This is a genomic window from Lactiplantibacillus xiangfangensis, assembly GCF_001438845.1.
Taxonomy (GTDB): Bacteria; Bacillota; Bacilli; order Lactobacillales; family Lactobacillaceae; genus Lactiplantibacillus; species Lactiplantibacillus xiangfangensis.
In genome coordinates, this window is sequence record NZ_JQCL01000103.1 from 166,417 (window position 1) to 224,087 (window position 57,671).

General features: G+C 46.5%; 55 protein-coding genes, 1 other RNA gene and 1 other annotated feature (1 of these 57 running past the window's edge). Of the genes, 11 read left to right on the forward strand and 45 right to left on the reverse strand.

Going from position 1 to position 57,671, the window contains the following annotated elements; genetic code table 11:
- Positions 1 to 1,184: 1,184 nt before the first annotated feature.
- The 11 genes from IV64_RS13405 to IV64_RS13455 all read right to left on the reverse strand — a co-directional run bounded on the left by IV64_RS13405 (position 1,185) and on the right by IV64_RS13455 (position 15,565).
- A complete protein-coding gene (locus IV64_RS13405; RefSeq protein ID WP_057707816.1) occupies positions 1,185 to 2,951 on the reverse strand; it encodes an ABC transporter ATP-binding protein in 1,767 nt (588 codons plus the stop codon).
- 52 nt (positions 2,952 to 3,003) lie between these two features.
- Positions 3,004 to 4,500 carry a glycosyltransferase gene (locus IV64_RS13410; protein ID WP_083491671.1) on the reverse strand — a complete coding sequence of 499 codons (1,497 nt, stop codon included), beginning with the start codon at positions 4,498 to 4,500 and terminating at the stop codon, positions 3,004 to 3,006.
- A 21-nt stretch (positions 4,501 to 4,521) separates the two neighbouring features.
- On the reverse strand, positions 4,522 to 6,516 hold the full coding sequence (locus tag IV64_RS13415; RefSeq protein WP_057707818.1) for an ABC transporter ATP-binding protein/permease: 1,995 nt from the start codon (positions 6,514 to 6,516) through the stop codon (positions 4,522 to 4,524).
- Between the two features lie 377 nt (positions 6,517 to 6,893).
- Positions 6,894 to 7,085 carry a hypothetical protein gene (locus tag IV64_RS13420; RefSeq protein ID WP_057707820.1) on the reverse strand — a complete coding sequence of 64 codons (192 nt, stop codon included), beginning with the start codon at positions 7,083 to 7,085 and terminating at the stop codon, positions 6,894 to 6,896.
- Positions 7,086 to 7,263: 178 nt separating this feature from the next.
- A complete protein-coding gene (locus IV64_RS13425) occupies positions 7,264 to 8,616 on the reverse strand; it encodes a glucose-6-phosphate isomerase (protein ID WP_057707822.1) in 1,353 nt (450 codons plus the stop codon).
- A gap of 221 nt (positions 8,617 to 8,837) precedes the next feature.
- Positions 8,838 to 9,695: a GRP family sugar transporter gene (locus IV64_RS13430; RefSeq protein WP_057707824.1), complete on the reverse strand. Its 858-nt coding sequence runs from the start codon at positions 9,693 to 9,695 to the stop codon at positions 8,838 to 8,840.
- 237 nt (positions 9,696 to 9,932) lie between these two features.
- Positions 9,933 to 11,114: a class I SAM-dependent methyltransferase gene (locus IV64_RS13435; RefSeq protein WP_057707826.1), complete on the reverse strand. Its 1,182-nt coding sequence runs from the start codon at positions 11,112 to 11,114 to the stop codon at positions 9,933 to 9,935.
- A gap of 248 nt (positions 11,115 to 11,362) precedes the next feature.
- Positions 11,363 to 12,886: a sensor histidine kinase gene (locus tag IV64_RS13440; protein ID WP_057707828.1), complete on the reverse strand. Its 1,524-nt coding sequence runs from the start codon at positions 12,884 to 12,886 to the stop codon at positions 11,363 to 11,365.
- Complete coding sequence (locus IV64_RS13445) at positions 12,886 to 13,611, reverse strand: response regulator transcription factor (protein ID WP_057707830.1); 726 nt, start codon at positions 13,609 to 13,611, stop codon at positions 12,886 to 12,888. Before IV64_RS13445 ends, IV64_RS13440 begins: the two co-directional genes overlap by 1 nt.
- 331 nt (positions 13,612 to 13,942) lie before the next feature.
- Positions 13,943 to 15,286 (reverse strand): PFL family protein, encoded by a 1,344-nt coding sequence (locus tag IV64_RS13450; RefSeq protein WP_057707832.1) that lies wholly within the window; start codon positions 15,284 to 15,286, stop codon positions 13,943 to 13,945.
- 9 nt (positions 15,287 to 15,295) lie between these two features.
- Positions 15,296 to 15,565, reverse strand: a complete 270-nt coding sequence (locus IV64_RS13455) for an ACT domain-containing protein (RefSeq protein ID WP_057707834.1) — start codon at positions 15,563 to 15,565, stop codon at positions 15,296 to 15,298.
- Between the two features lie 196 nt (positions 15,566 to 15,761).
- Here IV64_RS13455 and IV64_RS13460 point away from each other — a divergent pair, with 196 nt between their 5' ends.
- The 3 genes from IV64_RS13460 (at position 15,762) to IV64_RS13465 (ending at position 17,698) form a co-directional block, all read left to right on the forward strand.
- Positions 15,762 to 16,694: a DMT family transporter gene (locus IV64_RS13460; protein ID WP_057707836.1), complete on the forward strand. Its 933-nt coding sequence runs from the start codon at positions 15,762 to 15,764 to the stop codon at positions 16,692 to 16,694.
- Positions 16,695 to 16,747: 53 nt separating this feature from the next.
- Positions 16,748 to 17,115: a transfer-messenger RNA gene (gene ssrA / locus IV64_RS14225) on the forward strand.
- A gap of 154 nt (positions 17,116 to 17,269) precedes the next feature.
- Positions 17,270 to 17,698 carry a nuclear transport factor 2 family protein gene (locus IV64_RS13465; RefSeq protein ID WP_057707837.1) on the forward strand — a complete coding sequence of 143 codons (429 nt, stop codon included), beginning with the start codon at positions 17,270 to 17,272 and terminating at the stop codon, positions 17,696 to 17,698.
- 86 nt (positions 17,699 to 17,784) lie between these two features.
- Here IV64_RS13465 and IV64_RS13470 read toward each other — a convergent pair whose 3' ends face one another.
- The 9 genes from IV64_RS13470 to IV64_RS13505 all read right to left on the reverse strand — a co-directional run bounded on the left by IV64_RS13470 (position 17,785) and on the right by IV64_RS13505 (position 25,269).
- The gene (locus IV64_RS13470; protein WP_057707841.1) at positions 17,785 to 17,967 is read right to left on the reverse strand and encodes a hypothetical protein; all 183 of its coding nucleotides are present in this window, start codon (positions 17,965 to 17,967) and stop codon (positions 17,785 to 17,787) included.
- A gap of 314 nt (positions 17,968 to 18,281) precedes the next feature.
- The gene (locus IV64_RS13475) at positions 18,282 to 18,836 is read right to left on the reverse strand and encodes an ECF transporter S component (RefSeq protein WP_057707843.1); all 555 of its coding nucleotides are present in this window, start codon (positions 18,834 to 18,836) and stop codon (positions 18,282 to 18,284) included.
- Between the two features lie 93 nt (positions 18,837 to 18,929).
- Positions 18,930 to 19,250: a hypothetical protein gene (locus tag IV64_RS13480; protein ID WP_057707845.1), complete on the reverse strand. Its 321-nt coding sequence runs from the start codon at positions 19,248 to 19,250 to the stop codon at positions 18,930 to 18,932.
- 228 nt (positions 19,251 to 19,478) lie between these two features.
- Positions 19,479 to 20,636 carry a hypothetical protein gene (locus tag IV64_RS13485; protein WP_057707847.1) on the reverse strand — a complete coding sequence of 386 codons (1,158 nt, stop codon included), beginning with the start codon at positions 20,634 to 20,636 and terminating at the stop codon, positions 19,479 to 19,481.
- A gap of 84 nt (positions 20,637 to 20,720) precedes the next feature.
- On the reverse strand, positions 20,721 to 21,896 hold the full coding sequence (locus IV64_RS13490; protein WP_057707849.1) for an MFS transporter: 1,176 nt from the start codon (positions 21,894 to 21,896) through the stop codon (positions 20,721 to 20,723).
- Positions 21,897 to 22,003: 107 nt separating this feature from the next.
- Positions 22,004 to 22,759, reverse strand: coding sequence for an NUDIX hydrolase (locus tag IV64_RS13495; RefSeq protein WP_057707852.1), 756 nt, complete (start codon positions 22,757 to 22,759; stop codon positions 22,004 to 22,006).
- A 55-nt stretch (positions 22,760 to 22,814) separates the two neighbouring features.
- Positions 22,815 to 22,979 carry a hypothetical protein gene (locus IV64_RS14590; protein WP_157061193.1) on the reverse strand — a complete coding sequence of 55 codons (165 nt, stop codon included), beginning with the start codon at positions 22,977 to 22,979 and terminating at the stop codon, positions 22,815 to 22,817.
- Positions 22,980 to 23,475: 496 nt separating this feature from the next.
- Positions 23,476 to 24,351: an alpha/beta hydrolase gene (locus tag IV64_RS13500; protein ID WP_237757353.1), complete on the reverse strand. Its 876-nt coding sequence runs from the start codon at positions 24,349 to 24,351 to the stop codon at positions 23,476 to 23,478.
- A gap of 24 nt (positions 24,352 to 24,375) precedes the next feature.
- Complete coding sequence (locus IV64_RS13505; RefSeq protein ID WP_057707855.1) at positions 24,376 to 25,269, reverse strand: C40 family peptidase; 894 nt, start codon at positions 25,267 to 25,269, stop codon at positions 24,376 to 24,378.
- Positions 25,270 to 25,434: 165 nt separating this feature from the next.
- Here IV64_RS13505 and IV64_RS13510 point away from each other — a divergent pair, with 165 nt between their 5' ends.
- Positions 25,435 to 25,899: an Lrp/AsnC family transcriptional regulator gene (locus IV64_RS13510; protein WP_057707857.1), complete on the forward strand. Its 465-nt coding sequence runs from the start codon at positions 25,435 to 25,437 to the stop codon at positions 25,897 to 25,899.
- Positions 25,900 to 26,003: 104 nt separating this feature from the next.
- Here the strand turns inward: IV64_RS13510 and IV64_RS13515 are convergent, their stop codons facing one another.
- The 4 genes from IV64_RS13515 to IV64_RS13530 form a co-directional block, all read right to left on the reverse strand.
- Entirely contained in the window at positions 26,004 to 26,222 is a 219-nt protein-coding gene (locus IV64_RS13515; RefSeq protein WP_057707859.1) for a hypothetical protein, read from the reverse strand.
- Positions 26,223 to 26,249: 27 nt separating this feature from the next.
- Complete coding sequence (locus IV64_RS13520; RefSeq protein ID WP_057707861.1) at positions 26,250 to 26,480, reverse strand: hypothetical protein; 231 nt, start codon at positions 26,478 to 26,480, stop codon at positions 26,250 to 26,252.
- 169 nt (positions 26,481 to 26,649) lie between these two features.
- A complete protein-coding gene (locus IV64_RS13525; protein ID WP_057707863.1) occupies positions 26,650 to 28,203 on the reverse strand; it encodes an ABC-F family ATP-binding cassette domain-containing protein in 1,554 nt (517 codons plus the stop codon).
- 86 nt (positions 28,204 to 28,289) lie between these two features.
- A complete protein-coding gene (locus IV64_RS13530) occupies positions 28,290 to 28,877 on the reverse strand; it encodes a GNAT family N-acetyltransferase (RefSeq protein ID WP_057707865.1) in 588 nt (195 codons plus the stop codon).
- 116 nt (positions 28,878 to 28,993) lie between these two features.
- Between IV64_RS13530 and IV64_RS13535 the strand changes: the two genes are divergently transcribed.
- Positions 28,994 to 29,374 carry a VOC family protein gene (locus IV64_RS13535; RefSeq protein ID WP_057707867.1) on the forward strand — a complete coding sequence of 127 codons (381 nt, stop codon included), beginning with the start codon at positions 28,994 to 28,996 and terminating at the stop codon, positions 29,372 to 29,374.
- 313 nt (positions 29,375 to 29,687) lie between these two features.
- On the opposite strand, the gene nagE is transcribed toward IV64_RS13535, so the two are convergent.
- The 5 genes from nagE to IV64_RS13560 all read right to left on the reverse strand — a co-directional run bounded on the left by nagE (position 29,688) and on the right by IV64_RS13560 (position 36,576).
- Positions 29,688 to 31,649 carry an N-acetylglucosamine-specific PTS transporter subunit IIBC gene (nagE, locus tag IV64_RS13540; protein ID WP_057707870.1) on the reverse strand — a complete coding sequence of 654 codons (1,962 nt, stop codon included), beginning with the start codon at positions 31,647 to 31,649 and terminating at the stop codon, positions 29,688 to 29,690.
- A 189-nt stretch (positions 31,650 to 31,838) separates the two neighbouring features.
- On the reverse strand, positions 31,839 to 32,813 hold the full coding sequence (locus IV64_RS13545; protein ID WP_057707872.1) for a ketopantoate reductase family protein: 975 nt from the start codon (positions 32,811 to 32,813) through the stop codon (positions 31,839 to 31,841).
- A 512-nt stretch (positions 32,814 to 33,325) separates the two neighbouring features.
- On the reverse strand, positions 33,326 to 34,222 hold the full coding sequence (locus tag IV64_RS13550) for a DegV family protein (RefSeq protein WP_057707873.1): 897 nt from the start codon (positions 34,220 to 34,222) through the stop codon (positions 33,326 to 33,328).
- A gap of 149 nt (positions 34,223 to 34,371) precedes the next feature.
- Positions 34,372 to 35,652, reverse strand: coding sequence for a homoserine dehydrogenase (locus IV64_RS13555; protein WP_057707875.1), 1,281 nt, complete (start codon positions 35,650 to 35,652; stop codon positions 34,372 to 34,374).
- A gap of 54 nt (positions 35,653 to 35,706) precedes the next feature.
- Positions 35,707 to 36,576, reverse strand: a complete 870-nt coding sequence (locus tag IV64_RS13560) for a homoserine O-acetyltransferase/O-succinyltransferase family protein (RefSeq protein ID WP_057707877.1) — start codon at positions 36,574 to 36,576, stop codon at positions 35,707 to 35,709.
- Between the two features lie 1,359 nt (positions 36,577 to 37,935).
- On the opposite strand from IV64_RS13560, the gene trpX reads away from it, so the two are divergent.
- From trpX to IV64_RS13580, 4 genes are all read left to right on the forward strand, one after another.
- Entirely contained in the window at positions 37,936 to 38,949 is a 1,014-nt protein-coding gene (gene trpX / locus IV64_RS13565) for a tryptophan ABC transporter substrate-binding protein (protein WP_272946845.1), read from the forward strand.
- The gene (locus tag IV64_RS13570) at positions 38,946 to 39,854 is read left to right on the forward strand and encodes an ABC transporter permease (protein WP_057707879.1); all 909 of its coding nucleotides are present in this window, start codon (positions 38,946 to 38,948) and stop codon (positions 39,852 to 39,854) included. Before trpX ends, IV64_RS13570 begins: the two co-directional genes overlap by 4 nt.
- Positions 39,841 to 40,623 (forward strand): ABC transporter ATP-binding protein, encoded by a 783-nt coding sequence (locus IV64_RS13575; protein ID WP_057707881.1) that lies wholly within the window; start codon positions 39,841 to 39,843, stop codon positions 40,621 to 40,623. The genes IV64_RS13570 and IV64_RS13575 overlap by 14 nt, the downstream gene beginning before the upstream one ends.
- Before the next feature lie 515 nt (positions 40,624 to 41,138).
- Complete coding sequence (locus tag IV64_RS13580; protein WP_057707883.1) at positions 41,139 to 42,494, forward strand: FAD-dependent oxidoreductase; 1,356 nt, start codon at positions 41,139 to 41,141, stop codon at positions 42,492 to 42,494.
- Between the two features lie 393 nt (positions 42,495 to 42,887).
- Here IV64_RS13580 and IV64_RS13585 read toward each other — a convergent pair whose 3' ends face one another.
- The 16 genes from IV64_RS13585 to IV64_RS13660 form a co-directional block, all read right to left on the reverse strand.
- Positions 42,888 to 43,745, reverse strand: coding sequence for an NAD(P)-dependent oxidoreductase (locus IV64_RS13585; RefSeq protein WP_057707885.1), 858 nt, complete (start codon positions 43,743 to 43,745; stop codon positions 42,888 to 42,890).
- 26 nt (positions 43,746 to 43,771) lie between these two features.
- Positions 43,772 to 44,518: a TerC family protein gene (locus IV64_RS13590; RefSeq protein ID WP_057707887.1), complete on the reverse strand. Its 747-nt coding sequence runs from the start codon at positions 44,516 to 44,518 to the stop codon at positions 43,772 to 43,774.
- 215 nt (positions 44,519 to 44,733) lie between these two features.
- Positions 44,734 to 45,804: a histidinol-phosphate transaminase gene (gene hisC, locus IV64_RS13595; protein WP_057707889.1), complete on the reverse strand. Its 1,071-nt coding sequence runs from the start codon at positions 45,802 to 45,804 to the stop codon at positions 44,734 to 44,736.
- A gap of 12 nt (positions 45,805 to 45,816) precedes the next feature.
- The gene (gene hisE, locus IV64_RS13600) at positions 45,817 to 46,137 is read right to left on the reverse strand and encodes a phosphoribosyl-ATP diphosphatase (protein ID WP_057707891.1); all 321 of its coding nucleotides are present in this window, start codon (positions 46,135 to 46,137) and stop codon (positions 45,817 to 45,819) included.
- Between the two features lie 16 nt (positions 46,138 to 46,153).
- Positions 46,154 to 46,465, reverse strand: coding sequence for a phosphoribosyl-AMP cyclohydrolase (hisI, locus tag IV64_RS13605; protein WP_057707893.1), 312 nt, complete (start codon positions 46,463 to 46,465; stop codon positions 46,154 to 46,156).
- A complete protein-coding gene (gene hisF, locus IV64_RS13610) occupies positions 46,462 to 47,220 on the reverse strand; it encodes an imidazole glycerol phosphate synthase subunit HisF (protein WP_057707894.1) in 759 nt (252 codons plus the stop codon). The genes hisI and hisF overlap by 4 nt, the downstream gene beginning before the upstream one ends.
- Positions 47,217 to 47,933, reverse strand: coding sequence for a 1-(5-phosphoribosyl)-5-[(5-phosphoribosylamino)methylideneamino]imidazole-4-carboxamide isomerase (gene hisA / locus IV64_RS13615; protein WP_057707897.1), 717 nt, complete (start codon positions 47,931 to 47,933; stop codon positions 47,217 to 47,219). The genes hisF and hisA overlap by 4 nt, the downstream gene beginning before the upstream one ends.
- Positions 47,914 to 48,540, reverse strand: coding sequence for an imidazole glycerol phosphate synthase subunit HisH (hisH, locus tag IV64_RS13620; protein WP_057707899.1), 627 nt, complete (start codon positions 48,538 to 48,540; stop codon positions 47,914 to 47,916). Before hisH ends, hisA begins: the two co-directional genes overlap by 20 nt.
- Positions 48,541 to 49,125, reverse strand: a complete 585-nt coding sequence (gene hisB, locus IV64_RS13625; protein WP_057707901.1) for an imidazoleglycerol-phosphate dehydratase HisB — start codon at positions 49,123 to 49,125, stop codon at positions 48,541 to 48,543.
- A gap of 24 nt (positions 49,126 to 49,149) precedes the next feature.
- Positions 49,150 to 50,436 carry a histidinol dehydrogenase gene (gene hisD, locus IV64_RS13630; protein WP_057707903.1) on the reverse strand — a complete coding sequence of 429 codons (1,287 nt, stop codon included), beginning with the start codon at positions 50,434 to 50,436 and terminating at the stop codon, positions 49,150 to 49,152.
- Entirely contained in the window at positions 50,433 to 51,089 is a 657-nt protein-coding gene (hisG, locus tag IV64_RS13635; protein WP_057707905.1) for an ATP phosphoribosyltransferase, read from the reverse strand. Before hisG ends, hisD begins: the two co-directional genes overlap by 4 nt.
- Positions 51,079 to 52,230 (reverse strand): ATP phosphoribosyltransferase regulatory subunit, encoded by a 1,152-nt coding sequence (locus tag IV64_RS13640; protein WP_057707908.1) that lies wholly within the window; start codon positions 52,228 to 52,230, stop codon positions 51,079 to 51,081. The genes hisG and IV64_RS13640 overlap by 11 nt, the downstream gene beginning before the upstream one ends.
- 57 nt (positions 52,231 to 52,287) lie before the next feature.
- Positions 52,288 to 52,520: a binding site (T-box leader), on the reverse strand.
- Positions 52,521 to 52,579: 59 nt separating this feature from the next.
- Positions 52,580 to 53,416 carry a histidinol-phosphatase HisJ gene (gene hisJ, locus IV64_RS13645; protein WP_057707910.1) on the reverse strand — a complete coding sequence of 279 codons (837 nt, stop codon included), beginning with the start codon at positions 53,414 to 53,416 and terminating at the stop codon, positions 52,580 to 52,582.
- A 208-nt stretch (positions 53,417 to 53,624) separates the two neighbouring features.
- A complete protein-coding gene (locus tag IV64_RS13650; RefSeq protein WP_057707912.1) occupies positions 53,625 to 54,515 on the reverse strand; it encodes a polysaccharide deacetylase family protein in 891 nt (296 codons plus the stop codon).
- Positions 54,496 to 54,807 carry a hypothetical protein gene (locus tag IV64_RS13655; protein WP_057707914.1) on the reverse strand — a complete coding sequence of 104 codons (312 nt, stop codon included), beginning with the start codon at positions 54,805 to 54,807 and terminating at the stop codon, positions 54,496 to 54,498. Before IV64_RS13655 ends, IV64_RS13650 begins: the two co-directional genes overlap by 20 nt.
- A complete protein-coding gene (locus IV64_RS13660) occupies positions 54,807 to 56,030 on the reverse strand; it encodes a glycosyltransferase family 2 protein (RefSeq protein ID WP_338033762.1) in 1,224 nt (407 codons plus the stop codon). Before IV64_RS13660 ends, IV64_RS13655 begins: the two co-directional genes overlap by 1 nt.
- Before the next feature lie 297 nt (positions 56,031 to 56,327).
- Between IV64_RS13660 and IV64_RS13665 the strand changes: the two genes are divergently transcribed.
- On the forward strand, positions 56,328 to 57,488 hold the full coding sequence (locus tag IV64_RS13665; protein ID WP_057707916.1) for a VanZ family protein: 1,161 nt from the start codon (positions 56,328 to 56,330) through the stop codon (positions 57,486 to 57,488).
- 95 nt (positions 57,489 to 57,583) lie between these two features.
- Positions 57,584 to 57,671, forward strand: the start of a protein-coding gene (locus IV64_RS13670; protein ID WP_057707918.1) for a magnesium transporter CorA family protein. The gene runs 821 nt beyond the window's last position; only the first 88 of its 909 coding nucleotides appear in the window; its start codon is at positions 57,584 to 57,586; its stop codon lies beyond the right edge, outside the window.

The window sequence follows — 57,671 nt, forward strand, 5'->3', positions numbered from 1 at the left end:
GCTTGATGAATATGATGAAGTATGAGTACCTGGTAAAATGTGGAAATCATTGAAAAAGCTCATGTTGTATATCTCCCTTAATTAATAATTTTTTAGGTTTAGCTTATTTGTTGAATAAACCCTTAAGTGCTGAAACTAAGCTCAAAACGAATGAATGGAATCCGCCGAATGGATCGTTTGAAACACTTGATGAATATGATGAAGTATGTGTACCTGGTAATACGTGTAAATCAGTAAAGAAACTCATAATTTTTGCCTCCTAATGGCGTTAAAAATTTGGATTTAGAATAAACCCTTAAGTGCTGAGATTAAGTTCAAAACGAATGAATGGAATCCACCGAAGATATCATTTGAAACGCTTGAAGAATATGATGCAGTGTGGGTACCTGGTAAAATATGAAAATCATTAAAGAAACTCATGTTGTTGCCCCCTTTTCTGATTAATACTTTTTTTAATTGATTTAGCCTTTTACGGCGTCAATCACATTGAAAACAAATTTACAAAAACATGAAGTGATTAATCGATTAAGCCATCATCATGTTAGATATTTTGATGGTCATGTTATTGAACTATCAGATTGAAGTTCTCATTCAATTTGTTCTTCCAACACATCATTGACTTGAAATATTTAAATAAATCGTTCAAGCCATTCAATCTTCATGTGAAACAAGTAACCTTGTTTACGGTTAAATAGTAACCAACCAGGCATACTTGCGTCAATAAAATAACTAATATTTGAATAAATACAGGGCAGTATCATATTCATCGGGCAAATATACACACTATGTACAAGTCACGCGTTTCACTATGATTTAAAAATAGCCCAATTTTGGCTTATTTTCGCATGTTTTAATGCACTTGAGCACCCTATATGACAGCGCTTAATCTACTGGTACTAAAGGGTTTTAATTTTACTGTTGCTGTCAGTAAAATGGTCTAAATTACTAATTAGCCATCTAATATCACTATTAATATTTTTTATTTTTTTAGACCAAAATACCCCCTTTTTTTGAAATAATTATTAATAATATTAATACAAAGTCATACTTCCTTCACAATTAGACAAAGTGTCAAACCCATCGTTTACCATGTAAGTACATTAAAAATTGCCAAAAAAGTCGACCATGATGACGCTTCCGTCACGGTCGACTTTTTTGTGTAACTCATCATAAATCTTTTGTTATTACCCGTGTTGATATTGCAAGCGATAAAAATCACGGTAACGGTCATGGGTCGCTATCAAGGTCTCATGATCGCCGTCCCCCGTAATTTGGCCGTCTTCCATAAATAGAATCCGAGGGTAGGCTTCAATCTGGTTGAGTCGGTGGACGATCGTAATCGTCGTTAATTCTGCTGGTAACGTCGCTAATAGCTGGGTCACCCGTTCCTGGTTCTGATTATCTAGGCTCGCCGTCGCTTCGTCTAAGATCAGCAGTGAAGGTTTACGAACTAAGGCCCGCACGATGGCAAGGCGTTGGCGCTGCCCACCAGAGACGTTTAAACCGCGTTCTCCGACGTCCGTATCCAACCCAGCTGGTAATTCATCTAACCAATCACCAAGCCCAACTTGGCCCAATAACGTCGTTAAACGTTCATCTGAGACCGGGGTTGTCGATCCAAGTAGTAAATTATCCCGCATCGTCCCGGGCATCAGATCAACTTCTTGGCTCACATACCCAATTTGGTCCCGAATCGACGGAATCGTATAGCTCGATACTGAGTGTCCGTTCACGTCTAGCGACCCGCTAGTTGGCTCGTAGTAAGCTTCTAGTAACGAAACTAAGGTCGTCTTCCCGCTCCCACTTTCACCGATTAAGGCAATCCGTTCACCACGGTTGATCTGTAAATCAATGTCTTTCAGGACCGGCTTATCAGCTTCATAGCCAAAGTTCACGTGGTCAAAGTTAACCGTGTCGATGGTACTTAACGTATCGCCACCTAACCGTTTGTCTTCAACCGGGCTATCCAAAATATCGTCAATCCGTTCAGTCGCACCAACCGTTTGTTGAACGGCGGTCACTAACCCCGTCACACTACTCAACGGCGAAATCATCTGAACCGCGTACATTAGAAACGCCACTAAACTCCCGATGGTCAGGGCCTTCGTCTGCACTAGGACCCCACCATAAACGATAATGACAAAAATGGCGCCTAGGAGCATGATATTTAAAATTGGGTTCAAAAATGAAATCAACTTAATCTGACGGACACTAAAGCCTTTGATCCGGTTGACCTGATCCGTCCCCTGTTGTTTCAGGGGCTTTTCAGCAACCATGGCTTTAACCAGTCGGTTCTGTGAAATCATTTGGACAGATGCACTATTCAAGTTGGCCGTCTCTTTTTGAATCGCCTTTGAAATCCGCGCCAAGACTTGGCCCATCGGTATAATGATGAGCGCCATCAACGGCACGACAATCAAAATAATGATCGTTAATTTGAAGTTTAACAAGAGCATCAAGGTCAACGACCCGATGATCGAGATAACCCCGTTAATGGCGTTTGAAAATTGACTGGAGATCAATTCAAAAATCGTTGACGTATCATTGACCACCCGACTAGACAATTCCCCAGTCCGGTTATGGTCAAAATACGGAATTGGTAAATCCACAATGTGTTCCCACAACGTACTCCGTAACTTGGATACCGCGTCAACCCCGGTATAGCTCAATAAAAAGCTCGACGCCACACTCGAAAAGAGTTGCACAATAATTACAACGGACAATTTTCCCAACAGTTGTCCAGACGTACCGTGATTAAACGCATCGATGAAGTCTTTCAGCATTAACGTAATGCCTAAACTACAAATCGTTGCTACGAAGGATAATAAGATACCTAAAATGAATAGCCCCTTCTTAGGACTAGCATTCGTCGTAATTAAGCGTAGTAGGTCCCTCGTGCCATACTTACGCTTAGGCGGTTGCTTAACCGCACTCGCTGCGTTACTCGCCATATGCTGCTACTCCCCTCATTGCCTGAATATCTGGCTGAACGACGTGGTCATTTCATTTTTGCCATACCTTGGCTTCAGAGAATTGACTACTGCGACCGTACGCCGCTTCACTCATTTCCGCTAATTGCTCTGGTTGCCGTAACAGTCCGAGAATCACCTTGCCTAATTCCACCAAATTGTTGGCCGGAATCAACCGCCCGTTTTGGCCATCTTCAATCATGTCGGATGGCCCGTATTTCACATCGTACGCCACCACTGGAACCCCGTGACTAAGCGCTTCAAGAATACCCAAGTTGAAACCTTCGTATTGACTTGTCAAGACCATCATCTGAGCCTGATCATAGACGGGCGCCAAATCGTGAACAAACCCTTTAAAACTAATAAAGGATTGCCACTGTTGCGAATTAACGAGGTTACGAAGCCGCTTTTCTTCCTTAAAGCCCGTCCAGGAGTCGCCATACCCGTAAATGTCTAACGTGACTTGCGGCAACTTCTCATGCACGTACGCAATGGCTTTAATCAGCTGGTCTAACTGCTTTTCGACTGACAAGCGGGCAACGGCAATCACTTTACCTGCCTGCCGCTTGCTAAAGTCTACCGGTTGCGCATCCAGCCGTTCATCACTAACACTGCCCACCGGAATCCCGATGGTTGGCACAATGTTATGGATATGGTTCGTCATATCATCACACTCAGCCTGAGTGGACATAATGAAACCATTCATCTGGTCAGCGTGATCGAGCCCAATTTGGGTATACGGCACGATTGGTGAATTGACCACGTCTAAAGGATCCAAGGTAAAGTTACTGTGCAAGAATTCGTACTTGCGCGCCGTAGTCGTCATTTCAACTAACGGGTGCATCCCCGCGTCACTACGGTCAACGATCATCGTCCCGTGCCCGCCAAATTCCGTGTTGATTGCATCCAAGAAGAAGGCCGTTAACTGATCCCAGTCTTCAAATTCATAGGTGTTCCCTTTAAAGTTGAGGACCCGTTGATGGGTCGCCACCGGTTCGTGGTGTTCATTGGGCCGGAAAAAAGTCTCCAAAACCGGTTGCTTCTTCGGATTCAGATGTTGCTCGAACACAATAATTTGATTTTCATCAAAATACTGCGCGACGGACAAGAATCCCCGCGTATCGTAGTAATCTCGGCGACTAACGGCATCCTGTGGATTTAAAATATCAACGTAATCAACGTTACCCTTTGGATTCAAAACGATCCGCTTGCGCCGCTGATTCCGTTGGATGACGTCAAATTCACGCGTATTGACCCGTACTAAGGTTTCCCCCTTAACGCGCGGATAGTTTGCCGCCGTCAGTGGGTCCCCTTCGTAATCGGTCGTTCCTTGAAAATAATCGTACATATTAACAACAAATTCATCATCAAGCCCGACTTGATGCATATTTTGATGCAAGTCGCGCACGTAATTACGCGTCACAATCATCGCCGGTACGCGGTGCTTCGTAAAGAGGCGTTGCCGGTTGATCATCGCCAGTTCGATGGCTGATGGTGTTGAATCAATTTTGCTCGTAATGAAAAAGTACATAACCTACGCCCTCATTTTTTATCATTCATGTGACAAACTTTCAACTGGATCCAACCGGGCAGCCATGTGTGCTGGCGCTAAGGCCGCTAATAAACTAATAACCACACTGACCGTCATTCCGCCTAGCATTGCAGTTCCAGAAATCCGCACAATTGGATACTTAATTAAACTATAGATAGCAGCGTTCCCCAGCACTTGCCATAACTGGCCAAAAATAATTCCCATAATTGCAGCTAACACCCCAATGGTCAGGGCTTCAGCAAAGAATAAGTGACTAATATCACGCTTACGGGCACCTAAGGCTCGTAAGACCCCGATTTCACGTGTCCGTTCAGACACACTGACATACAAGACCACGATAATCATGATGGCAGAAACTAATAACGCAATCCCCGCAACCCCGGTCAAGACGTTCGTTGCTAACCGGATGTAGGTGTTCAAGGAATCAATCAAGTCACCGATTCCAGTGTAGTTATACTGTTGCTTCTTATTGGAGCCCTTGATGGCCTTGATCTGATGTTCAACGGACTTAACATGACTCAACTTATCAATTTGTACAATGGCAAAGTTTGGCCGGTAAGTGACCTTCTTAGCGTTCACCATTGCTTTAGCCGTCTTAGGTGTCACAACGATGTTGGTATCGTTGCTGCTTGTGATCCCGCTAACTTTTAGCCGTTTCTTCACGGTCACGGACTTGTTATGCTTGTCGACCATGGCCAACTTAACCGTCACGCGTTTATTCAACGCTTGCTTGTACTTCTTTGTCCCAACTAGCTTCTTAGCGAGTTTCCGGCCAATCAAAACTTCATTAGTTCCGGGACGAGTCCCATTTTTAATGGTCTTGGCTAAAATGGTCTGATTATCCGTTTGTAAGCTAGCCGTAACCTTGTTCTTCTTATAACTAGTCTGGGTGCCCGCGTAGTAACCGAGTGTCGTGGATTTAACGTGCTTGATCTTGGCAATCTTGTTAATGTTTGCACTAGTAATTTGAGCATTCTTGGCCGCCGCCGTCGTTTCTTTATTGACCGCTGCCTTATAAGCCTTCGCCGTCTTCGCTTTGTCACGCGCTTTGGTGCTGACTTTGCCCGTCTTCTTACTAATCTGAACCGCCGTCGGGTTAACCTGCGACGTGATTTGGTGATTCATATAGTTTTGAATCCCAGACCCCAATCCAAGCATCACGACAATACTACTGATCCCGATTGACGAACCAAAGATAATCAACAGGTACCGTAACCACATCCGGCGCATATGCTGCATCGACATCTTAAACATTTGCCGAAAGCCTAGTACCCGGTAACGCGTAGGTTCCTTTTCAACTTCGTCAAACGGGGCCCCAATGACTAACTCATCGTGAATTTTCCCATCATCTAAATGCACAATGCGCGTCCCATAATCGGCAACTTCTTGTGAGTGGGTCACCGTGATGACTAACTTGCCTTCCGCAGCGATCGAATACAAGATATCCATGACATCCTGCGTATTTTCACTATCTAACGCTCCAGTCGGTTCATCGGCAATGATAATATCGGGGTCACTTGCCAGCGCCCGCGCAATCGCGACCCGTTGTTTTTGTCCCCCCGATAATTCATTTGGAAATTGGCGGGATTGCTTCTCCAAGCCAACGCGTTTTAGCAGTGCCTCACCCTGCTTCACCTGTTCGGCGTGTGAGATTCGCGTCATCTTCAATGAGAGTAAAACGTTATCCAAGACATTCAGATAACTAACTAAGTTGAAGTTTTGAAAAATGAACCCAACCGTTTCACGCCGATACCGGTCCATTTGACGTTCATTCATTGAACGTAACGATTTTCCGTCCAACAAAACGTCGCCATCATAATGATGATCCAAGCCCCCGATAATGTTCATCAATGTAGATTTACCACCACCAGACTCCCCGAGAATTGAAATAAATTCCCCGCGGTCAAAGTTTAGGTTAATACCTTTTAAAATCACGTTTTCCTCATGATTTAAGGTATAGGCTTTACGAATATCATGTAATTCTAAAAAGCTCATATATATGTACCTCCCGATTCTTTTTTGGAGAATACCCCAGAATACAGTTCCTCAGTAATAACTTTGCGATTTTTAGTGAATGATGTAAAGTGTTATCGAATACCAGGGGTAACTATTTATTAATCTAACAATTAGTATCTAAATCCCCGTGGTCACTGCTTATTGTTAGTAACAATCAACATAAACAAGTTGTGAATTTTCTTTGAAAATGCTTTCTCAGACCATTCAGATACCAGCAAAAGTACACCGGTTAATAAAGCGTTTTAGCTAACTAAACCCACACCTTCTTGCCAAACAAAAACCCGCCTTCAGGAAGTGATGTTTTCCTGAAGGCGGGTTCTTATGTTATCTGCTGTCAATTTTGAGCTATCATTCTGTTATTTAAAGAAACTCTTCTTGGCAACGATGCGATAAATGGCGTCACCAAGACCGGTTACAAACACGATCCCGAGGCCAACGTATTGGAGCCACGGGAGGCTATCTTTAATAGTAACAACCTGACTGCCGGCACCAAAGAGAATCAGGCCAAAAACAATCAGAATACTTTCAACTAAGTTCAACGTTCGCATGTTAACTTCTCCTCATCGACTCGGATTATTATTTCCATTATAACTGAAGTGACATCGTTTTGAAATCACCGCAACGATGCGTCACCCATTATCATCACGAGTGCAAGTAAGCAAAAAAACGCCGCTCGGACGCCACAAAAGCAATCCGAACGACGTTATTTTTTTATTTACTGTTAGTTTAGTCGTCTAAACGTGCAGTTAATTTCTTAGTTAATTCTTCGTAACCTGGCTTGCCAAGAAGAGCAAACATGTTGTTCTTGTAGGCTTCAACACCTGGTTGGTTGAATGGGTTGATCCCGTTCAAGTAACCAGAAATGGCAACGGCTGCTTCAAAGAAGTAGATCATGTAGCCAAGCGTGTAAGCGTCTTGTGAAGGAATGTTAACGACCATGTTAGGAACACCGCCATCAACGTGGGCCATAATAACCCCTTCAAAGGCCTTGGTGTTAACTTGGGCCATTGTCTTACCTTCAAGATACTTCAAGCCGTCAAGGTTTTCAGTTTCCTTAGGAACGTCAACGTCACTAGTGGCGTTTTCAACCTTAACAACAGTTTCCATCAAGTTACGACGACCTTCTTGGATGTATTGCCCCAAGGAGTGTAAGTCAGTCGTAAAGTTAGCTGATGATGGGTAGATACCCTTTTGGTCTTTCCCTTCGGATTCGCCCATTAATTGCTTCCACCATTCTGAGAACATCGCCATATTTGGTTCGTAGTTTTCAAGAATTTCAGTGGTGTAACCCTTCCGGTATAAAATGTTCCGGAAAGCAGCGTATTGGTAAGCTTCGTTCTTGCTTAAGTCGGCGTCAGAATATTCTGCGCGACCATCAGCAGCACCCTTCATCAATGCGTCGATGTCGGCACCGGAAACAGCGATTGGTAATAAACCAACTGGTGTTAAGACAGTGAAACGACCACCAACATCATCAGGGATAACGAATGATTCGTAGCCTTCAGCATCGGCTTCTTGCTTCAACGCACCACGTTTGCGGTCAGTTGTTGCGTAGATACGATCCTTGGCGCCTTCTTCACCATACTTGGCGATTAAGCGTTCCTTAAATACACGGAAAGCAATTGAAGGTTCAGTCGTGGTACCAGACTTCGAAATGATGTTAACAGAGAAGTCACGGTCACCAATCATGTGAATCAAATCGTTGACGTATGAAGATGAAATTGAGTTCCCAGCAAAGACAATTTGTGGGAATTTACGGTCTTCACGTGAAAGTGATGACCAGAAAGTTTCGTGTAAAAATTCAACGGCAGCGCGAGCACCTAGATATGAACCACCAATCCCGATTACGACTAAGACGTCAGAATCATTTTGAATCTTCTTTGCAGCGGACTTAATCCGAGCAAATTCTTCCTTATCATAGTCTACTGGTAAATCTAACCAGCCACGGAAATCTTTACCGGCGCCGGTACCTTCACGCAGCTCCTTGTCAGCAGCAGTGACCATAGCTTGCATTTCGCCAAGTTCGTTATCTTGAACAAACTTAGTTAAATTAGAGCTGTCAAATGAAATGTGTGCCATTTACTATTACCTCTTTCTATACGTATTTACAATTGATATTATACAATACGACCGAACCGAATGAAAAGCGCTTGCTCACTTTTTTCGTAAATTTTCGCAATTTATGTAAAAAATAAGTATTTTTATCATAAAAAAAAGACACGAATAAGTCATCATATCCGCGTCAATTCAACTTTTTAGGTTTATCATATTTTTTTATAAATGTAAAAGTAAAAGTTTTACTATGCTTTCATAAGTGATAATGCAATCCCACCGATGATCACTAAGATCGACCCGATGACGACGTACACCATTTCACGCTTCGTCTTATGCTCACCGAGCAAGAAGATACTCCCGAAGGTTGAAATAACGATTCCCATTTGTGACAGGGAGTACGCGATTGCTTGACCAATTTGAGCCATTGCCATGAACATGAACAAGTTACCGACACCCCAGACTAATCCAGTCACGATGTTGCGGTAAGTCGCACTTTCTTTCCATGGTTGTTCTTTGAACGACCAGATCAAGGCGCCAATCAGCATCCCGATTGCTTGTGGCATCACAACGGCTTGTGCGTTGACGTTCCCATAGTGGACTACGATGGTATAGCCAGCGTAACCGATAGTGGACAGAATCAATGCCCGGATACCGACACCCCAGTTTTCACTTCTACTGCGGTTAGGGTCACTACGGTCCGTTAACGATGTCAGGACAGCTCCGGCGATTAAAACAATCACTGAAATTGAACCGATCCAGTACATGTTCCCCTTCCATTCATTGAAGAGCAACACACCAGCCAAAGCGTTGGCCACTAATTGCATCCCCGTTGAAATCGGAGTCGTTCGTGAAATCCCAATCGCCTTCATAGACGTAAATTGTTGTCCCTGACCCACGCTCCAGAATAACCCAGAAACAATCCCGGTTACCCATACTGCGGTTGTCAAAGTTGGTTGTTCAAAAATCCAAAGGAGCAGACCAAAGACCAAGGCCCCCATCGTCATCCCAAGGGTCTGTTGCCGTGCAGAACCGCCTAAACGACCACTAATCAGGCCGATACTACCCCACGCAATTGCAGGAATCAGTGCAATTAGAATTCCCATTACTAATAATCCTCATTTCTATTTTTTCTCTCAATGCCTAACGACAAAAAATAATTCTAACAGTAAAGTAACCGTTTTACCAGTCATAATCAGCATTGCGTGGTTAAATATAATTATTTTTATATTTTCATGAATTCGCTTACTTATTGATAGGGACCGTTTTCAATTAATGAAAACGGTCCCTAAAATTAACGTTAAATTTTTTTTATTTTGCTTGTTTATTTAAACGAAAACGGCCTAGTTATCAAACGTTAGGACTAATACTTTCAAGTAATTACTTGCTAAGTAAGCTTTACGAGTGACAAAGTCTGCGGGCAAACGGAACGTGTCGCTGACCGTGTAAGTCCGGTCACTATCATCAAACGCAGCGCTGATTGCTTCTTGGAATTTCTTCATTGAGAAGTTGTTGGCGGTCGTTGCAACGATCATTTGACCATCGCGGCGAACTGCTGGCAACGCATTTTCCAAAAGCGCCGTTAAATCATTGGCAACTTGGAACTTTTGCTTCTTGACCCGGGCAAAGGTTGGTGCCGTTACGACCACAACGTCGTAGCTCAAACGGTGTTTAGCGGCGTAATCTAAGTAACTGTTCACGTCAATGGCCCGGATTTCCTGCTTGTCTGGGTCAATGTTGTTGACGGCTAACTGATCAGCTGTTGCGGCGGCACCCTTTTTATTCGTTTCAATCGAAATCGTCTTGGCAGCGCCAGCAACTGCGGCGGCGGCCGTAATCCCGTTTTCTTGACTAAAGAGGTTTAAGACCGTCTTCCCTTGTAATTCAGCACCAGCCATCCACTGACGAATTGGCCGCATGTCCAACAACAAGCCGGTCGTTAACTCGTCTTGCAAATGAACGGGGTAAGTCACGTCCCCTTCCGTAACTAATAATGGTTCGGGAGCAGCTTCACCAGTCACAAGCTGGCTCTTAAGGTTGGCTTCACCCACGTTAAACCGTAACTTTGCGTAAATCCCCTTGAACTGATGATCCGTAGCCGTTTCAAACGCAGCGTATAACATCTCACGTTGTTGGTAAATCCCCTGGGCATACCAAGTGAAGACGTAATAGTCTTGATAACGGTCAATCGTGACACCGCCAAGACCATCGCCATCAGCGTTAAATACCCGTTGTGGCAGGTTAGGATCAAAATTAGTCGACCGCCGAACAAGGGCCTGTTTGAATAGCTTCCGGAAATAATCCGTTGTTGGGGTTTCACTTTCGTCTCGGCTCAGCACCCAGCCAAGTTGGCGTCGGTGCTTGGCAACTAATGCATAACCCATAAATTGCGAGCTCGCCATCAGCGCTATGAATGAGCCGTCCGTTAACTTCATACTTGGATCTTTCAAGTCATCTTCTACTAATAACGGGTACCCGTCTTTGACTTTTCGTTGGGAATTACCTGTAATTTGTACTCTTTGCATTTTTTTCTCCTATTCGTTCTAAAACTTATCTAAAAAAGCGATAAATCGCTGTCTACAGCCACGTTAAGCGTACCATACTTGTCCCGGTATCGCTACGGAAACCCAGTCAAAACAAGTCACGGGCTACTAACCAGCAACCATCGCCGTTAGTAACCCGCTCATTGATTGGCAGGCTAATCCGCGTACGGACGCCCCCGCGTGTTAATTTTCACAAATCTTACTTGTCACACTTACAATTGATAATTGGTCTAATCCTCGACGATTGGTTTGTCAAATCCACTATCTGGGAAGGTAATCGTAAAGCAAGTCCCCTCACCGGCGACACTATCGACCTTGATTGTGCCCCCATGTTGTTGAACCAATTGATGTGAGATGGCTAATCCCAAGCCGGATTCACCGTACTTCGTATTTTTACGTGACGCATCCGCTTTATAGTAGCGTTCCCAAATATTTTTCACTTGTTCGGGAGTCATCCCAATTCCGTGATCCTGGACAGCAATTTCAACTGCGTGGTCCGTGCGGTGCGCCGTCACTTCAATCACGTTGTCCTGTGAGAACTGAATGGCGTTTTGCATAATATTAAACAACACCTGCACGAACCGGTCGTAATCGGCCCACACCGGTAACTCTTCCGGTACGGTCAGCTTAAACTGGTCCTCAGCCGCAGCGGCCTTCTTATCCAATTGCTCAACTAAGTTATGCAACACGGTGCTACCGTCAAAGTTCGTTTTATTCAACGCAATTTGTCCGGTGCGAATCTTTTCGTAGTCTAGATTTTCATTGACTAGTCGAATCAACCGTTTCGTTTCATTTTGCATCAGTTCAATCGAATGGGCCTTATCCTCTTCAGGAATGGCGTCATACGCCAAGCCTTCCAAGATCCCATTGATCGTCGTTAACGGTGTCCGCATTTCATGCGCAGCGTCGGCCATAAACTCGCGCCGCCGTTTTTCTTGACGCTTGATTTCTTCATCGGAAGCCCGTAAAGAACTCACCATGCCGTTGAAATCATCAGCTAGATCATCGATTTCATCCTTATGATTGCTTTCAACGTGAATATTAAAGTCCCCACTAGCAACGGAGTGCGTGGCATGTCGCAAGCGGTTGATTCGTCGGACCGAATACCGGGCTAAAATATAGCTGAGGAGTAGCGCCGCAACGCCAGAAACGAGCAACGCAATGAACAAGTTATTTTCAATCTGTTGTTCATTGGCCTGCAAAGTCTGTTCAAACGACCCAATCGAAATGGCCCCAACAAACTTGCGAACACCGTTATTTTTATAAAATAACGGGACCAAGACGTCGATGGTCCGTAACGCCGGTGTGTTTACCGGGCGGTCATGGCGCCGTGAGCGGAAAGTTACGTGTGGCGACTGCGTGATGGTTTTATTTTGCTTGAGCTTTTTCCAATCGCCAACCGAGATGTGCGGATCATAGATTGACCCACCTGGCACGGCAGCATCGCCAATGACCGTACTATTTGGATAAACCACCTTTTTGTTCGCGTCATACACAGAAAAGTGAATGTGCTGATCACGCAAGATTACCGTACCATCATTTAGAAATTGCTGATTAAATCCAACGACCTGATGCGTCTTGGTATTATACCGAATAGCTTCTTTTTCAATACTTGCGGCGTACTGTTGCAGTTGTTGCCACGAGTTTTGATAGATCATCGTCTTGGTCGTGCGAATAAACGCAAACCCCAAGACCACGACAACCGTAATAATGACGGCAAAAAAGGACAGCATTTGCTGATAAATCAGTTTCATTAATCCGTCACTCCACTATCATCAAACTTGTAACCGACCCCCCACACGGTCTGGATAATCTGGGGGCCAGCCTTTTCAATCTTTTGACGAAGTTTCTTAATGTGCGCGTCCACCGTCCGCTCGTCACCGTAGTATTCGTAGTCCCAAACGAGTTGCAGTAATTGTTCCCGTGAGAACACTTGCCGTGGTTTCTGGGCTAACGTCTTCAGTAGATCGAACTCCTTTGGCGTTAAGTCTTGAATCTGCTTATCAGCCAAGTAAGCCTCACGCGTCTTCGTATTGAGCTTAAAGTGGTCGGTCTGGACATCAAAATCACTGGCCGCATCACTTGGTTGTTCTTCCGGCACCGTCTTGCTGAGGTCAGCCCGGCGGTGAAGTGCTTTGATTCTCGCGATTAACGTAATGGGTGAAAAAGGCTTCGTGACGTAATCGTCAGCACCCATTTCTAATCCCAGCACTTGGTCACTTTCCGAGTCACGAGCCGTCAACATAATAATTGGTACAGTTGGGGAAACTTTGCGAATCTCTGCACTAACTTGCATGCCGTCCTTGCCTGGTAAATTCAGATCAAGGGTGACCATATCCCAGCCAGTCACATCCGTATTGAACATCTCAACGGCTTCGTTGCCATCGTAGGCGAAGTGCGCATCCCATTTTTCCTTCTTAAAAAACATTGCCATCATTTCTGAAACAGATTTATTATCTTCAATCATTAATAACTTCATTAACTGATTCCTCCAAGTCACTCGCTTATATTGATAAGCACGTTGGACGTCTTCGATAAGTTGCGTCCTGAACCTACTTATTATCATACCCCACTTCGGGCTAGTATTCAGGATAAGTATAACAACAAATTACTAACAAACCGTGCTAGATTTGTGAAAGAAATGTGTAAGCTTGGCCTCACTGTCCAGGCTTTCCAAAATTGATTCACTAATATAGTAGGAACCGGTCTTTCAAGGCGCCTTCAAAAAAATCGTTGATTTCTAATTAAAACACTTCTCAAGCCTAAATGCCTGAGAAGTGTTTGCTGGTACGGGCGGATATCCAAGCCCATTAATTTTTAAATGAATGAATTGGCGCGGGAATGTGACCCCCACGTTCAATGAAAGCTGCCGGTTGACTTGTATTCACCCGCATCACCGGTGCGCGACCGAATAGCCCACCAAACACCACTTCATCCCCAACGGCTTTCCCCGTTGCGGGAATGACGCGAACGGCCGTGGTCTTGTTATTGATCATCCCAATCGCCGCTTCATCGGCGATCATGCCGCTAATACTAGCAGCACTCGTATCACCGGGAACCGCAATCATGTCTAATCCAACCGAACACACCGCCGTCATGGCTTCTAACTTTTCAATGTTCAACCGGCCCGCACTGACGGCCCGAATCATCTCTGCGTCTTCTGACACGGGAATGAAGGCACCGGACAAGCCCCCAACGTGCTCACAGGCCATGACGCCACCCTTTTTGACAGCATCATTTAACAACGCCAACGCAGCGGTCGTTCCTGGTGCACCGACACTTTCCAATCCAATCTCTTCTAAGATTTCCGCAACCGAATCGCCCTCGTTAGGCGTTGGGGCCAAGGACAGGTCTACGATGCCAAACGGGACGTGCAGTCGCTGAGCCGCAATTGTTCCGACAAATTGGCCCATGCGTGTCACCTTGAAAGCCGTCTTTTTAATCTGTTCAGAGACCACGTCGATCGACGCGCCCCGAACTTGCTCCAATGCCCGCTTGACCACTCCGGGACCACTGATACCGACGTTGATGACCCGGTCCGCTTCACCGACACCGTGAAAGGCCCCCGCCATAAACGGGTTGTCATCCACCGCGTTAGCAAAAACGACGAGGCTCATACAGTTCACCGGGTCGTCGGCAGCAATTTGCTTAATAATCCGACCCATCTCACCGACCGCATCCAGGTTAATACCGGCACGCGTCGAACCCACGTTGACCGAACTGCAAACGCGACTCGTTTCTGCTAACGCTTGCGGAATCGAGGCAATCAATTTACGGTCGCCACTCTGATAACCTTTTTGAACAAGCGCGGAAAAACCGCCAATCAAATCGACACCCAGTTCACGAGCGGCTTTTTCCATGGTTAACGCGTAGGCTACGTAGTTATCATCGCCACTCGCCGCGGCAACGAGCGCAATCGGGGTGACGGCGATCCGCTTATTAATGATTGGAATCCCATATTCCGCTTGAATCTGATCCGCAACCTTCACTAAGTCCTTCGCACTGGTCGTAATCTTGTCATAGATTTTTTGCCGTGCGGTCGCACCATCACTATCGATACAGTCAAATAGCGAGATTCCCATCGTAATGGTCCGAATGTCTAAGTTTTCTTCAGCAACCATTTGAATCGTTTCTAAAATTGATTGACTTTCCATGCGGACCCCCTACAATTTTTGAATGGCGTCGAAAACGGCCTGGCGCTGAATTCGGATCGTCAACCCAGTCTCATTTTCCAACCGTCCCAAAGCACCCTGTGCATCAGCGAAGCTCAGTTGCTGGTCGTCCCATTCGCCAGACAACATCATCGTAAAATTATGGTCCATCAACGTTTGTGACATATCCACAATGTTAATCTTCAGTTCTGCCAACTGATTTGCAACTTTAGCAACGATCCCTACTTGGTCCTGTCCCACTACCGTAATAATTGCCTTCATCATTGGTCCCTCCAAATTCTGCTGTACTGGTCTTGATGTCCATATAATAGCATGAGTTTACTGAAAACGCATCCGTTACCCTACCCTAAGCCTTCATGAGAATAATAAGAGATTACTCAGAAACGTAGGGTCACCCCAGAAACTTTGTTATAATGAAAAACGCTTGTTAATTTTCAGAAACGAAAGGGTGGCAGTCTTGACGCAACAACATCATTTACGGGGCGTTATTCTAGCGAGTATCGCCTGTATTCTATGGGGAATCTCAGGGGTCGCGGCGAGCACCCTCTTCATCAGCAACCCGCACTTAACGGCCATCTGGCTGACGGAAGTTCGGATGATCAGTGCTGGCCTTATTTTGCTTATCTGGGGACAGTTAGCGGGCAAACACCCGTTAGCCATTTGGAAACAACCCCGCACAGCTTGGCAGGTTGTTAGCTACGGTTTACTGGGACTCATCCCAGTACAATGGTGCTACTTCGAAGCCGTTCGGGTTGGTAATGCCCCGATTGCAACCATTATTCAGTTCTTGGGACCATTCATTATTACATTTTACTTTCTATTTTTTAAACACGTTATTCCTAAACGCATTGAAGTCGTCGGCATGGTCATGGCCTTCGTCGGCACGCTACTCATCGTGACACACGGTCACCTTAATAGCTTGGCCATCTCACCGGTGATTCTGTTTTGGGGTGGTCTGTCAGCAATCGGGGTTGCGACTAATACCTTGATTCCACGGTCAATCTTGCCAAAATTTGGCGCCCTTTCCGTTACTGGCTGGGGATTACTGGTTGCCGGATTGTTCTTAACGCTATTTCAACCGATGTGGCGCGTTCATCTCACCGTCAACGCGTTTCAAATTGCCCTACTCATGGTGATCATCATTTTCGGTACCGTGGTGCCCTTTTTGATGTTTGCCCACAGTTTAAGCTATATTTTGCCGACAACGGCCAGCCTACTAGATGCCTTTGAACCATTGGCCGCAACGATCTTTTCCGTGCTCTTCCTGAACGTTCAGCTCACGAGCTTCGACTTGACTGGTGGGTTGTTAATTATTTTGGCTGTCATGGCGTTATCGTTGAACATGCATAAGATTCTGCTGCGTTTTCATCGCCGTCGCACGGATTCATAAACATAATAGTTGGCACGGTATAACAGCTATGCTAAACTAGTAGTGTTGAATTTGGGGGTGTTCTGGATTCGACAGGTATAGTTTGAGTTCGGATTGCGTTTCGTGCATGCATCACGTTAAAATGCCCAGTTTATTATAACTGCAAAAAATAATAACAATTCTTACGCTTTAGCTGCTTAATAGGCGCTTAACGTAGATCCTCCCAGGATCGTCCATGTCCTGGATCTGGGTCCTAAATTTAGTGGACTTACGCTCAATGCTTCCACCTGGAGCAACGAGAAGAGACTAATCAGGTTAGCTGTTGCTGAGTGCCCTGACATACGGCGTTTGTAACGGCGAAATTCAAATAGTATGAATATGAGCGTAGATATTCGAAGGGCAATATGCTTGGACGCGAGTTCGACTCTCGCCACCTCCATAATAGTTAGTCACCAACCAGAACTGGTGCGAAGAAATGCCGTGATTGCGGCATTTCTTTTTTTGTCTTAAAAACTGACCATCCGTGCTTGACTGTAACGTTACGGTACACCTTATACTGAAGCCATCACGTTGTCATCAAGATAAGGAGTATAACAATGAGCAAAGAAAACGACGCACTAACTAAAAAAATTATTGGCCTAGAAAAAGATGCCTTGAATAAATGGTTCAAAGGAGACACTTCCGGTTACCTTAACATTTGGTCCAAGGAAAACTTTTCTTACTTTGACAGTTTTAAAGCGCAACGGATCGATACTTACACACAAATTAAGCAGTTCGTCCTAGCAAATGTTGAGGGCAAATTATTCGCAGATAGCTACGAATTTAAAGCGCCTCGTGTTCAAGCTAGCGATGACATGGCCGTTTTGACCTACCAACTCTTTGCGGACACGTCCCTAAACGAGATGCGTTACAACTGTATCGAAGTTTACCAACGGGAAGACAATGATTGGAAAGTGATTCACTCCACTTGGTCAGTCATTCGCCCCATGGATATGAACTTTGAACCAAACAAAACGCTCGTTTAATCGATCGTTCAAAATCATCTCGAAAAACAAAAAGAATCGCCCAGAAACCAAATTGTACCTTTACTTGGTTTCTGGGCGATTTTCCTTTATTGGTGCCCTTTTTTACTAGCTAAATTTACAACAAGGACGATGACGAAAATGATTCCGCCATTTTCCATACCAATTAAGGAATCCGAAAACTGTGCATTTTGACTGTAAACCGTGAATAAATAGCCTAAAACACCGGCTAACACGGCACCTGATAAAACGAACTTAAAGTGCCTGTCCAACCGTTGTCACCTCACTAGACAGATTCACAGCATCGTTCAAATTTTGTTAAACTTCCAAACGAGCAATTAGAGCGGACACCGGGTAGCATGGGTGTTATAGTAACGATGAATATCAGCAATTGGTATTCACTCCGCAGATTTTCGTACGTTCCCAGCAGTTTTTTTCACCAAACCCGTGTCCCACGCGGCCAAGCCAGTACGCTTGACCGCTTTTTTATTTGCAACTATTATCTCAAATATATATTAAAAGCCCCAGTGAAGAACACCATTTCTGCCTTCACTGAGACTTTCTTAATCTGATGACACGTTACCCGCTAAATAGATAACCGTTGGCGACTGAATCCAACTTGCACGAGTACGCGATAAATTAATGGTACTAGGATAAAGCAAGCGACTGAATTGATTGTTGCAGCTAGGAGACTCGTAAGTGAACCAATCATTGCCACTTGCAACGTGGTCCCCACCATCAGCTCAATCACACCCGTCAACCAAGACGTCACGATTTTCGTTAATCCAGCTACCAATGAGACCCAGTAAAGCTTGACTAGTTGATCTTCCGTATTGCCAACGGACCGGTAGCTCCAACTCACCATGGCAGCCAAGATAATGGCCTCAATCACGGTTAACCAGGCTGTTGCCGCGTACCCGTTCAGCATATCAAATAAACCTAAACCAATTGCACCGGCTGCGGCCCCGTAACCAAAGCCTAAGAACATGACGGCAACCACCGTTAAAATGTTACCAAAGTGAATAAACGGACGCCCCACAACTGCGGGGAGCGGAATTCGAATCACGCTAATCCCAATAAAAATAATAGCGGCAAACAAGCCTGCAAATACTAACTTCTTTAACTGTTCTGATCTTCCCATTTGTTTTCCATCCCTCTTTCGCCATTGGCTTTTTAATCATTTTTTAATGTAATTACTATTCTAATCCCATTTGTACTAAATGAGAAGGCCGAATTATTGTTTTGAACTTGAAAATTCAACAACTCTAGCACTGGCCCGCTGATTCGCGTCAATCGCCTGAGCAACTGCTAGTAAATCATAGGCTGCCCGTGGCATCTGATAGTGGTGGCAGAACAAGTAATAGCCAAGGTCAACGGCAATTTGCCGTGAGACCGTGACACTATCCCCACTCACTTTCGGTCGGTGTCCAGCACGCATCACTAACCGTTTTAACACCACGTCTTCGCGAATCTCTTGATTAGCGCTTGCAAGCATCAGCTGGGTTTTTAGTTGTGTGTTATTCGCCCGTGTTTCCCAAAACTTTGCCTTAACCATCCTACTCAACTCCGTTCACTTACTCGGCTATATCATAGGAGTTTGCGCAGAAGTTCGCAACGGAACACACCCCGAAAAACACCGCCTTATCAGGGTGTTCAGCGTTTTTACAAAATAACTTATATACCTAAGCCCACTGTTCACTTGATAAATACTCGCAACCACTTTCCTAAGTTAATTTAAATTAATTTTATTCACGATTAAATTTATATCAACTCATTACTTTAGTTACCAAGCCTCACCGGGTTCCATGGCCCACATTGTTCGGTGATAAGGCCCGTCTTCTTCTGAATAGTAGGCGTTGATTAATTGTCCCATCTTGACCTGCGAATTTGAAAATTCACGGTACGCAGGAACTAGCCCGTTTAAAGCAGAAGGTGTCGTCGCCGTAAACTTATACAATCGAACTTGCCGGTTGGCTAACGCCCCTTTGCCCCGAATTTCAGCCATAAATTCAAATGGTCGTTTCGCCTGGTTGGACTTCACAACAATTGTCAACGGCTGACGGTCATTGATAATGTGATAGTTGTACTTGACCCCCGGGTTATGCTCTAACGCATCAGCGGGGGCCTTTATATAGGCTAAATAGTACATTGCCAGCAACCCCACCTGATCCTGTGTCGTTATATAAGACTGACTCTTAGGCACCAGTGTTCGGACATACGCCGGATCACGATTGACCCGGGGTTCACGATAACGCGTGTCTTCAGATTGACTGGTCGTAGTCGTTGCTGAAGATTTGCCCTGACTAGCTGATGAGGCCGCCGTTGCCTGCTGGGCCGTATTCGAACCAGTCACCGGCCAAACGCTTCTAGTAATCGGGCGCCTCGTGCCGACGACCATCAGGCGGCCTTGAAAACTACCAATTGTCAGAACCGTTCCCATTAAAATTGTGCCAATCATCAGGCCTAACTGGTTTTTCAAAATCTGTTGGCCTAGCTGCCTAGGTGTGGCTGACAGATCAATAATTACGGCGTTTTCCGCCAAAGCAGTTAATTCATAAAGTTGTTGCGCTACGAGCCGTTCTAACCAAAGTCTGCCGCCAAATGCAACGGTGCCCACGCCCCAGGTCAATGCTAGCCACAGCTGAGCGTGAGGCGTAAGGTCCAAGACGTCCAATAATTGTGCGGCAACTAAAATCCCAGCGACTATCACGACACCCCAGCCGATTCGAGCAACCAGGTCCAACCGGCGGAGTTGTGCCGACTTGCGAATTTCACTCTCAAAAAAGGCCCGCCGACTCCGCCGAATTTGTAGCGGCGTCATCGTCTTGTGGTAAGTCCCCTGAAAATCAATAAGTCGCGATTGCCACTGAACCGTTCGAATCCAAAAATAGCCAATTATGGCGATACAAACGACAATTCCAAACCACAACCATAGCTGCATTTTTCCGCCTTCCTTCATGAATTATTGCAATCATACCACGATGATGAAAAAAGGATTGAGCCCAGCTCAACCCTTTTTTCGTTCTTAATGGCGATCGTTATCGCGTAGCCCAAATAGTAAGACTAAAATACCAACAATTAGTGCCCCAACGAATACCATAAAGATTCCTGGGATTTTAATACCGGCACCCATCAACGCACCAACTAAGAATGGTCCGATGGTTGCACCGATTCGCCCAATCGACTGTGCAAAGCCCATCCCCATACCGCGAGCGTCAACGGCAAACTGTCCAGGCGTAAAGGCAATCATAATGCCCCAAGCCCCCAACGTAAAGAATGACAGCCACGCACCACTAATTAAGATCATCATTGCACTAGTGGCCAGTCCAAACGCCGCCGCACTGAGCATGGTTCCCATAAGGTAAACGGCTAACAAGGCTTTCCGTGGGACCTTGCCCATTAACCACGCAGCAAGATAGTATCCTGGTAACTGCGCCAGACTCATCAAAACGGTATAGCCAAAGCCATGCACGATAGAAAAGCCCCGTAATACGAGTACGCTTGGTAGCCATAAAAACATGCCATAATAGGCAAACATAATGACAAACCATAGAACACTCAAACAAATCGTTGCACGCCGGTACTCAACTGAGAACACTTGACGTAAAGCCGCCCCAAATGGCCGTTGATTAGACCGTTCTGCCGGTGCTTCTTCTGGTAAGTGACGACGAACTAATAACGCGTATAACCCCATTAGCGCGGTGATCAGCACCGTCATCCGCCAACCAAACTTTGGCATCACTAAAAATGATAACAGTGACGCTATGATCCAACCAAACGCCCAAAAACTATCGACCAATACGAGCATCCGTGAACGCTTAGTCCCCGTGAAGTTGTCCGCAATAATGGTTGCCGCTACTGGCAACTCACCACCTAGTCCAATCCCCGTGATAAACCGCACGGCGATAAACCAACCAACACTTGGTGTCACGGTCAATAATAAATTTCCAACTGAAAATAGCAGTAACGTCCCGATTAAAACGGGCTTTCGACCAACTTTGTCCGCTAAATAGCCACAAACTAAAGCCCCAATCATCATTCCCAGTGATGTTACCGCACTAACGGCCCCCAATTCACCAGCTGTCAGATGCCAACTCTGTTTAATGACTGGCATAATAAATGATAATAATGCAACGTCCAGCGCATCAAATAACCATGCTGTCCCAATCAGCATTAAGAGCTTATTGCCCTTCACTTTCATTATTGCAATCCCCCATCAATTGTCCTAAATAACAGCGCCGTTATATTTTAGGTATTTTATACCTTTAAGGTGCAACAAGGTTACCATGTGAACTAATCAACTGTCAACTACCCGTTTTTTAACCGGTAGACTCGCGCCGGTCGCCCAGAACCGCTATGCCGGTCAAATCCAACGGCTTCAAATAAATGCCCGTGGGTCTTGCGAAAGTTTGAATTGTCAATTTGATTAACAGACTCCCGTCTAAGAAGCGCGTATAATTCCCGGGCTTGTTTCAAAGTGAACGCGTCACCTAGCACCCTTAAAATCGTTGGGGCATAATCAAGGCGGTTGCGAACGCGTTGCAACGCCGTCCGGACGATCAGTCCGTGATCAGCTGCCAGCATTCCTTCAGTCCACTCCTGTTGGTAAAAAGTAGTTGGGCTTAAATCATCGGCAACCCCAGTAAACGTCAACGTCCCAGCAACGAGGTCGTCTTGTTGCTCCCGTGGCGTGACCGCAAACCATCGGACGTCTCTGGCACCGTAACCGGGAACTAGTTCCGGTTTAACTGGCAAGTAGACCATGTACGTCAACGCAAGCGTCCGCTCATCCGGTACACGCGCAACGTTGGTAAAGGTACCGAGTTGTTCCGGTTTTAGCCGTTTTAAGCCAACGCCCAACTTCTCTTTTACTAACCGTGACGCTGCCATATCAGCACTTTCATCCACTCGCAACGCCGTCGTCGGTAAGCCCCACGCACCGGCAAAGGGGGCCGCACTCCGTTGCAACAATAAGATGAGTAATTGCTTCGTCACCTGATCAAAACTAAAAATAACGTTCGTAATACTGACCAGCGGCCGTTCAATAACTTGTTTGGTGGTCATCTTAGAATTCCTCCTACAAAAAGGCCACGACAAATTTGTCGTGGCCGCTCATTTTTTAGTTCATTTGTTGCAACGCTTGAACCATCCAGCCATTAATGGCAGATTTTTCAATAATTGCTTTTTTGATTTCCCAAACGTCGGCTTTAATATAGCGTTGTCGGGCGGCCATGAGCGGGATGTTATGAACAACCTCTTGGCCTTTGTTAATTGTAACGCGCATCACATTACATCCTTTCCTAATGCTCAGGAAATTTGTAAATTATTCTGTGTATTTAATACTGGGGCAAGTATGTGATACTAAAAATATATTTATTCAAAATCCGAGATCCTATAATACTGGCTTGAAGTCAGCATTGCCTCAAACCAAGGTATAACTTTATCATACTCTGACAACAAAAGCGAATATGTTCTCTCTGAATCACAAATTTTATATTTTTTTATCGTCCGAAGTTGTTACCGTTGTCATTTTTAATTAGGCGCTTTACACTTAAGGTAACTTAACGAGGAGGGCTTTCACATATGCGTAATTATAAATATTTAGTGTATGGAGGTATTTCGGTTGTTTATCTATTTGCCCTATATGCTTTGTTCCACCTTATTCGTACAGCTTATTTTCTATTCTTTGTCTAGCCATAAACAAAAATCCGGAAGTTAATGTCGCCTCACTTAACAGGTCGCATTAACTTCTGGATTTATTTTATTTTTTATATTAAAGTCTAACGGTGCCACAAGTAACGATCGACCGCCATTGCGACGGCTGCGTTTTCATGGAGTTGACTATGTTGAGCAGCTTTTCCGTGGAATACTTTTTCGGTGTAATTCACATTAGTCCCGCGTAGTAGCGGCTTGATTGACCGTGCGGAGACGTTCGTTACCAAACTATCCGAGTTCGTGCCATCATCTAAATTGCCGATTATATTTAGCAGGTGGACGTTATGCGGGAAGTTCGTCCGTTTACCGGCCAACAATTGATACGCGGCGTGCACGTACTTAGGCTGACCAGAACTTAGAAAACTGTTCTGATTAGCCACGTCATCTTCCCCAACAACGCCGTCAAACGGACCGGCAATGGTCACCAATTTATTGATTTTTGGAAAATCACTTGCCTGTTTCGTCATTAATAAATTAACACTCGCCACACACCCCGCTGAATGCGCGACGATGTTATACGTCGCAAAATTCTGCTTTGCTTTAACAGCGGTGATGACTTTCGCTAGCCAGGCACTTTGTTGATCGTACTGCGCTAAATTATTTTGGAAAACGACCTGAATAATCGGATTACGCGTCTTTGCGGCCCAGCTCCCACTCAACGTGACTTGTCCACTAGGACTGACCGTCGCCACTAATACTTTATGCGCGCGTGCGGTCTGTTCCGCGTGTTGGATGAGCGTATTAGTCGAATTAGCGCTCCCCTGAAACCCATGAACGTAAAAAGTCGGTACCCGACTCGTCAACCACGGTGACTTGGGCTTACTGGTCGGCGCAGTCGATGATGCCGATGTCGCCGTGTGTCCGGAACGACCACAACCACTTAATCCAATGACAACCATTAATCCCAATACTAACCATTTCAAAAATCTAACCTTACGCAAAATATTTCGCCTCATTATTTACATTTACCAATTTCGCTTGACCGCAACAAGCTCATCTTTTAAATAGGTTGCCGCCAACTGCAGGTAGGTGACGTGCTTACCCGGTGTCGGTGCGTGTAACAGCCACCCATCACCAGCGTACATTGCAACGTGATGAACAGTCCCGTTACCGTGATCATGTGCAAAAAAGCAAAGGTCACCGGGTTGCGCATCAGCTAACGGAATCGTGGTCCCCATTAACGCCTGGTCACTCGCATCACGTGGCAATCGGACCCCAATTGCGCGGTGTAAACTGTAAACAAATCCTGAGCAGTCAAACCCGTACGCACTGATGCCGCCCCACAGATACCGCAAATCTAAAAAGTCCCTGCCTAACCGCACCATCTTTGCGCCCGCCGTCAAATGCTGATCAGCGAAAGCAAACTGGGTGGCACGTTTGGCCACTTTTCCGATTCCGAGTGGTGTTTGAACCAAGTCATAGCGATGGTCCTGACTATCCACTACGGGTAATTCCGTTCCTAACGTTAACAGCCGCAACGTACTGCCATCCGGACGTAGTAACGGCGTAAAACCGCGTTTAACCGTCACCGTGGTCCCAGTCCGCAAAGGCAACGGCACCAGTGAGAGCTGTGCCGCCCAAACCCAACCAGGATACCCCTGCGGATGCCGTGCATCGACTTGGGTTGCAACGTAACCGTACGCCCAGCCATCGACAACGCGGTCAATAACAAACGGGTCGTTAAATAGTGCCTGGGTCACCAACCGATTATTTTGCTCTAACGCCACGGTATCCGCATCGCTTAACCGGGTTAACCACGAAGACAGGCCGTCATTGTCTAAGGCCAGTCGATCAATGGACGAGACCCTAGGTTGCCGCCAAACATTAGCGACTGCAGCTGAAATTCGCGCTGTTTGCATATCAATCACCCCACTATTCTTAAATTTTACCATACCATTACTATACTCTGGAAACACCAGAACAGTAAGGTTGCTATCCTTTCTTGCCAAACTCAGCTATAAAATTAAAAAACAATGTGAAAGTATGCTATGATACTAATAATCACTTAGGAGGCGTTTTTTAGCATGGATAAAACCGATTTGAAAATTCTGAACGCCTTGCAGGCGGATGCCCGTATTTCGCTAAAGGCGCTGGCTGACCAGTGCTTTATCTCCTCACCAGCAATTTCAGCCCGGATTACGCGGTTAAAAAAGAGCGGGATTATCCGTGACTACCAGGCAAACCTAAACTACGAAAAACTAAATTATCACATCAAGGCTTACATCCAGCTTCAGTTGGAACCGACAGAAAAAGAGCGTTTTTACCCGTTCGTTGCCAGTATCCCCAACATCTTGGAATGTGATTGTGTGACTGGCGAGTACTCACAAATCTTAAAAGTCGTTTTTGAATCCACCCAGGCGTTGGATGAGTTCGTTAACCACTTGCAGTCCTTTGGCAAGACCAGCACCCAGATTGTCTTTTCTACGAGTGTTGCAAACCGTGGCTTAACGTTGCCAGTCGATCACGATACCAGCCAAATCAAGGAATAGCCGTGCGTAACATTACCACATCACGGTTTCCAAAATAAAAGGTCTACTCAGAAACTAAAATTTCCGAGTAGACCTTTTTCTTTTACGCAACCATCAATTGATAGTTACCGTTTCAATAAATTCATAATTGCCGTCTGGGTCGTTAATTGGTGTCTCGTCTTGAACATTTCAAGGGTTGTGCCACAGCCCAACATTAAAGCGACCCCGATTAAATTCAAGATAAGCGGTTGAATCGTTAAAAAACTAGCCATACAAATACTAATCAAAAATAGAATTGCGCCTAAAATCATTCCGGCAGTCAAACTAATGAAGCTGGTTTTCATCTCAAACACTCCCATTTGCGCGACTTATCAAGCAAATCGATTCATGATAAAAATTACGCCCAGTCCTGATAACCACAATGCGAACAGCGGTCCAAGTACTAACGGTCCGAAGCTGTACCAACCAACGATTCCAATAAATAGAACCTCAGCACTGTGCACCATCAGCAACAAATCCCGGTAGGCCCGGTAATACCATTGCCCAACTAATCCTAATGCAAACGCAACTAGAATCACCCCATAGAAAAAGCCGTGTACCATGTGACGAACACTCCTTCAACTTGGTTTTAAGAACTGCCCTTATTGTGACAACTTTTGTTAAAACTGGTTATCAATTTAATGTAAAGTTGAAGTTATTTTTGAGTAAACCCCTAAAGACTGAAAAAAGGCAACTACCAGCTTTCGCACGCCGCAGTTGCCTTTGAATACACTATTTAGGTTGAGCCTTTAAGCTCAACTTTTCAACGTTTAATTCTTTATCGACCCAGCCATCCACAAAGCTGCTCTCATGGCTAACCAAAATCAGATTACCATTGAAAGCTTGTAACGCCCGCTTCAAGCCTTCCTTTGTTTCGTCATCCAAATGGTTAGTCGGTTCATCCATAATTAAAAAGTTACTTGGAATCAGTTCCAATAAGGCTAACTTAACCTTCGTCTGTTCCCCACCACTTAATAAGTGCATCGGCTTCATTGCGTTGGCGGCGTTGATCCCACACTTCGCCAACTTAGTCCGAATCGTCTTCGGTAACATCGTCGGGTACTTATCTTGAATCGTCTGTAACGGGGTTAACTGGGGATTATCCCATTCCAAATCTTGCGTAAAGTAGTTGATTTTAGCCGAAGGTGAGAAGTTTGACTTCCCACTAATAGCTGGAATCACACCTAAAATCGACTTAATCAAGGTTGACTTCCCAACCCCGTTAAATCCCTTAAAGGCAAGCTTTTCGCCGTTAGTCATCGTAAACGTCACGGGTTCTAGTAACGGCTTACCATAGCCAACGGACAGTTTCGTCACACTTAACGCGTTTTGCGAACCAGTATCCAAATATGGGAAATTGAACGAGGCGTGCGCATTTTCTGACGGTGGATCGACCCGATCCAAATGCGATAGCATCTTTTCACGCGATTTTGCCATCGTCGACTTTGAACCGGCCTTGTTCTTCCGAATAAACTTTTCAGCTTTATCGATAACCACTTGCTGCTTTTCAAAAGCCTTGAGTTGGGCTTCCTTACGCGCTTCTTTTTGACGCATCGCTGATTTGAAATCACCACGATACTTAATAATCTTTCCAAAGGCGACGTCACAAATACAGTTGGTGACGTTTTGCAAGAAGTCATAATCATGGGAGATGACCATGACAGCCCCTTCGAAGCCGTTCAAATAGTCTTCCAGCCATTCAATATGTGACGTATCAAGGTAGTTCGTCGGTTCATCCAAGATAATCACGTCCGGATTTTCCAGCAGCAATTTGGCCAAAATAATCTTGGAACGTTGTCCACCTGACATTTCACTGATAACGTGGTCCCGGCCGATGGCATCTAAGCCTAGCCCCGTAATGACCCGTTCCATTTCAGTTTCAATATCATAAAAATTATTAGCTTCGAGAATTTCTTGAATCCGGCCAGCCTTTTCCAGCAGCTTGTCGTCCATGTTTTCCGCATAGTCGGCATAATGTTGTTGCATCTTATCATCTAATTCATACAGGCGCTTAAACGCGGTTTTCAGAAAGGCGTACAACGTCATTCCAGCTGGAATATCAGCGTATTGGTCTAAATACCCCGTCCGAATATTACGCTGCCACTTGATTTGACCGGTCAAAGGTAAAATTTGACCCGTTAAAATCTTGATTAGCGTACTCTTGCCGGCCCCGTTTTGCCCCACAATTCCCATGTGGTCAGCCTTTTCTAACGTAAAGTTAGCATCATCATACAGTTTCCGATCCGCAAAGCTTTGGGATAAGTCGGTTACTTCTAGTAAAGCCATTGTGTTTTCAACCTACACTTTCATTTCTTCACGTGATAAAACAGACCCCGTTATAAACGAGGCCTGCATTCACAAAGTTAGTGGGCTTACGCCATCACTAAGTCCTTGTCTAGTTCATATTGCATGTGGAAATACATCCGATCACCAATGGGTTTAATCCCCACGGTTTCATAATGGTAGCGGTCATAGAGCTTCTTCGCCCCTAAGTTAGCCATGTCAACATTCAAACCGATGCGTTTCATGCCATCGGCTCGTGCATATTTTGGCAAGGCGGCTAATAACTTACCGCCAATTCCGTGACCCTGGTAATCCGGGTCAACCGCAATCGAATCCAAGTACCATTCGTGCTCATAACTTTCTGCTTCAGCTTCAAATGCTGAACCAAACGCATCATTGTCCGCAGTGACTCGTGCTAAGACGTCGTCCACTGCGTCCTCATTTTTGTCGGGGTAGCCAAACGCGACCCCGACTACTTGACCATCGGCCTCGGCCACCACCGTCGTCGCTTTTCCAGACAAATAATCAGGTGTCCGGTAAGCGGCAGTAATGGCCTGCTCTAAGTCAGGTTCAGGTATGTCGTCTAGTTCCTCAAGTTGCATTTCATCAAAAATCATATTAATTAGCGGTGCTATCTGGCCCGCGTCGTCTTGATCGGCTGGTCGAATTGTTATCACGAATAGCCCTCCTTCTTTAGTAATTATTAGATTACTATGAAAGCCCGCACTTGTCAAAATAACCGCCGCCGCGTGGTATACTGATAAACGAAATTATTTTGAAGGGATTTGAGCTTTTGAATATTCGCGACATTGATCACATTACACTAACGGTTACTGATATTGCGCGGTCACTACGCTTTTACCATGAAGTGTTCGACCTACCAATTCTGACTTTTGACGGTGACCGTAAAGCCGTTTTAGTTGGTAAACAAAAAATTAATTTTCAAGTCATTTCAGAGCCTCACGAACCGCTAGCCGCAAAACCGACTCCCGGTAGTGCGGACCTGTGCTTCATCGCAAAGGACCCCATTGACGCCATCGAACACCACTTAAAGAGCTACTTCGTTGACATTGTGGAAGGTCCCGTCGAACGAACCGGGGCACACGGTCACTTGACCTCACTATACGTTCGCGACCCAGACAATAACCTGATTGAAATCAGCAACTATCATTAAGATACCTATATAATAGTAGAAAACGGTTTCTTTAACGCTTTAGTTCTTAACCATGAACAACAAAACTGGTAACCCCTTTTAACGGCGGTTACCAGTTTTCTTATTTGTACACTTATTATTGTCGACTAATCGGAGGTTGCCACTGATGGCATCGGTCGTGAAGGTGGCGTTTGGCCAATGATTCTTTGGCCTTACACCACGGACGGTCCGGAACAATTGCAAAAAAACGCAATTGTTCCGGGCGAGGGGTTAGACCGCTCCTCAGGCTAACCCCGGTCCCACGACCGCATGTCATCAGTGGCAACCGGACTTCCTATTCTGCCGCGCCAACCATATCGCCAGCGGTGACTGTTTGATCCCCATTGAGGGATAAGTTCGTCACGTGGTCCATATTAGTTATAACGACCATCATCGTTGTCTTTTTCCCAGCGGCTTTAATCGCTGCTAAATCAACCGTCGCTACGGCTGAACCCGCTGCAATCTGATCACCTTGTTCAACGTGTAATTCAAACGGTGTCCCGTTCATTTCCACCGTGTTGATGCCCATATGCAACAAGATTTCTAACCCAGATGCCGTCTTCAAACCGACCGCATGCTTCGTTGGAAAAATACTGGTGACTTCACCACTAACCGGTGATACCACTTCCGCATCCGTTGGTTCAACCGCGTAGCCATCACCCAGTAGTTTCTGAGCAAACGTCGAGTCGTCTACCGCGCTAATTGGCATCAACTGACCCGTTGCGGGTGCGTGCATGACGGTCGTTACGGGAACACTTGGCGCTTCCGTTGTTTCCGCCTTAGTTGGTGCGACCGTTTCAGCCGTCGGAGTCGCACTTAATTGACCCGTGAATAGTTGTTGTAAGGCTTCCGCAACAAATTGTACTTCCGTTCCAATTACGATATGAATGTTATGTGTATCCAATACGTTTAATCCGGGGACTCCCGCTGCTTTTACTGCATTTTGATCGACCTTAGCCGTATCCTTTAATTGTAATCGCAACCGAGTCGTACAGTGGTTGATGACGTCGATGTTATCCTGACCACCAATCGCTGCGTAGATTTTCTTGGCTTGGCGTTGATACTTATCGTCAGTTTCATCCACTGCCACCGTTTCATCAGCGGTCGCAACGACGTCTTCACGCCCCGGCGTCTTCAAGTTAAACCGCTTAATGGCAAAGTCAAAGCCGAAGTAGTAAATGACCGCCATTACTAGTCCTTGTACGATCAACATGTATGGTTGGTTCGCCAGTGGCATCCGGAAACTTAACAAATAATCGACAAGCCCACCACTGAATGAAAAACTAGCGGTCCAGTGCATCAGGGCCGCAAAGCCGGCTGAAACACCCATTAATACCGCGTGAACCAAATATAATGGCCAAGCAACAAACATGAATGAAAATTCCAACGGTTCGGTCACACCGGTAAAGAACGATGCAAACGCGCCGGCCAACATCAGTGAGCCCACTTCTTTTTTGCGTTCGGGCCGTGCGTTTCGATAAATCGCGTACGCCCCAGCTGGTAACCCAAACATCATCACTGGGAAGAACCCGGCTTCATACATCCCGGTCACGCCCTTAACCCCGTGGCTAGCCCAGAAATTACCAATATCGTTGATTCCAGCCACGTTAAACCAAAATACGGAGTTTAACGCGTGGTGTAACCCAGTTGGAATCAATAACCGGTTAAAGAACCCGTAGAGTCCCGCACCAACAAAACCAAGTTTTGAGATGCTCGTTGCAAAGGCAACCATGCCATCATAGAAAAATGGCCAAACGAAGTACATTCCCGCAGTAAAAAATAACATGACAAAAGCCGCCATGATTGGCACTAATCGTTTTCCACTAAAAAACGAGATGGCCATGGGGAGCTTAACTTCATGAAATTTATTATACAAGGCCGCGGCAATTAACCCGGCACAGATCCCAACTAGGACGTTACCGTTAATATATTGAAACGCGGTCTTAACGTGACTCGCTTTAATGTTGAGTAACGTTGCTAACCCGGCTGGTGCTAACATGGTCGTTGGGACCAAGTACGCAACCAGACCCGCAATTGCAGCTGAGCCATCCTTATTCGTCGTCATCCCAACGGCTAACCCAACCGCAAACAGTAGCGCTAAGTTATTTAAAATTACATTACCGCCTGAAATCATGAAACGTGATAAGATCCACGCCTTCGGTAAGTAGTTACCGAGCCCCACTAAAATCGCTGCCGCTGGTAACGTGGCAATCGGCAACATTAGTGATTGCCCGACTCTTTGAAAATATGTCTTCATACCAATTTCTCCTCGTCATCTTCTATAACACGTTGTAAATCCTATCACAACACGTCATTTGGTGAAAGCCGGATTCTCGCATTTATGTATAGACCAATTATTCACTAAGCGTTTCCATTCCCATTAAATTAAGTCTTGATTATACTGAAAAAAGTTCTGAAAATTTTCAGAACTTTTTTCAAGAACGACTTATTTAGTTGTCACGGGCTCAGCCGCCTGCTTAAATTGACGAACCGTTTCAGCCAGATGGACTTCATGGGTCACGAACTCATGAACCCGGCAAACGTAATCATGTTCACGACCGATTTTGGCGATGTACCCATTAATGTAATCGACTTCGGTTGGCCGGCCCTTTGAAAAGTCTTGATACATTGATGGATAATGATACTTATAAGCGCGGCTGACCGTTTCCACCGAGTCGATTTCTTCTTGGCGGGTCTCAATTAACTTAATGCCGGCCCGTTCACAGGCATCGTAAGCTTCATTAAACATCTGGGTCGCCATATCCTTAACGCCCGGATAAGCGATAAACTGGCCCATTTGAATTTCAAACATCGTGCAGAGACTATTTGTCACAGCGTTGAAAACTACCTTAGACAGACACATCCCCATAAAATTATCCGACCAAACTGGCCCTAATCCTGCTGCTTGAAAATCTGCCATGACTTGCTTAGTTGTTGCGTTCATTTCCCCAGCGTAGTTGCTCATATGCATCGTTTCACTACCCACGGGGCCCATGAAATCAACTGAACCGGGACCATTTAGCACTGTAGCAATCATCGCCGTCCCGCCAATAATATGGTCTTGTGGAAAGTAATCGTTGAGCTTTTCAAAATGTCCCATCCCGTTCATCGCCGCAAAAACGTACTGATCATCGTGGAACAATGGTGCATCCCGTTTTAGTTCGTCTGCTAACTGCATCTGCTTTTTAAACACAATCCAGACATCCGGATGCCCGTGATATTCTTCAGGGTAATAAATATTAATGGGCACCATGTGCTGATTTTCATGGTCACGGGCCACCATGACACCACCTTGTTGCCGGACCTTTTCAACGTTTGGTTGCCACGTCTCGATGAAGTCCACTTCAATGCCTGCATTTTCTTGTAACATAACACCGTACCGATATCCCATGGCACCCGCACCAATTACACCATATTTCATATTAAAAGCCACCCTTTCAATTAATCCTATGAATTTTTTATACTATGTGTTAAATCTTGAAACTAATGCTGAAAATCCATGTTAAAACTGCTATGTGTGGTTTAAAAGTCGACAAAAAACGCCCTTTGGATGCAATGATCCAAAGGACGTTTTCACGGGTTACCACCTTTATTCAAATAATGCTCGCGCACTATTTCTCAGCACGTTCAAAACAACTAAACGTGTGCACAATAATGGGTGCCCCCAGCGAATCTCGAAAAATTCGCGCCTACACTTGTCCTTTTATCAACTTGACGTGACACCTTCTCATCAATCGGTGCTTTCTGAACACGTCAACCTGACGACTACTACAAATGCTTCGACTTTGCTCATCAACTTTTAATGTTCTAACCATAATATCATTAACTAAATAAGTCAACCCACTTTGCTGAAAAAAACAGTTGCCCGTTATTTCTTAATGCCGATAGACCGTTTAGTCTTACAAGTCAGGCTACTAGCTTAATTTTATTAAGTTAGTGAGCTTGTTGACCGTTTAACGTCGTCAATAATGGTTTCCAGTCCAACGACCAGATCATGCCAAGCGCATGGTCGCCCGTTAAGACCCCCATCAACGGGCCGATTTCACCCGTCTTGACCCGGACAGCTGGGAACTGGTAGCGGAGTTCGCTCGCCCAGTCCTCAGCAATCTGCTCATCATTTGCGCTAATAACGTCCAACCGTACCGGCAACTGACTCGTGATAACAAAGCGGCCAAACTGTTCCTGAACGGCCTGTTGGGCATTCTTTAACGTCCGCTCTTTACCTAGGACCTGGATCTTACCGTGCTCATTAAAACTAATAATCGGCTTATTTCGTAAAACCATCGTTCCGGCCAAACTACTATTATTATAGATCCGGCCGTTTTTAACTAAGTGGCGCATACTATTGACGATTAACACCGTGGTCGTGGCCGCCCGTAAATGCGTCAGCTGTGCCATAATCTCATCCATATCATAACCAGCCAACGCCATTGCAGCCGCAAGTTTAACCATGTTAGCAGTCCCAGCACACGCTGTCCGCGAATCAAAGACTTGAACGTCCAAGTCTTTGACTGAAGGGGCGTAGGCCTTTAAGTTATTGACCCAGCCACTAATCCCACTACTTAACCCAACGACTAACACCTGATCATAGCCAGCCGCTTTCAGCTGATCAAAGACGACTTGCATTTCCGCCATTGAAATTTGGGAAATCGTTGGAATATCTTTCTCAACTTTTAATAACCGGTAAAATTGATCAGTGGTAATGTCACTATTCTCGTGATAAACGTGATTGCCAAACATAATGGGATCATTTACCACGGTTATCTTATAATCGGCGGCCGCTTGTGGGGATAAATTCGCGGAACTATCCGTTACTACCGCAATCTTCATTAATTTCACTCCAATTATGCGCGCGGAACAACCGGCGCACCCGTTTCTCCGGATAACCCGGACATCCCCACCACCTTAAAGCACGGCAGGGTTTAACGCCCGTAAAAAAAGACGCTCCCATACAGTATACTGTACGAGCGCGTTCTTTTTCAAATGGCAATCCCCGCTTGGACTGGTAACGCTGCCACCCGCTTCGGCCAAACCGCAGATTCCGCGATGGGAATCGCTGTGACGTGAGCTTCTGCCTCTAAATTGGCGAGTTGTTCTGGCCACAGGGTACCCGTTTGATAGCTTTGATTACCAAGCACCTTCAACGTAAACCGTTCCTCACTGGCATACCGTGTCAAAATTGCCGTCGGTAAATCGCTAAAGATGAGGTACGATTGGGCCAGCTGGTTAAAATGAGTGACCGTCAATTGGTGATGATTACGATTAAACGCAGCGCCCCGAATGCCCGTCCGGATACGCTGACCAGCCACGACCATATCATTTAAGACACTATTTGCCGTGGCGCTACTCCCAGCACCGGGACCCGTGTATAAGCTGTCACCAATAGCTTGACTCGCAATCATGATGCCATTTTGAACCCCGCCGACTTGGCTTAAGGCTTGGTCTTGCCCCACCGCAACCGGCGCCACCCGACAATATAAGCGCTGACCGTGTTGCCGCGCCTGTGCCAACAATTTAATCTGCCAGCCATTGACGGCTGCTTGGCGACACTGCGCCGCCGTCACGCTAGTAATCCCGACTGGCTGTACTTGCTTAACCGTTAGACCTTGACCAAATGCAAACCGGCTCAAAATAATCAGTTTGTAGGCGGCATCAATCCCCTGTACATCGTGACTGGGGTCTGCTTCCGCGTAACCTAAACGTTGCGCTGTTGCTAGAGCTTCGGCGTACGATTGCCCGGTTTGCGTCATCGCACTCAAGATATAATTAGCCGTTCCGTTGATAATCCCAGTAACGGATTGAACCGTATCAGTCGCATAACTGTCGGTTAGCGTCCGTAAGATTGGAATCCCACCGGCGACACTCGCCTCGTAGAATAAATCACAGCACCGTTGTTGGGCTAAGGCTACCAACTGATCCCCAGCAGTGGCAATCAAATCCTTATTAGCCGTTACGACCGACTTGCCATGCTGTAACGCCGTTATGATGGCGGCCTTGGCCGTTGCTACCGTGCCCATCACTTCGACGACCAGTTGGATCTCCGGGTCCGTCACAACCGCATCAATCGAATTGGTCAGCCGCGTCCCAACTGGCAAAACTACTCTACGGGGCGCATTCAAATGGTGGACGGCAACCGCTGCTAGTTGAAAACGCACTCCCTGCATCTGTTCAATTTTAGTTGCCGCTTCGCGTAACCGTTCCACCACCCCACTGCCGACGGTGCCTAATCCTAACATGCCCACTTTGATTGTCGTTACCATTTGATCACCCTCCTATAATTCGTGCGTTTGCCACTGTTAGTTTCAAGTCAACCATTAGACTAGTCCCACTTTTGCTAGATCCAACGTAGCCAACCAGTTTTGGTACAGTTGCCGACTTGCATCTGGCCAACTGTAATCAACCGTGCTTAAAGTCGATTCTTTAAAATAATGTTGTGGTAAGTTAATGGGCAGGTGCTTGCGGCGGTCCCGAAAATATTCATTTGCTAGCGTTGTTGCTTCATATTCCGGGTGGCCGGTCACGTAAACGGCCCGTTGACGGGGAGCGTTTAACACTAATGGTCCCACTTGATTGTTGGTCGCCACCACGTGCAAATCAGCTGGTAAATCTTCTGGCAAAATGAGTTGTGTGTGCCGAGACTGGGGCATCTTCAGGGCTCCATCCGTACTTAATCCCCGCGTCAGCCGTGAGTCTTCGTCAACGGCGGTCGCGGTGTAAATGCCAAAAATCTTTTCCGACACTTCTTGTTTTTGGACGTTAAACGCTGCGTACAATCCCGCCTGGGCGGCCCAACATTCAAATAACGTCTGGGTAACGTGCCGCTGCGCCCAACTAATGATTGCTAGGAACTCATCCCAATAATCCACTGCCTCAAAGTCCAACTGTTCAACCGGCGCCCCAGTGACGATCAGGCCATCAAAATGCCGGTCAATGACTTGATTTAACGAGACGTAGTTGGCAGCCACAACGGCTTTAGGCAAGCTCTTAAAGTGATGGCTGACTGGATACATGAACGTCACGGCCACGTCTTGTTCTACCGCCGCAAGCCGTTGTAAAAATTGCCGCTCCGTATCCTGCTTATTGGGCATCAAGTTCAAGATTAAAACTTGTAGCGGTTCCTTGACCGCTGCGTTATCCCATTGTCCCTGCGCCTTTAATAATCCATTTACTGCTGTGACTGCCATGTTGATCTTCCTCTCTTCTTTAGAACGCAAAAAAGCTTTCGTCCATTAGCTTCATATACTGAAACTAACGGACGAAAGCTTTCGCGTTACCACCGTTATTCATCGTCATCTCACAATGACAACCTCGACAAGTACCCACTGGATACTCCGCAATATATCGGTTGCCACCGCACCCGTAGCCTTACGACCCGGGTCATGACTCCAAGCTCATCTTCACCGTACCAACGATTACTTCTCTCACCAAACTGAAGCTCTCTGAAAATCGTTCGCACCGTTACTCTTCTCTTCAACGTCTTAATGTTTTTTAATTTAAAGTTAATCTAACACCTGGATGAGTGCCTGTCAACTTTCTGCTTCAAACTTTTCTTCATCCGCCTATTTAGTCCGAAAGTTAACTAATTATGACTAAATACTTTCTAAAAAGTAAAAGGCCTAAAATCACTGTAGGTTATCCACTCCGTCGGGGAGCACTGGGTGCTATGGGGGATGGCCCCCAGCCATAGTTCGGTCTGGGACCTCAATTCAAAGCCGACAGCCCACGTCTTTGAATTGCCCCGCAAGATTGGCGCAAAGAGCGTCCGCCAATCTTGCCGACACAGCACGCCAACACTCCCCGCCTTCGCTCAAATTAGCTTTCCTATTATTGATTCAAAAATTCATTGAATCATCGAAGGCTGGCGCTGATAACATCAGTCGTGAAGGTGGCGTTGAATCGGCAGTTTTTCTGCCGATTTTACACCACGGACGGTCCGGGACAATTGCGACTTTTGCAACTGTCCCGGGCGAGGATTGAGACCGCTCCTCAGGCTTAATCCGGTCCCACGACTGCATGTTATCAGCGCCAACCGGACTGGTAGGTTCAACAAGAGAATGTTTTTCATTATCAATCTTAATTATTCTGTTAGCATCGGCTGTTCACATTATTTTTTAATTATTTTCAAATTTATCTTATTAGCCAATTTTGCTGGCTACATCAGGGATTAACCCCTTAAAATTCCGACTGATTTCTAATGATTCTGTGAACAATTTCAGAAAAAGCCTTGACACGCTTTTTTCCTTTGCCTATACTAAACTCAATTAATAAACGAAAGCGAGGAACCAAGGATGACAAAGTTAGTGCTCAACTTGAACAGTTCATGGCAAAGCCGGCCGTTCAGATTGTAATTCCGTTGCACGGATACAATCTGGCAAACAGTTTGTATCTGTGCCGGCTTAACTTTGATATCCAAAGGAGTCTGCATGGGTTTTAGACACAGCAGGCTTCGGTTCCCTAAAGGGCAAACCAGGCTTACTGGTTTGCCCTTTTTTTGACGACTTTGCCCGAATCAGTTCTTCATTCTAAATTATTTTGAGGTGACAATATTGAAACGTATGATTGCATTTATTAGTGCCCTAATCGTTTTTCTAGGCGTCGCGTTCTTCGCGACCGGCAATAAAAAAACGACTAGTGCTCAAGATACAGCCGGTAAGATTCCAACGGTCGGCATCTTACAACTCCAGACCCACCCCGCACTTGACGCGATTCATCGCGGCGTGATCGCCGGCTTAAAGGAATACGGCTACGTCCCGGGCAAGACCGTTAAGATTGACTATCAAAATGCTCAAGGTGACCAAAGCAACTTAAAGACGATGAGTCAAAAGTTCACCAACGAAAACGCTGCGGAAACGATTGGGATTGCCACACCAGCAGCCCAAGCTCTAGCAACCGCGGCTAACAAGGAAACACCAGTTATCCTTGCCGGTATTACCGATCCATCCGGGAGTGGCTTAATCAAAAGTGACCAACATCCCGGTGCCAACATTACGGGGACTTCGGGTGAATCACCATTAAAGTCCCACCTAGATTTACTCAAGCAATTAGTCCCAAAGGCTAAAACCATTGGAATTATCTACACGACTTCCGATCATGGTGGCGAATACAACGCGAAGAAGTTTGCCCGGATCTGTAAACAAGCTGGTGTGAAGTACAAGCTCTACACCATCGCTAACACCAACGATATGCAACAAGTTGCCGAAACGATGGCTTCCCAAGTAGACGCCGTTTACGCGCCACAAGATAACGGGGTCGCCAGTGCGATGAAGACCTTAGTCTCCGTCACAAACAAAGCAAACGTTCCCGTCATTCCAGCAGTTGATACCATGGTCAAGGCTGGTGGTCTAGCCACCCTCTCCGTTGACCAGTACCAATTAGGGAAACTCTCAGGCGAAATGGCTGCCCAAGTTTTAAAGGGGAAGTCCCCTAACAACTATGCCATTAAGATTATTTCTAAAGGTAAAATGACGTTAAATTTATCCGCTGCCAAGAAATTAGGCATCAAATTCCCAGCCAGCGTGCTGAAGGAAGCCAAAACGAAAGGGGTTATTTACAAATGAGTATGATCGTATCTAGTATCGGCCAGGGCCTCTTATGGGCTACCTTAGGCGTCGCATTATTCTTAACTTTCCGAATCTTAGATTTCCCTGATATGACCGTTGAAGGCACGTTCCCACTAGGTGCCGCTACCGCCGTCATGGCAATCAGTCACGGCATGGGGCCACTTACCGCTTCGCTCCTCGCCTTTGTGGCCGGCGCCGTCACCGGACTCGTTACCGGCTTGCTATACACCAAGGGTAAGGTTCCCATCCTGTTAGCCGGAATCCTAGTCATGACCGCTTGTCTCTCCATTAACTTACGGATCATGGGCGGCAGTTCGAACGTTTCACTATTAGGAAAAACGACGCTATTTTCCAACCACTTTCTCGCAACGTTACCAAAATATTTCGACAGTGTCTTCGTTGGGTTAGTCGTGATTTCCGTCATTACAATTTTACTGATGGTCTTTTTACAAACGAACCTAGGCCAAGCCTTCATTGTCACTGGCGACAACCGTGAGATGGCCCGCTCAATCGGAATCAACACCGACAACATGACCATCATGGGACTAATGGTTTCTAACGGAATCATTGGTTTAGGCGGTGCTTTAATTGCTCAAAACAATGGTTACGCTGATGTCAGCATGGGGATTGGGATCATCGTCATCGCGTTAGCTTCAATTATCATTGGCGAAGTCGTCTTTGGTGAATTGACGTTAAACCAACGTTTAATTGCCGTAACCTTAGGGAGTATTCTCTATCAATTCGTCCGGTTACTCGTCCTTCAACTTGGATTCAATACCAACGACATGAACCTGTTATCCGCCTTGATTTTGGCCATTTGCTTGATGTTGCCACAATTCAGTAAAGCCCTACACCTAAACCACGTTTTGAAGAGAGGAGTTGCCCGTTATGACGAAAACTAATCAACCCTTACTTGCGTTAAACGACATCGTTACGAAGGTCAACGCCGGCACCCCTAACGAAGTCATGATTTTAAAGCACCTCAACTTGAATATTTACGACGGCGACTTCATTACCGTTCTTGGCTCCAACGGTGCGGGTAAGTCGACTCTCTTCAATACGATCAGTGGTGAACTCCCCGTCACCGACGGCCAAATCAAGTTACGCGGCCGTGACATTACCCACCTTTCCGTTGAAAAACGGACGGCCTTCTTAGCCCGGGTCTTCCAAGACCCCAAGATGGGAACCGCCCCACGAATGACGGTCGCTGAAAACCTCTTGTTAGCCAACCAACGTGGCAAACGCCGCACGTTGCGCTTACGCCGGCTGAAGCAGCACATGGCCCAATTCAAGGAACTGACGGCTTCCATGGATAGTAACGGTTTATCCGACCGACTCAATACCGCCACGGAAAATCTTTCCGGTGGCCAACGCCAAGCCTTGAGTTTCTTAATGGCGACGGAACAACGGCCCGACTTATTACTGCTCGATGAACACACGGCCGCCCTCGACCCTAAAACCAGCGAACAGCTGATGGTGCAAACTAATCAGCGGGTCACTCAGGAAAAATTGACTTGCTTGATGATCACCCACCACTTAGACGACGCTTTAAAGTACGGCAACCGCCTCATCGTCTTAGATCAGGGCCAAATCAAGTACGACGTTCGTGACGAAGAGAAAGCCCAACTTACGAAGGAACAACTTCTTAGCTTCTTCGATACGATCGAATAATTTTGACACGACAACCTAAAAATCTCCTTAAGCTAATCACTACGGCTTAAGGAGATTTTTTTCAGATAAAGGTTGAAAGTTGAGTTTGAGAATTAACTACTTGTAAACCAGTCCGGTTATTTGATGGTAATAGCAATAGTAAGACTGTTTTGAGCGCAGTCTGGTAGAGTTGGCGTGCTGTGTCGGCAAGATTGGCGGGTGAATTTTACGCCAATCTTGCGGGGCACTTCAAAGACGTGGGTTATCGGCTTTGAAGTGAGGGCCCAGACCGTCCTCTGGCTGGGGCCGTCCCCCATAGCACACCAGCTCTACCAGACGGAGCGGATCATTTAGGAATAGTTATCGTAACGATGTTAATAGTAATTTTAGACTTTTTAACCGTTAACTTTCACTAATCAGAATCAATAAATAGATGCCCCCGTAATTAATTATGTAACCGTTTTGTTTGCTAGTCCACCGAGGTAGTGTTATATTCAATTTAGAATAGTTCTAAACTAAAATTGGAGGTCGTCATAATGAAAGTTATTGTCGTTGGTTCTTCACATGGTGGTTATGAAACAGTTCGTGGTATTTTGGCCGCTCAGCCGGATACAGAGATTCAGTGGTACGAAAAGGGCGATTTTCTGTCCTTCCTATCCTGCGGGATGCAGCTCTACCTTGAAGGCGTCGTCAAAGACGTTAACAAGGTGAGCTACGCCACCCCTGAAGGTATGCAGGCTCAGGGCGTTCACGTTTTCCTCAACTCGGAAATTGCTAAAGTTCAACCTGATCAACATACGGTGCACGTCATTGATCACGCTAGCGGTCAGGAACGTGACGAAAGCTATGACAAGTTAGTCTTAAGTGTCGGTGCCGTCCCATTTGACCTGCCCGTTCCCGGACACGACCTTCAAAACGTCTACGCCATGCGGGGACGTGATTGGGCGATGAAGTTGAAAGCCAAGACGGTTGATCCATCCGTTAAAAACGTGGTTGTCATCGGCTCCGGTTACATTGGTATCGAAGCGGCCGAAGTCTTTGCGAAAGCCGGCATGCACGTCACGGTCATCGACCTCTTACCACGCTTGCTCAGCCTCTATTTGGACCAAGAATTTACTGACATTTTGACGAAAACCATGACGGCACACGGTATTTACCCCGCCGTTGGTCAAGGTATCAAGTCGTTTGAAGGTCAGGATGGTCACGTCACCAAAGTCGTAACTGACCAAGGCGAATACCCAGCAGACTTGGTTGTTTCAGCGGCCGGAATTCGGCCAGCTACCGGCTTCTTAAAGGGCGTTGTTGATTTAGACGACCACGGCCTGATCAAGATCAACGACCACCTGCAAACTAGCGAACCAGACATTTACGCCGTTGGGGATGCAACCTTAGTGCCATTCGCACCAACTGGTAAGGACAACCGGATTGCCTTAGCGACGGTTGCACGTCGCCAAGGTCGGATTGCCGCACAAAACTTATTAGGCGGCGATTTTCCAATGGTACCCGTTTCAGGTTCATCGGCCCTCTCCGTTTTCGACTATCACTTTGCCTCAACCGGGATTAAGGAAGGAACGAGTGATAAGCTAGGCGTCAAGAGCGCGTCAGTCCTAGTGACCGACACCATTCGGCCAAAGTTCGTTCCCGAATCGGACGGTAATACCAAGGTTTGGTTCAAGTTGACCTTTGACCCAGAAGACGGTCGGGTCCTTGGCGCACAAATCATGTCAAAAGCTGACGTAACGGCAAACATTAACGCCATTTCCGTCGCCATTCAAGCGAACATGACCGTGGCGGACCTCGCCTACGCTGACTTCTTCTTCCAGCCTGGCTTTGACCGGCCTTGGAACATCATTAACGTGGCCGCACAAAAAGCGCTCGTTGATTTGAAATAGTCCACTTTAAACCTTAATTACATCAAAACTGCGTAGCTACTCCTGACAATGAATGTCAGCGGTAGCTACGCAGTTGTTTTTATTATTAAAATCTGAAAATATTGCTGTCAACATTTTAATAACAGCAATAAGACTTTCCAAATCAGTCGTTCTAACGTAAGATTTTCCACCTCCGCTAAATCGATGTTAATATCGAAGCCATCGGAGGTTGTCGCTGATAGCATCGGTCGTGAAGGTGACCTTTGACCGGTGATTTTCCGGTCTTAGGCCACGGACGGTCCGGAACAATTGCGTTCTTGGCAAGTGTTCCGGGCGAGAGGCTAGACCGCTCCTCAGGCTAGCCTCGGTCCCACGACCGCATGTTATCAGCGACAACCGGATTTGAATATATGGTTAATAAATATTAATTAATCCCTGAGTCCCTTGGTCTCCCAGGCCCTTAACGTCGACCATGACTTCATAAAGTCGTTTGGCCTGAGCCGTTGCGACTAAGTCCAGACCCATGGCGTCCGCCTCACTCAACGCAATTCTCAAGTCCTTCAAGAAATGGCGGGCAAAGAATCCTGGGGTATAGTCATCCTTCAAGATGCGAGGCACGTAATTTTCCATGCTCCAGTTGTCAGCACCACCGCTAGATAAGGTTGCTAACACCTTCTGTGGGTCTAAACCAGCTGCCTTAGTGTAAAGTAACATTTCGGTTAACCCCGTCATCGTACCAGCAATCATAATTTGGTTGGCCATCTTGGCATGCTGACCCGTGCCAGCGGCCCCAAAATGATTGACCTTATGTCCGATAACGTTGAACAACGGTAACATGGCTTGGTAAGTTGTCACGTCACCACCAACCATGATCGTTAGCGTGGCGTTCTTTGCGCCAATATCACCGCCAGATACCGGTGCATCCAACGCGTGCATGCCGTGCGCCGTGGCGTAAGCGGCAATCTTTGCCGCCAGCTTAGGCTGACTCGTTGTCATGTCGACGACCGTCTTACCTTTTGCTAAACCGGCAAAAATCCCCGTCTCGCCAAAGTAAACTCCTTCGACATCTTTTGGAAAACCAACCATGGTGAAGACCACGTCACTTTGCTGCGCAACTTCGGCTGGCGAAGCGGCCCAAACCGCCCCTTGTGCCACTAAGTTGTCGGTCTTACGTTTGGTCCGATTATAAACTACCAACTGATGACCCGCAGCCATCAGATTTTGAACCATCGCGGCGCCCATGACGCCGGTTCCAATCCAACCAATTTTCATTTTTAACGTCCCTTTCTAAACCACCGTTAACTGACTTGACGTTGACGCCAAACGTGCACAATCATCGTCACAACAAATGCCACTAAAACAATGCCGCCAAACGCACTGGCGGGAATTTCAATCCCGATAGCCGGAATCGACAGGAATAATTTAATCGCAATGATCACGATCAAACAATACGCCATCGTTTCCAACTCGGGAATCTTACGCATTAGTCGCATAATGACCTCGGCAATCCCCCGCATGCAGGCGATCCCAATCATCCCACCGATGAGGACAATGACCGGGTTGTCCGAGATAGCAAGCGACGCTAATACCGAATCAATCGAAAAAATAATGTCCATCATTTCAATTTGTAACACCACCGACCAAAAACGACTAAGCCCTAAGAACCGGCGCTGACGACGTTGCTTTTTAGGCCGCGCCTCCCCCGGCTTTGGTTGTGTAAAGAAACGATAAACTAAATATAAAAGATACCCAGCGCCCAGAACTTTGATTTCCCAAAAACCAATTAGGTAGGTGCCAATGCCAATAATCAAAAAACGAAATAGATACGCGCCCCATAAACCATAGAATAATGATTTTTCACGTTCCTGCAAATTATCCAAACTCTGAGTTTGTGCTGCTAACACAACGGCATTATCAACCGACAGTAAGCACTCGATCACCGCCAACGACAGGATAATTAACCAATCCTTGGCTGACGTGATCACGCTGCCCCAATTAGCAACACTAAAGAAGGGTTCGTATAATTGTTCCAGTAAATGTAACACGCAACAACCTCTTTCTGTTTGTAAATAATTACTCTCTTCTAGTATACCTGTTATAGGGTGGCCTGAAATAATCAAACCTAATTTTCTGTAAATAATCGGCTGACTAATTAAACCCAAACGAGGTGTGCGGATGCTGTTTACATTAAAATGGCGTTTAAGAAATAAGTTAATTCATTTCTTAAACGCCATTTTAATGTAGTCATATGAAATTCACCCTAACGTTTAAATTCCGACATTAACCGGCGCAGTTCAGCATTATCTTCCGCCGTCCCAATCGTCAATCGTAGCCACCCGGGACGCAATCCCGTCCGTAATAAATACCCATTTTGGCGTAAATACTCGGCTAGCTCATCGGCTTGCGGGTCCGCAAAGAAAATAAAGTTCGCGGCGGACTCGTCAAACTGGTACCCGTTAGTCGTAAAATAGGCCTGCCAGTGCCTGCGTTCGACCGCGTTCTTAGCGACGGTTTTCTTCACAAAGTCTTGATCAGCCAAAGCGGCAACCGCTGCTACCTGTGTCAGCGAATTGACATTATAGGGCAACCGCACCGCCTGCATCGTCGGGGCGTACTTAGGCGCAAAGACGGCATACCCGATTCGAAAATTAGCCAGCCCGTATGCTTTGGAGAAGGTCCGCATCACAACAACGTTTTCGTACTTGGACGGTAACTGCATCGCCGTCGTTTCCGACGCATCCGGCACAAAGTCCAAGTAAGCTTCGTCAATCAGCACCATGGTCGTCGCGGGGACTTGGCGAATAAACGCTTCAATGGCTGACAGGGATTCCACCGTCCCGGTCGGATTATTCGGGTTACAGAGCCAGACCATTTTAACGGCCGGGGTCAGTGCACTCGCTAACCCGGCAAAGTCGACGTGGTCATTTGCAAGCGTTGGGACCGTTACGAGCTCAGCGCCCTCAATGGCCGCGTGCAAGCCATATTCTGAGAATGTCGGCCCTGAAACGAGGACTTGGTCACCCGGCTCCAAAAACGTCCGTGACACCATCACAATCATTTCATCCAGCCCAACACTAAAAACGAGCTGGTCGGGGGCGACCCGTTCCCGTTTTGCGACGGCTGCTCGGAGCACCCGCGCCTCGGCGTCCGGGTAACGATTTGCTTGGTCAAAAGACCAATTTTTTACCGCCTGCTCAACGGCCGGTGACGTTCCGTATGGATTTTCGTTAGCCGAAAGTCGGACCAACTTTTTTACGCCCAGCTCCCGCTGCAATTCAGCGAGCGGCTTTTCCGGGACGTAAGGTTGTAACTGTCGAATGCTTGCTTTCATAAGCACAGCCCCCTATAAGTTTTTGATTTCTGGACGATCCTTGTAGTCACTCATCTTGCCTTCACGCTTAGCCAACTCCGCCTTGATTTGGTCAAAACTGACCCCGCGTTCAACTAGCAACACTAGCACGTGATAAAACAAGTCCGCCGTTTCGTAGACCAGCTCATCATCCCCGGGGTTCTTGGCCGCCACAACGACTTCGGTCGATTCTTCCCCTACCTTTTTTAAAATCTTATCCAAGCCCTTAGTAAATAAGTAATCCGTATACGACCCCGCTTTAGGGTTTTGTTTACGTTCAGCAATCATTTGATAAAGTTCTTCCATATTTTGCATATTTAAGTCCCACTTTCTATTTAATCGTATTGAAAAAGCAACTGCGGTGGCCCGTGTGACAAGCCGGACCGTGCGGATGAACCGCAATTAACAAGGTGTCTTGGTCACAATCCAACTGAATGCTGACGACGTCTTGCAAATTGCCGCTCGTTGCGCCCTTGTGCCATAGCTCTTGTCGCGACCGGGACCAGAACCACGTCTGGCCCGACGCCAACGTCCGCCGGTAACTTTCCGCGTTCATCCACGCCACCATTAAGACGTCCTTAGTTTCTGCATCAGTGACGACGGTCGTTACTAAGCCGCCACCCTTCTCAAAGTCTGGTTTCATCGTACGACCACCCCTTGCTGTCTCAACGTCTGCTTAACATCACCAATCGTCAGTTCACCATAGTGGAACACGGAAGCAGCGAGCGCCCCGTCAACCGGGGTATTTTTGAAAACAGAGACAAAATCTGCGACCCGGCCAGCACCACCCGAAGCAATCACGGGGACGGGAACAGCTGCACTGATTAACCGATACAACCGTTCGTCGAACCCCGCCTTAGTGCCGTCCCGGTCCATACTGGTGACGAGCAATTCGCCGGCACCTAAGGCCACTGCGTGTTTTGCCCAATCGACTGCGTCGAGATCCGTCGCTTGCCGACCACCATGCGTGTACACCCGGTACGTTTGACTAGTGGCATCCCACGCCGTATCAATGGCGACGACGATGCACTGGTTTCCAAATTTGCGAGCACCCGCTTGAATGAGGGCCGGGTCGGCAACGGCCGCCGAATTAATCGCCGTCTTATCCGCGCCAGCGCGTAGCATGCGTTGCATGTCCGCAACACTACTAATACCGCCGCCAATCGTCAGTGGCATAAAAACTTGTGCCGATACCTTTTCGACCATGGTTGCCATCGTTTGACGGTGTTCGTTCGTCGCGGCAATGTCTAAAAACACTAATTCATCGGCACCCTGCTGCTGATAAGCACTGGCAATGGCGACGGGATCGCCCACATCGGTCAAATGCACAAAGTTGACGCCTTTTTTGACGCGGCCATCAGCAACGTCTAAACAGGGAATAATCCGTTTTGCAATCATCCGTCCACCTCCGCTAACGCTGGCAGCGTTACCTTACCGGCCGCCAACGCCTTGCCGATAATCACGTCCTGAAACCCACTGGCTTGTAGCAACTGGACGTCACTCAGATTCCGGACGCCGCCACTGGCAATCAGATTAGCTTCGGGACACTTTTCTTTTAACTGTAAATAGAGACCAATATTAGGCCCTCGAAGCGTGCCATCGCGGGCAACATCCGTCACGATAAAGTGTCGCGCCCCCGCTTGGACCATGTCTCGCATGAGTTGACTCATTTTAGTTTGGGATTGTTCAAACCACCCGTTAATGGCGACGTAACCATCCTGACCGTCAATTCCAATGACAATCCGTTCCGGACCATACTCAGCTAAAAGTCGTTTCACTAATGCCGGCTGGGTTAACGCCACTGAGCCCAAGATCAACCGGTCAATGCCTAGCGTTAAGTAACGCTGCGCAAGCTCAAAGCTCCGAATTCCACCGCCAAGTTCCATCAGGCCCGTAAAGGCCTTCCGAATGGCTGCAATCGTCGCGTAGTTTTGGGGTTGACCATCCTTAGCGCCGTCCAAATCAACCACGTGTAATTGCTGGAGTCCCGCCGCGTTAACGGTACGAGCCTGCGCAACGGGGTCGGCGTTAACGACCGTGGTCTGATCAAAGTCGCCCTGATAGAGGCGCACGCTCTGACCGGCCTTTAAATCAATTGCTGGAAAAATCATTAGCACTCACCATTTCCTTGAAAGCGGCTAACTGTGCTAAGCCCACCCGGCCGCTTTTTTCCGGGTGAAACTGCATGCCAATCACGTTCTTTGCCTGCACGATACTCGGGACCGTTACCCCGTGTTCAACCGTCGCCACGATTTCATCTTCCGGACACACCGCGTAGTATGAGTGAACAAAGTAAGTAAACGCTGCATCGATACTAGCAAAGGGACTATTTGATTGCCGGATCACATTTTGATTCCAGCCCATCTGGGGAACCTTCACCTTAGGACTAGCCGGCAACGCGGCAACGCGCCCTTGTAATAGCCCTAATCCAGCATGTTCACCATACTCACTGCTGCTTTCAAATAACAGCTGCATCCCTAAACAGATGCCAAGCAACGGTTTGCCGTGCCGCCCAAGTTGTTGCAACACGTCCACTAATTGGCGGGAACGTAAGGCGTCCATGGCAGCGGCGAAGGCCCCGACCCCTGGTAAAATCACGGCATCTGCGGCCGCCAAAGTTTGCGGATCAGCCGTCAAGCACGTTGGAACATTTAAATACGTCAACGCTTTTTGTAAATTGCGCGTATTACCGGTGTCATAATCCACAATCGCAAACATTTAAATCACGCCCTTAGTTGAGTTGACGCCAATAATGTCGGGATTAATGGTAACGGCATCCCGCATTGCCCGACCAAACGCTTTAAACAGGCTTTCAACTTTGTGGTGGGTGTTGCGTCCGTATAAAATCCGGGCGTGTAAATTCATCTCAGCCGCAAAGGCACACGCCTGAAAGAAGTCTTCCACCGTTTCGGTGTCCAGTCCGCCCAAGCGGGGATTCGTCAATTCGGCGTCAAAAACCAAGTATGACCGACCACTCAAGTCAACACTCACTTGGCCTAACGTTTCATCCATGGGAACAAATTCAGTGCCGTAGCGTTCAATGCCCGCTTTATCGCCAAGCGCCTGTTTGAAACATTCGCCCAGTACAATGCCCGTATCCTCAGTCGTGTGGTGCGGATCAACGTCCAGGTCACCATGGCACTTGACGATCAGTCCAAAGCGCCCGTGCTTTGCGAAGAGGTTCAACATGTGATTCAAAAAGCCAATCCCCGTATCAATTTCAATGCCGCTCTGTTCATCCAAGTTCAAACTAATTTCAATTTGCGTCTCTTTAGTGACCCGTTTAATCGTTGCTTGTCGCATATCGGTTCCTCCCTTTTAAAAAAGCTAGTCATAGTAAGTGTCGAAGCGCGATTCAATGGCCCGCGCGTGGCCTTCCAATCCTTCGACCCGCGCTAGCGTCGTAATCGCTGACGCTTCACGCGCCAACGCATCCTTGGTGTACTGAATGAAGGACGTCCGCTTAACGAAGTCGTAGACCCCGAGTGGTGAAGAAAAACGTGCCGTCCCACTCGTTGGCAAAATGTGATTAGGACCCGCAACGTAATCGCCCAAGGGTTCCGAAGCGTATTTGCCTAAAAAGACGGACCCCGCATTGCGAATTAGATTTAGGTATTGGGTTGGATCACGCAACTGAATTTCCAAGTGTTCTGGCGCCACCGTGTTCATTAAGTCAAACATGTCTTCGACTTGGTCGACCACCGCAATGAACCCTTTTTCATCAACCGCCTGTGTCGCAATTTCAGTTCTAGGAAGAACCTTCAACTGGGACGTCACGTTATCACTGACCGCCTGCGCCAACTTTTGACTATCAGTAATTAAGATTGGCCGGGCCCGACGATCATGTTCCGCCTGACTCAATAAGTCGGCCGCAAGTTGCCGGGGGTCCGCACTGTCATCCGCAATAATCCCAATTTCAGAAGGTCCGGCCACCATATCGATGGCTACTTGACCAAAGACTTGCTTCTTAGCGGTGGCCACGTAAATGTTCCCCGGGCCAATAATCTTATCGACCGCTGGAATGGATTCCGTGCCGTACGCTAAGGCTGCAATGGCCTGCGCACCCCCAACTTGATAAATCGCATCGACGCCCGCCAACTTTGCGGCGGCCAAAACTGCCGGATTAATTCCGTCTTTTTGGGGTGGCGTGACCATGATCACCTGTTCAACACCCGCAATTTTGGCTGGTAACGCACTCATCAGGAGTGTGGACGGGTAAGCTGCGGTCCCACCCGGAACGTACAACCCGACCCGTTTAAGGGGTAACAGCTTTTGCCCCCGTAACACGCCCGGTTGCTCCGCATCAATGAATCCCGTTGCCTTTTCCTTTTCGTGAAAGCTCGTAATGTTGCGCTTCGCAAGCTGTAAGGCTGCTTTGACGTCCGGGTCTAAGTTCGCATACGCGTCATCGATAACGGCAGCGTCCAACTTAAACTGCTTTGGTGCCACCCCATCAAACTTAGCTTCATATTGACGCAGCGCCGCGTCACCGTTTTGAATCACATCGGTAATAATGTCGCGGACCGTTGCTTCCACTTTTAAATCAGTCAGTTGCTGGGTCTTGGTCTGAACTAGTTTTTTTAAGTTGCTTAGATTTTCATTAATAATTTTCATTTCGAAAACTCCTTTGATGGCTGCGTAATGACGGCCGCTAATCGGTCAACAAGGTCATAAATGGCTTGTTGATGTTGTTTTAACGCTAAGCGGTTCACAACTAGCCGGGTCGAAACCGGCTGTAAATAATCATAAATTTGAAGTTGGTTTTCTCGTAACGTCGTGCCCGTTTCCGTAATGTCCACGATGGCATCCGCTAACCCGGTCAACGGTGCAAGCTCGACCGAGCCTTCAATCTTAATGATTTCAACGTCTTGGCCTAACTGGTCGAAGTAGCGTTGCGTAATACGAGGATACTTGGTCCCAATGATTTTTCGTTGCGGTGCCCGGGGGTCAAAATCACTCGTCGATGCGAGGACAAATTGACAAACCCCAACACCTAAATCTAACAGCTCATATTGGGTACTCTGCCGCTCCGTTAAAATATCGCTACCAACGATACCAATGTCGGCTGCCCCCCGTTCAAGGAAGGTTGTCACGTCTGGTCCCTTTGCCAAAATGAACTCGTACGGTTGGCTTTCTGAATCGAAAATCAAGCGTCGCTGTTTGTTGCGTACCAGGGAACAATCGACCCCCGCCGTTTCTAACAACGGTAAAACCTGCTGTTCAACGCGCCCCTTTGTCAGGGCAATTTTAATTCGCTCACTCATCATCGACGCCTCCCGTTAAATCAATCAACTGTGCCCCTAATCGTTGTGCTTCAGCCCGCGCACCGGCCAAATCAGATGCCAAACTCAACATCGCGTTCGCTTGCTTTGCCAAGTAGGCTTCCGCTTCCGGCCACTGACTCGCGTTGAAATAAATCAGTTTCTGAGGGCCCAATACTGGGGGCTGAGCAGCGAGCGTGGTAAGCAAATCAACGTTGATGCCCATACCAACGGCTGGTTCGGACTCGGCCTGAAAATTAGCTAGCAGCTGATCATAACGTCCGCCACTAAATAGGTAACCTGCGCCAGCCTGCGAATAGCCCCGAAATGTCAAACCAGTGTAATACTTCTGTGGCGCCTGACTACTCAGATCCAGTGATACGGCCTGATTAGGCATTGTGGTTTTCATCCACGTCACCACGCGTCGCAACCGTTTCAAGCTCGGTTGAACGTTTTCTGGTAGTGGTGCCACAGTTAATTGCGCTAAAACTTGGTCCGGCCGGCCAAATAAACGTGGCCACCCCTGTAGAAATGGATAAATGGCTTGATCCTGATAAGCCGCAATTAAAGCCTGATACTGTGGCACCCGCTTATTGAACAGGGCGTTTAAAATGGCTGCTTGGGTTGGACCGTCGCCCGTTAAGCTGGCCACTACGCGTTGCGCAAACTGCGCGTCACCTAATTCAATTTCAACGTCATCCGCGATTAATTCCTGACTAAGTTGTTGGGCAATCGTCAAACATTCAAATTCAGCCTTGATCGTGTCGTACCCGATCAATTCCACCCCGGCTTGCGTGACCTGGTTGTAAGACCCTGAAAGTTGGCGACTGACCCGAAAAATGTCACCGACGTAACTAAACTTGCAAGGTAACGAAACGTTTGTTGCACTGATAAAGCGCGCAATGGGTAAGGTCAAATCTGGCCGTAACACTAAGGTCTGCCCCGCATCACCAAGCAAGCGGTATAACTGGTAATTGCCTTTTTGGTAAGGATCAAAGACCGCTTCATTTTCTAGTAACGGTGTCGCAATTGGCGCCAGCCCCCGTTGTTTAAAATGGGCTTGAATCACCGTGATCAGTTGTTGCTTACGCTGTGCCCACTGCCCAAATTCGTCGCGAGTTCCTAATGGTAATAAGTGTTGTAACATGCTAACGCCTCCTTAAATTGCGCTGTTAAAAAAAAAACGTCCCTCTAGCAAATTTGCTAAAAGGACGTTTACACGTGGTTCCACCTTAATTCGTCATCAGCTCACACTGATAACCTCATGTTGACCGAAGTCAACTTGGATAACGAATCCAATTCGGCTGGAGCTAATGAGACTGGTTCACCCCAGCAGTTCATAGATGTGATTCGTTAATCATGTCTGTTCGGTTCGCAGCTACCCGAGCTCTCTGGATTGAGGGATGATTAATTACTTTTTCTAATCACGACTGTTTTATTAAAATTTGATTAGTTATTTAATTTAAAACTCATTCTAATGATTAACACGGCATCTGTCAACCATTAATTAATTTTTTTATTAAATGGTATCCGTGACCGACACTCTTAATATCGTGCGCATCGGAGCCATAAACTAGCGGAATGCCAAGCTTTTGAGCCCGTACCAAGATTTGATTTCCCGGGTAAAAATCATTACATTCTGGTTTGTATAACCCCGCAAGGTTCAAGTCTAATTCACGGTTCTGCTGCTTGATTCGAGCTAACGCTTGATCGACCAGAGCTAAGTTAGCTGAGTCTAACGGCGCCGTCAGCCCAAAGTAGTCCTGATATTTCCGGACCAGGCTCATATGCCCAATTCGTTGGGGCGTATACGGTCCGAAGTCCGCTTGCACTGAACCTAACACCGTCCGGTAATACTGCTCAAAGAGCCGTTGCGGGTCCTCAAACCACTGTGAAAATCCGGCTTGAAAGTCAGTCGTTGATAGATCAATGCACCAAAAGTGACCTTGCGCGCCCCGCATAAAGTGCACCGACAAAATATTTTCTTGGGTTTGAGCCCCGTATTGCGCTAAAAACTGTTTCGTCCACGCTTCGTAGCCCGGTAAAAAGTCAACTTCAAAGCCAATTGAAATGTCGATTTGATTGGCATACTTAGCCTGTAAGCCACGCGCCAAGTCTAAGTAGTCGTCGACTTGGTCTCCCCGTAAAGAAGCTTCGGTATAACCTACTGGGTCACCAGCCAATTCCGTTTGAAACTCTGGCGGTAACGGCGCGTGTTCAGTTATACAATAGCGTTGAAATCCCATCCGAATCGCCCGTTGAACCATCTTTTCAGTTGATTCACCACTACCATGGGGACAAAGTTCCGTATGGGTGTGTCCGTCTACTAGCATCTTCTCATCGCCTTTTAATATTTTAATCATATTCAAACATAGTTTAACGGCTAATACAAGTCAGACCGCACTTCGGCTAGGGCCGTCCCCTAGCACACTAGTTCTGCCAGACGAAGCAGCAAATTTAAACTTTCTCCATGCAATCGTGACACAAAAAAACTAGCCTTACAGTAAATGACTTACTGAAGACTAGATTAAAATTGATTCCTTATTTGCTTAGCCAAGTTCGAATACTTGGCCAACTTTCATGGTTAATAATCATCCGTGGTAACTGATTCATACTAGTTTGGTCCGTGACGATCCCCACGTTCAGCGTAGCAATCCCAGACGTCAGGTGTTGTCGACTTAGGAACCGGTTGATGCGGTCGGGGCCACTACCATACGGATACGCAAACATATCGGCGTTAACGCCCATGTGTTGTTTCATTTCACGCTTGCTCGTGGCAAAATCTTGCGTAAAGCGGTGGTATTCCTTCGGTTGATCAAAAATGGGGTTAAACTTTTTCGTTAAGTAGTGCATATCATGGGTATGCAACCCTAATGTCATAAGATCACCGGCTCGTCGTTTGGCCCCCTTGATTTCTGACCAAGTGGCTAATTGGGTCCCTTCACGGTAACGCCCAGTATTCCCCGTAATAATGAACACCGTAAATGGCAAGTGGTACTTTTTCATCGTTGGTAACGCGTTATCGATCATCGTTCGATCAATATCATCAAAAGTTAGAACCACGTACTTCCCTTTGATTGGTTGGTGACTGGCTTTCATACGCGCCATTTCCGCACTAGAAATCACTTTAACGTGGTGCTTGTGCAAGTAGGTCATTTGACTTGCAAACTGGTCAGCGGGCACGTCAAAATCATGTAACTGTGAATTACTGGATAACACCCGGGAAATATCGACACCCGGCGTATTTTTTAAAATCCGATGATAACAAAACACAATAATTCCGTTTTTAGTCTTGGCATCGTCAGCTGGTAACGCGTAGTTGGTGTCTTTTTCACGGTTAAACTCAAAATTCTTTTGCACCGTAAAGCCCATGCCCACAACGATTAAAATCGCGACGGCCCAAATTAATAGTTTACGCCTGCTTCTTTTCACTGTTTGTCCGCCCCCGTAATTTTCTTAAGCGCATTGCTGCGTATAGGCCAACCACCAGTGAAACTAGCGCGATAATGCCAATCACAATGCCGTATAACTTATAGTCAAGGTTTAATAACAAATAAAAACTAACTAACGAGTCACTGTAAATGTGCAGGATAAAACTAACGTTCACCACAATCACAAACGCCACGAACAGCCACAGCGCAAGTAAAATTAAGCTCCGGCCAACGGTTCGTGGACGACTCGTTTTCTTACGAATAATATAATGTCTTCTTTGTCCTGGTTGCATTACTTCAACCCCCGATCAGGACTTGTCCAAGTACCAATCCGGTCTGGATCCAAGATAAATGAAATGATGGCTGCAATACAGCTAATCAGGTTAATCATCCAGTAGTACAAAATATAAATCGGCACTAACAAGAAATCACGCCACTGTAGATAAGCCGCAGCTTGTGATGCCCGGAAACCAATTGCAAATTGTGTAAAACTAATGATCAAAAGAATCAGTAAAATATCCCCATCCAATTGAACCGTGTGGACAAACGCTAAGTTTAAGACCCATGAAACCAGGCTCAGTGCGGTACAAATCGCCCACACGTTACTGATAACCGTTTCTGATAATAGGGCGCGCTTACTGAGTGACCCGTGCATGAGAATATCCCAATTTCCAGCTAACACTTCTAGGCCACCTCGTGACCAGCGTTGCCGTTGCCGAATTAGGTTTCGAATTGATTCTGGCACAAGAATCCAGCAAATTGCCCGTGGTTCATAGCGCACTTGCCAGTTATGCCGATACATCCGCCAAGTAATGTCGATGTCTTCAGTCATGACGGCTGCGTTCCAGCCCCCTACTGATTCCAACGCTTCCCGCCGAAACGCCACAATCACGCCAGAAACTGTCGTAATCCGCCCAGCCAAAAAGGCCTGCGCCTTTTTGATAATGTCAATCACACCGATATATTCCAATAATTGGAGCCGGCCTAAGATGGTCGTTCGGTTACGAACAACCGGTTTCCCCGCAACAGCGCCAATGTGCGGATTACTGTTAAGCGTTTTGACCAACTCCGTCAACGACTGGTAATCCAAAATGGAATCCGAATCGATTCCCAAAATATATTCACCCGTCGCCACCTTCAGTCCTTGGTTAAGCGCGTTCGCTTTTCCTTGATTGACCTCGATTGGCACAATCTTAATCGTAAATTTATCTTGATAAGCTTTTTGTAACTCGTACATCATTGTTAGCGTCTGGTCGTCACTCTTGTCATCAATCAAAATTACTTCAAAATGATGATAATGTAACGCAGCAATTGAAGCGACCGCTCCCTTCAGCGTGTCCTCTTCATTATGTGCTGGTACCAAAATCGAAACAAGCGGCGACGTGGCCACCGTTAACTTTCCCCGCTGTTCAGACCGTTGTAAGCGTCCAAAATAAAGACACCCAATGATCCAAATCGCTGCTACTAAAATTGGATACCCAATCACAAAGTCGTTCATGACGTTTATAACCCACATGTATAAAAAACTCCTTTAATCCATTAACCCCGTTGTGTCCAAAAAATCGAAACGCAATTCTGAAATATTAAACAAATTATTTTACCACGATAAACTTAGTTAACCGGTTGAACGACATAAATCATTAATTTAACGTCATAATCGTTGCTATTGAAATTCTGTTGGGCCGTTTTCCGTCCCACGTTGTTCTCTAAACTTTCCCTAATTTATTCATATTGATTACAAAAATAGCCGTACTAATGATATGCTCAAATCAATCGATCGCCAGTATTTTCATTATTTTTAAAGGAAGTTATTATGCACGAACTCATCTTAAAACTTTATCAACTCGCCCTTTCCAGCCACATCGTCAGCACACTGCTTGAACCCGTTCACATCGTGATCCTACTCTTACCGGTAGCCACACTTGCATTAGCAATGATCGTTTTAACGGGTCAGCTCCGATTAAGAACAACGTTAACGACTCGTAATCTCATCAGTACCTACTCCTTTATCTGGTACATCGCCGTTGCCTACCTGCTAATTATCTTACCGTTGCCGACCCGTTCTTCAGTCAATGCGATGACAACGGCATCTTATAATCTGCACCCGTTCTACTTTCTTGAACAGTTGAAATTACTGACACCATTTCAACTACACGATACCAGTACTTGGGTCAGCGCCTTTACCTCATCCACTTTCTTTCAGCCATTTTTCAACATCTTGCTCTTTATGCCGATCGGCGCTTACTTAAAATGGCGGCACCACTGGTCATTAGGCCTGATTACCTTGATTAGTTTCACGCTATCGCTCTTTTTTGAAACGACACAGTTAACAGGGTTGTACGGTTACTATTCCCGTGCCTATCGAATGTTTGACGTGGACGATCTGCTCATGAACACTTTGGGTGGCATTATTGGTGCGGTCGGGCTCGTCTTCATTCCACAACGGTGGCGCAACCAGGATCACTCGCCGGTACTGAACTGGCAAAATCATCCCATCAACTGGCAGCGAATCGGTGCACTTTTAGTTGACTGGCTCCTGATTGCCGGTTTCGACAGCGTCTACTTTGTCCTAGTAAAACACTACGGCTGGCAACTACCACATGATTTTCGGTGGTTATACATTGCCAATATCTTAATATTTTTCATTTTGCCAGCACTGCTTACCGGAAAGACCATTGGGGGATTACTATTCAATAGTCAGATTCAATCTCAAACTGGGCAGCGCGCAACCTTTTTTCAAGTCATCATTCATTACGGGGGGCTCTACTTCGTTGGACTGCCACTACTTTTCTTGGACCTATGGCTCTTTAATCGCCTTGGCAACGTCCCTAGTCCGTCACTGAACCGGTTAGACGTCTACCTAGTCGTCGTGTCACTATTGCTCCTCATTATTAGCTACGATTTGTTGCTAGCTTTGTTTAATCGGCAGCACCGATTGTGGTGTGAACAATTGAGTCATACGCTCATCGTCTAACGCCTAGTCCTACCCCGATTACAAAAATCTACCTTTACGTTAGCCGGTCACTCGTGTTAAATTGAGAGTAAATCAAACTTCTGGAAGTTAAAACTATGATAAAAGTACAAGAATTAAGCGACGATTTTCGGTGGGTCGCGGTTAATAACTATACTGATAACGACTATCGGCAACTGATCAACG

Excerpts from the sequence above, each read along its gene's own strand:
- IV64_RS13425 (WP_057707822.1), bottom strand. The coding sequence starts at position 8,616 with ATGGCACACATTTCATTTGACAGCTCTAATTTAACTAAGTTTGTTCAA.
- IV64_RS13435 (WP_057707826.1), bottom strand. The coding sequence starts at position 11,114 with ATGCAAAGAGTACAAATTACAGGTAATTCCCAACGAAAAGTCAAAGAC.
- IV64_RS13510 (WP_057707857.1), top strand. The coding sequence starts at position 25,435 with ATGGATAAAACCGATTTGAAAATTCTGAACGCCTTGCAGGCGGATGCC.
- IV64_RS13475 (WP_057707843.1), bottom strand. The coding sequence starts at position 18,836 with ATGGGAAGATCAGAACAGTTAAAGAAGTTAGTATTTGCAGGCTTGTTT.
- hisI (WP_057707893.1), bottom strand. The coding sequence starts at position 46,465 with ATGAAACCAGACTTTGAGAAGGGTGGCGGCTTAGTAACGACCGTCGTC.
- IV64_RS13490 (WP_057707849.1), bottom strand. The coding sequence starts at position 21,896 with ATGAAAGTGAAGGGCAATAAGCTCTTAATGCTGATTGGGACAGCATGG.
- hisG (WP_057707905.1), bottom strand. The coding sequence starts at position 51,089 with ATGATGAGTGAGCGAATTAAAATTGCCCTGACAAAGGGGCGCGTTGAA.
- IV64_RS13515 (WP_057707859.1), bottom strand. The coding sequence starts at position 26,222 with ATGAAAACCAGCTTCATTAGTTTGACTGCCGGAATGATTTTAGGCGCA.
- IV64_RS13405 (WP_057707816.1), bottom strand. The coding sequence starts at position 2,951 with ATGGCGAGTAACGCAGCGAGTGCGGTTAAGCAACCGCCTAAGCGTAAG.
- IV64_RS13655 (WP_057707914.1), bottom strand. The coding sequence starts at position 54,807 with ATGCAACCAGGACAAAGAAGACATTATATTATTCGTAAGAAAACGAGT.
- IV64_RS13520 (WP_057707861.1), bottom strand. The coding sequence starts at position 26,480 with ATGGTACACGGCTTTTTCTATGGGGTGATTCTAGTTGCGTTTGCATTA.
- hisE (WP_057707891.1), bottom strand. The coding sequence starts at position 46,137 with ATGCAAAATATGGAAGAACTTTATCAAATGATTGCTGAACGTAAACAA.
- IV64_RS13545 (WP_057707872.1), bottom strand. The coding sequence starts at position 32,813 with ATGAAATATGGTGTAATTGGTGCGGGTGCCATGGGATATCGGTACGGT.
- IV64_RS13660 (WP_338033762.1), bottom strand. The coding sequence starts at position 56,030 with ATGTGGGTTATAAACGTCATGAACGACTTTGTGATTGGGTATCCAATT.
- IV64_RS13495 (WP_057707852.1), bottom strand. The coding sequence starts at position 22,759 with ATGACCACCAAACAAGTTATTGAACGGCCGCTGGTCAGTATTACGAAC.
- IV64_RS13440 (WP_057707828.1), bottom strand. The coding sequence starts at position 12,886 with ATGAAACTGATTTATCAGCAAATGCTGTCCTTTTTTGCCGTCATTATT.
- hisB (WP_057707901.1), bottom strand. The coding sequence starts at position 49,125 with ATGCGACAAGCAACGATTAAACGGGTCACTAAAGAGACGCAAATTGAA.
- nagE (WP_057707870.1), bottom strand. The coding sequence starts at position 31,649 with ATGAAGACATATTTTCAAAGAGTCGGGCAATCACTAATGTTGCCGATT.
- IV64_RS13505 (WP_057707855.1), bottom strand. The coding sequence starts at position 25,269 with ATGCAAACAGCGCGAATTTCAGCTGCAGTCGCTAATGTTTGGCGGCAA.
- IV64_RS13525 (WP_057707863.1), bottom strand. The coding sequence starts at position 28,203 with ATGGCTTTACTAGAAGTAACCGACTTATCCCAAAGCTTTGCGGATCGG.
- IV64_RS14590 (WP_157061193.1), bottom strand. The coding sequence starts at position 22,979 with ATGCGCGTTACAATTAACAAAGGCCAAGAGGTTGTTCATAACATCCCG.
- IV64_RS13450 (WP_057707832.1), bottom strand. The coding sequence starts at position 15,286 with ATGGAAAGTCAATCAATTTTAGAAACGATTCAAATGGTTGCTGAAGAA.
- IV64_RS13560 (WP_057707877.1), bottom strand. The coding sequence starts at position 36,576 with ATGGCAGTCACAGCAGTAAATGGATTATTAAAGGCGCAGGGACAATGG.
- IV64_RS13445 (WP_057707830.1), bottom strand. The coding sequence starts at position 13,611 with ATGAAGTTATTAATGATTGAAGATAATAAATCTGTTTCAGAAATGATG.
- hisA (WP_057707897.1), bottom strand. The coding sequence starts at position 47,933 with ATGATTTTTCCAGCAATTGATTTAAAGGCCGGTCAGAGCGTGCGCCTC.
- IV64_RS13465 (WP_057707837.1), top strand. The coding sequence starts at position 17,270 with ATGAGCAAAGAAAACGACGCACTAACTAAAAAAATTATTGGCCTAGAA.
- IV64_RS13420 (WP_057707820.1), bottom strand. The coding sequence starts at position 7,085 with ATGCGAACGTTGAACTTAGTTGAAAGTATTCTGATTGTTTTTGGCCTG.
- IV64_RS13570 (WP_057707879.1), top strand. The coding sequence starts at position 38,946 with ATGAGTATGATCGTATCTAGTATCGGCCAGGGCCTCTTATGGGCTACC.
- hisD (WP_057707903.1), bottom strand. The coding sequence starts at position 50,436 with ATGAAAATTATTAATGAAAATCTAAGCAACTTAAAAAAACTAGTTCAG.
- IV64_RS13430 (WP_057707824.1), bottom strand. The coding sequence starts at position 9,695 with ATGGGAATTCTAATTGCACTGATTCCTGCAATTGCGTGGGGTAGTATC.
- IV64_RS13580 (WP_057707883.1), top strand. The coding sequence starts at position 41,139 with ATGAAAGTTATTGTCGTTGGTTCTTCACATGGTGGTTATGAAACAGTT.
- IV64_RS13585 (WP_057707885.1), bottom strand. The coding sequence starts at position 43,745 with ATGAAAATTGGTTGGATTGGAACCGGCGTCATGGGCGCCGCGATGGTT.
- IV64_RS13410 (WP_083491671.1), bottom strand. The coding sequence starts at position 4,500 with ATGTACTTTTTCATTACGAGCAAAATTGATTCAACACCATCAGCCATC.
- IV64_RS13485 (WP_057707847.1), bottom strand. The coding sequence starts at position 20,636 with ATGCAGCTATGGTTGTGGTTTGGAATTGTCGTTTGTATCGCCATAATT.
- hisH (WP_057707899.1), bottom strand. The coding sequence starts at position 48,540 with ATGTTTGCGATTGTGGATTATGACACCGGTAATACGCGCAATTTACAA.
- IV64_RS13665 (WP_057707916.1), top strand. The coding sequence starts at position 56,328 with ATGCACGAACTCATCTTAAAACTTTATCAACTCGCCCTTTCCAGCCAC.
- IV64_RS13555 (WP_057707875.1), bottom strand. The coding sequence starts at position 35,652 with ATGGTAACGACAATCAAAGTGGGCATGTTAGGATTAGGCACCGTCGGC.
- hisC (WP_057707889.1), bottom strand. The coding sequence starts at position 45,804 with ATGAAAGCAAGCATTCGACAGTTACAACCTTACGTCCCGGAAAAGCCG.
- IV64_RS13480 (WP_057707845.1), bottom strand. The coding sequence starts at position 19,250 with ATGGTTAAGGCAAAGTTTTGGGAAACACGGGCGAATAACACACAACTA.
- IV64_RS13455 (WP_057707834.1), bottom strand. The coding sequence starts at position 15,565 with ATGAAGGCAATTATTACGGTAGTGGGACAGGACCAAGTAGGGATCGTT.
- IV64_RS13415 (WP_057707818.1), bottom strand. The coding sequence starts at position 6,516 with ATGAGCTTTTTAGAATTACATGATATTCGTAAAGCCTATACCTTAAAT.
- hisJ (WP_057707910.1), bottom strand. The coding sequence starts at position 53,416 with ATGCTAGTAGACGGACACACCCATACGGAACTTTGTCCCCATGGTAGT.
- IV64_RS13550 (WP_057707873.1), bottom strand. The coding sequence starts at position 34,222 with ATGAAGATTGCGGTAGTAACGGATAGTTCCGCGAATTTATCCCCACAA.
- hisF (WP_057707894.1), bottom strand. The coding sequence starts at position 47,220 with ATGATTGCAAAACGGATTATTCCCTGTTTAGACGTTGCTGATGGCCGC.
- IV64_RS13640 (WP_057707908.1), bottom strand. The coding sequence starts at position 52,230 with ATGTTACAACACTTATTACCATTAGGAACTCGCGACGAATTTGGGCAG.
- IV64_RS13575 (WP_057707881.1), top strand. The coding sequence starts at position 39,841 with ATGACGAAAACTAATCAACCCTTACTTGCGTTAAACGACATCGTTACG.